This is a genomic window from Mycobacterium sp. 852002-10029_SCH5224772 (genome assembly GCF_001667315.1).
In the GTDB taxonomy this organism is placed as follows: Bacteria; Actinomycetota; Actinomycetes; order Mycobacteriales; family Mycobacteriaceae; genus Mycobacterium.
Genome location: NZ_LZHT01000084.1, coordinates 1 through 55,025 on the forward strand (window position 1 = coordinate 1; position 55,025 = coordinate 55,025).

Sequence of the window (55,025 nt, forward strand, 5' to 3'; positions counted from 1 at the left end):
GCGCTGGCCGCCTGAGCGGCGTCTACATCGGATTGCCCGCCTTCTCCTCCTGCCGTTACGCGGCGTGCATCGTCGCCGGGCTACTGTCGATCCCGATGACGATCGACGTCTGGATGCAACACCCGACGCAGCGGTTCCTGCGCAGCGACATGCTGGCGTCCCTGCGGCGCTGGACGGGCGGGTCGATCCCCGATACCGAAATCCCGATCGAGGCGACCCTGGCGTCGATGGACGCCGCCGGCGTGCACCTGGGCATACTCAGCGCCTGGCGCGGCCCGAATGGCGAAGACCTTGTCTCCAACGACGAGGTGGCGCAATGGATTGCCGCGCACCCGGACCGGTTCGCCGGGCTTGCCGCCGTCGACCTCGACCGCCCGATGGAAGCGGTCCGCGAGCTGAGACGGCGAATCGGAGAAGGGTTCGTCGGCCTGCGGGTGGTGCCGTGGTTGTGGAAGGCCCCGCCCACCGATCGCCGCTACTATCCGTTGTTCGCCCAGTGCGTCGAGTCCGGGGTGCCGTTCTGCACCCAGGTCGGTCACACCGGCCCGCTGCGCCCGTCGGAAACCGGCCGGCCGATTCCCTACATCGACGAGGTGGCCCTGGATTTTCCGGAACTGGTGATCGTCTGCGGCCACGTCGGCTACCCGTGGACCGAAGAGATGGTCGCGGTGGCCCGCAAGCACGAAAACGTCTACATCGACACGTCGGCGTACACGATCAGGCGGCTGCCGGAAGAACTGATCAGATTCATGAAAACTCGCACCGGGCAACGGAAAGTGTTGTTCGGCACCAATTACCCGATGATCGCCCACGAGCACGCGTTGGCCGGGCTGGACGAACTCGGGCTGTCCGACGAGGCTCGCCGAGACTTCTTGCGCAGCAATGCCGAACGAGTGTTCCGACTGGAGGCAATCAGGTGAATGGCGCCCAGGCCCTGATCAACACCCTGGTCGACGGCGGCGTCGACGTGTGTTTCGCGAACCCGGGCACGTCGGAGATGCACTTCGTCGCCGCCCTGGACAGTGTTCCGCGGATGCGCGGCGTGCTGGCCTTGTTCGAGGGCGTCGCCACCGGCGCGGCCGACGGGTATGCCCGGATGGCCGATCGCCCGGCGGCGGTGCTGCTGCATCTGGGCCCTGGCCTCGGCAACGGCCTGGCCAACTTGCACAACGCGCGACGCGCCCGGGTGCCGATGGTGGTGGTCGTGGGCGACCACGCCACGTATCACAAAAAGTACGACGCCCCACTGGAATCCGACATCGACGCCCTCGCCGGCACCGTCTCGGGATGGGTGCGCCGAACGGGTGACGCCTCCCAGGTTTCGGCCGACGCCGTCGAGGGCATCGCGGCCAGCCGATGGGGCTCACAGATCTCGACGCTGATCCTGCCCGCCGACGTGTCCTGGTCCGACGGCGCCCAGCTGTTCTCCAACCTGGAGGCGCAGCCGGCGGGCGCCGACCCACTGCTGGCGCCCGAAGTGGCCGAGGTGCTCGGCTCCGGGGAGCCGACCGTGATCATGGTGGGCGGCGATGCCACCCGCCACGCCGGCCTGGCCGCGGCCACCCGGATCGCCGCGGCCACGGGCGCGCGCGTGCTGTGCGAGACGTTCCCCGCCCGGCTGGAGCGCGGCGCCGGTGTCCCCGCCGTCGATCGGCTCGCTTATTTCGCCGAGGCCGCCACGGCCCAGCTCGATGGCGCCAAACATCTGGTGCTGGCGGGCGCCAAGTCGCCCGTGTCGTTCTTTGCCTATCCCGGCATGCCGAGCGACCTGGTGCCGGCCGGCTGCGAGGTGCATGTGCTCGCCGAACACAGCGGCGCGGCGGATGCGCTGATCGCCTTGGCGGATCAGGTGTCGCCCGGCACGGCGGCGCCGGTGGCGGCCGCGTCGCGCCCGAAGCTGCCGGTGGGCGCGCTGACTTCCGCGTCAGCGGCCGACGTGATCGGGGCGCTGATGCCGGAACGGGCGATCGTGGTCGACGAGTCGAACACCTCGGGCGTGCTGCTCGCCCAGGCCACCGCTGGTGCCCCGGCGCATGACTGGCTGACCCTGACCGGCGGGGCGATCGGCTACGGCATCCCGGCGGCGGTCGGTGCGGCGATCGCCGCCCCGGATCGTCCGGTGCTGTGCCTGGAATCCGACGGCTCGGCCATGTACACCATCGCGGGATTGTGGACCCAGGCGCGGGAGAACCTCAACGTCACCACCGTGCTGTACAACAACGCCGCCTACGACATCCTGCGAATCGAACTGCAACGAGTCGGCGCGGGGTCGGCTCCCGGGCCCGAAGCCCTCTCCCTGCTCGATTTATCGGACCCCACAATGGATTTCGTGAAGCTCAGCGAGGGTATGGGGGTGCCGGCCCGTCGCGTCACCACCGCCGAAGAGTTCGCCGATGCGCTGCAGGCCGCGTTCTCAGAACCCGGACCGCATCTGATCGATGCCGTCGTGCCGTCAATAACGGGCTAGGCTCGGCGCCCGGCTCAGCAGCCAGTCGGTCAGCGTGTTGATCACATCGACCCCCGTGTCGAACGCGCCGTCGTGCGCGTCCGCCGCCAGCGCCACACCCCACTGCCCGGATGGGGTTGGGACGATCCCGAATTGCCGGACCAGGTACCCACCTTGCACCCCCGGGCCCCAACCCCCCTTTGCGGCAATCCCTTTGGCCGCCAGCCCCCACCGGTCACTGGGGGCGAGTCGTTGCATCAGGTCGATCACCTCGGCGGCATCCGGGATGGTCGTCAGCTCCGCGGCGAACCGCGCTTGGCGCTGCAGGCTCCACTCGGTTTGGCCAAAAGCGGTGAAACCACGGCGAAGTCGGCGTGACTCGACCACCGTCGCGGTGTCACCGCCTTCGGCCACCACGACCTGAACCTGGCGTGCCGCATCGGCCGGCTCGCCCAACTGCGACCACAACCGCTCAGAGGCGCGGTTGTCGGATTCGGTGATGGCCCGCACGGCGAAATCGCGGGCGCTCAGCCAATCGCTGCGCAGTGCGGCTATCGCCAGGGGCACTTTGATCGTCGACCATGCCACCCCGGACCACCAGCTCCCCAGCGAGAATGTTCTGTCCGGCCGGGCGATGGCGACGCCGACGCTCGCCGGCAGCTCCGCGGAAAGCTGTTCGAAGCTCGCCTCGAGCGCGAGCTCGAGAGGGCGTGCCGTCATGCGCGGGTCTCGGTGTCGGCGTGCGTGGTCACGGTGCCGAGCCGGGGGTCCGGCGCATCAACCATCGCGTCTCCTTGTCATTGCGGCATGTTCAGTGCGGCCCCGGCACACAGCTTCACCGTGCGGCGGGCGAAACCATCAGCCTGACGGCGACGGCAGTGGCGGCCCTTCCTCCGGCGGCGGCGGAGTCTCGCCCGATTCGGGCTCCGGCGTCGGCGGTGACCACACCAGCGGCGGCGGGGGTGGCGGAACGGGAGGCGGTGGGGGCGGTTCCGCCGCGGCGAAGCCGGCGCCCATCCCGAATGCGGCGCCGCCCAGCGACCCAACCAGGATCGAGCCGGCGATCAGTTCGCGGATTTTCATCAAGCGCTGAGTTTACTGCGTCCACGGCGCATCCGGCGGCAATGCCGTCCCGGGCGCCGAGGTCGCTAGCGGTGGATCTTCCACACCGGGCCGCCGCCCTCGACGCCCTGGGCGGCCAATTGCCGCTTCAGCACTTTGAAGGTCACCGTCCGCGGGAGCGCGGTGACGATCCGCACATACGACGGCCACTGTTTGGGTCCCAAGTCGGGTTGCTCGGCCAAAAAGGCCCGGAACTTCTCGTCATCGAACTCGGTGCCCGGCGCCATCACCACCGCGGCCATGACTTGGTCGCCGACGATCGCGTCGGGCACCGGGTACACCGCCACCTCGGTGACGTCGGGGTGGCGCAACAGCACCCGCTCGATCGGGGCGGCACCGAGATTTTCACCGTCGACCCGCATCCAATCACCCAGCCGCCCGGCGAAATACGCATAGCCGGCGTCATCGCGATAGGCGAGATCGCCACTGTGGTACACCCCGCCCGCCATCCGCTCGGCCTCGGCCGCCTCGTCGTTGTAGTAACCCTCGAAACGTCCCGGCCCGGCGGTGTTCACCAGCTCCCCGACCACGCCCGGCGGGCAGGGCGCACCGGTCTCGGGATCGACGATCTCGATGCCCTGCGGGAGCGGACCCAAGGAACCCGGCGGTGTGTCGGGGGTACGCGCTATGGCCACGCCGCCTTCGGTGGAGCCGAACCCGTCCTGAACGACGCAGCCGAACCTGCGACCGAAGCGCTCGATGTCGTCGGGCACGCCCTCGTTGCCGTACACCGCGCGCAGCGGGTTGTCCGCGTCGTCGGGCCGCTCCGGCGTGGCGAGCACGTACGACAATGGCTTGCCCACGTAATTGGCGTAGGTGGCGCCGTAGCGGCGGACGTCGACGATGAAATTCGACGCGGAGAACTTGCGCCGCAACGCCATTGATCCCTCGCAGGCCGCGGCCACCGCCCAGCCGACCAGCACCGCGTTGGAATGAAACATCGGCATCGACACGTAGCAGACGTCGTCGCGGCCGAGCCCGAAGCGCTGCGACATCGTCACGCCTGCGATCGCGACCTTGCCGTGGCCGCACTTGACCGCCTTCGGCTCGCCGCTGGTGCCCGACGTGAAGATCAGCATGAACAGGTCGGCCGGCGAGACCGACTGAAAAGAGACTTCGGCGCCGCGGTGCGCGGCGACCGCGTGCGCCCACTCGGAAGAGTCGGCGTTCAGGTGCTCGATGTCGCCCAGCGTCGCAGCCGATGTCGAGTCGGCGAGCACCAATTGGCAATCGGCCCGATCGATGTCGCGCCGCAGCGCCTCGCCGCGGCGCACCGGGTTGAGCCCGACCGGGACGATCCCCGACATTCCCGCGGCCACCAGCATCGCCGAGAAGAAGGGGGTGTTCTCCAGCAGCACGCCGACATGCGGCGGCCGACTGGGGTCGAGGCGCTCACGCAGCGCCGCGGCTATCTCGGCACCGTGCTGCAGGTGATCGCGCCAGCTGGTGAACGACTCCTCGAAGTAGATGCCCCGATCGTCGATCTCGGTCAGCGGCGCCAACAGTTTCGTGACCGTCAGGTCATCGGTGAGTTCCATTGCGCCTAGGCGGGCGTCTCCGCCAGCTCACGCCCGATACGGCGCAGCTGCCCGGTGGCGCCACCCAAGGCGAACTCGATCTCCTTGGCGGCCAGGAAATAGCGGTGCGCCGGATGATCGGTATCGACGCCGACCCCGCCGTGCACATGCACGATGGTGTGGGCCACGCGGTGGCCGGCGTCGGCGGCCCAGAATGCCGCGCTGGCGACGTCGATTTCGGCCGGAATGTCTTCGGAGACTCGCCAGGCCGCCTGGGTGAGCGTGAGCCGCAACCCCTTGACGTCGATGTAGCCGTCGGCCAGCCGCTGCGAGACCGCCTGGAAGCTGCCGATCGGGCGGTCGAATTGCTCACGCTCGCGCGCGTATTCGGCGGTCATCTGCAGGCCGCGCTCGAGCACGCCGAGCTGGAAAGCGCTGCGGCCCAACGTGCCAAGCGTGCCGAGCCATGTCGCTACCTCGGCGCCGCCGACCTTGCGGCTGCCGTCCACCTCGGTTCCGTCCAGCGCGAGGTGCCCGACGCTGCCCAGGCCGGTGGTTTCCAGTGCGGTCACCGTGACGCCCGGATCGTCGGCGGCAACCAGGAAAACCGCTGTGCCGGAATCTGTTTCGGCGGGGACCAGGAACGCGTCGGCAACCGGCCCGAAGCCGATTTGCGTGCGGGTGCCGGTCAGCCGGTAGCCGGCACCGCCGCTGACCGCCTGCACCGGGCCCTCGCCCATCTCGCCGTCGAGGGCGACGGCCAGCGTCTTCTCGCCGCTGACCGCCGGCGCGCCCCAGCTCTGCTGCAGCTCTTCGGAGCCGAATCGGGCCAGCGCTCCGGCGCCCAGCGCGACCGACTCCAGGTAGGGCACCGCGGCCAGCTGGTGCCCCAGCGCAACCAGGATCGCGATTTGCTCGAGCGCACCGAAGCCGTCGCCGCCCAGCGATGACGCCGACGCGCTGGACAGGATTCCGGCGTCGATCAGCTTTCGCCACAGGTCGCGGTCGAACCGCTGGTCGAGCGCGTCAAGCTCACGTTGGTGTTCGGGGGTGCATACCGAGTCAACGATGGTGTCGACCAGGTTGCCGAGGTCGTTCGCCGCTTCGGTTGTGGTGAAATCCATGAGAGTCCGTCCTTTATTACGTAGCGGCTCAGCGGTTTCGGGGTAGGCCGAGGGCGACCATGCCGATGATGTCGCGCTGCACCTCATTGGTGCCGCCGCCGAAGGTCAGGATCAGGCAGGCCCGGTGCATCCGCTCGACCCGGCCTGACAGCTTCGAGCCCGGCGAATTCTGGCGGACCGTCGCGGCCGTACCGAGCACCTCCATCAGCAGGCGGTAGGCCTCGGTGGCCAGCTCGGTGCCGTACACCTTGGCCGCCGACGCGGCGGCGGGCGACAGGTCTTCGTTTGCCGCCGAGGCCAGTTCCCAGTTGATCAGCTTGAGGACCTCGGCCTTGGCGTGCACCCGGGCCAGGTTGAGCTGGACCCACTCGGAGTCGATGAGCCGGGCGCCGCCGCCATCCTTGGTGTTCTGCGCCCATTCGCGAACCTCGCGCAGGGCCAGGAAGATCGGTTGCGGCGAGACGAGCGCGACCCGCTCGTGGTTGAGCTGGTTGGTCACCAGCTTCCAGCCGCCGTTCTCCTCGCCGACCAGGTTGGTCACCGGGACACGCACATCGGAGTAGTAGGTGGCGCTGGTGTCGACACCGGCCATGGTGTGCACGGGCGTCCAGGAGAAACCGTCGGCGGTCGTCGGCACGGTCAGCATCGAAATGCCGCGGTGCTTTTTGGCCTCGGGGTTGGTGCGCACCGCCAGCCACACCCAGTCGGCGTAGGCGATCAGGCTGGTCCACATCTTCTGGCCGTTGACCACGTAGTCGTCGCCGTCGCGCACCGCGGTGGTGCGCAGATTGGCCAGGTCGGTGCCCGCGCCGGGCTCGGAGTAGCCGATGGAGAAGTGCAGCTCGCCGGCCGCGATCTTCGGGAGGAAGAACTTCTTCTGCTCCTCGGAGCCGAACGCCATGATCGTCGGGGCCACGCTGTTGATCGTCAGGAACGGCACCGGCACGCCGGCGATGGCGGCCTCGTCGGTGAAGATCAGCGAGTCCATCGGCGAGCGGTCCTGGCCGCCGTACTCTGTGGGCCAGTTCAGGGTGAGCCACCCATCCTTGCCCATCTGCGCAACGGTGTCGCGATACGCGGTGCCCGTCCCGACCTCGCCCTGCGTCGAGGTCAGCGCCTCGCGGCGCTCCGGGGTCATGAGCGCGGTGAAGTACGACCGCAGCTCGCGACGCAACTCCTCCTGTTCCGGGGTGTAACTGATGCGCATTTCAGCCGTCCTTGAGTCAATGACGTTCGGAGTAACAAGCCTCGTCACAGGCTGCAGCTCGACCAACGGCTACCCGTTCGTCTTCCCGGTTGTAACACGTTCTAGTCTGGGAATCCAGCGACCGTTTCCCTAGAGGTGTCGGGGTCCTATGGTGGACCTACATGCTGATGAGGCGTGTCCTCAGTCTGAAGGCCAGGTTCAAGGAGGGTGCTGTGCGGGTGATCGTGGACCGTGACCGGTGCGAAGGTAACGCAGTGTGCTTGGGAATTGCCCCGGACATCTTCGACCTGGATGACGAGGACTACGCCGTGGTGAAGCTCGACCCGATTCCGTCCGACAGAGAGCAGTTGGCCGAGCAAGCGATCGCGGAGTGCCCGCGCGCGGCCCTCCTGCGTGAAAACTAGAGGTATTCATAAATTGACTAGCAGCACGAACGCGACCGATCTCTCCGGGAAGGTCGCGGTGGTGACCGGTGCGGCCGCGGGTCTGGGACGGGCCGAGGCGCTCGGCCTGGCCCGTCAGGGAGCGACCGTCGTCGTCAACGACATCGCCGCCGCGTTGAATGCCTCCGACGTCATCGACGAAATCAATTCCTGCGGTGCCAAGGCCGTCGCCGTGGCCGGGGACATCAGCGAACGCGCCACCGCCGACGAACTGGTCACCCAGGCCGACGCGCTGGGCGGGCTCGGCATCGTGGTCAACAACGCCGGCATCACCCGCGACCGGATGCTGTTCAACATGTCCGACGAGGAGTGGGACCTGGTCATCGCCGTGCACCTGCGCGGTCATTTCCTGCTGACCCGCAACGCCGCCACCTACTGGCGCGCCAAGGCCAAGGAGGCGGGGGGCCAGATCTTCGGCCGGATCGTCAACACCGCGTCGGAGGCCGGCCTGGTCGGCCCCGTCGGGCAGGCGAATTACGGCGCCGCCAAAGCCGGGATCATTTCGCTCACGCTGACCGCCGCGCGGGCGCTGGGCCGCTACGGCGTGTGCGCCAATGCCATCTGCCCCCGCGCACGCACCGCGATGACGGCCGACGTCTTCGGCGACGCACCGGAGTTGGACGCGGGCGGCGTCGACCCGCTGTCGCCGGAGCACGTCGTTAACCTGGTCACGTTCCTGTCCTCTCCCGCGGCGGCGGAAGTCAACGGCCAGGTGTTCATCGTCTACGGCCCACAGGTGACATTGGTCGCTGCACCGACCGTGGAGCGCAAATTCAGCGCCAACGGCGCCGCTTGGGACCCTGCGCAACTGAGCGCGACCCTGCAGGATTACTTTGCTGGCCGTGATCCTGAACACAATTTTTCGGCGAGTGCGCTGATGGAGCAATAGCCATTTTCGGCTAGTCGATCGGGGGGAATCGGCAGGTAGAACGTGTGTCAGTTTGACACGTGACAAGTGCGTCTGACCTGCCGAATTAACGGTTGTGATACAGAATGCTGTTCATTGACATGGTGAAGTTGTTCTGAGTTAATATGATCCGGCTCACACCGAGCCCCGTGCGACCGTAGACAACGCAAAGGCCAGCCATAGACTTCGCCGAGACCAGCCGAGGGGGGAACCGAGTTGATTGAGCAACTTGCGGTCCCCGCGCGCGCCATCGGCGGATTCTTCGAAATGATGATGGACACCGGCCGGGCAGCTTTTCGCCGGCCGTTCCAATTTGGTGAGTTTCTCGATCAGACGTGGATGATCGCCCGCGTGTCGCTGCTTCCGACGCTGCTGGTCTCCATCCCCTTCACCGTGCTGGTGGCCTTCACCCTCAACATCCTGCTGCGCGAGATCGGCGCCGCCGACCTGTCCGGCGCCGGAACCGCATTCGGCACCATCACCCAGCTGGGTCCGGTGGTGACCGTGCTCGTCGTGGCCGGCGCCGGTGCCACCGCGATCTGTGCCGACCTCGGAGCGCGCACCATCCGCGAAGAGATCGACGCGATGCGCGTGCTCGGCATCGACCCGATCCAGCGGCTGGTCGTACCCCGTGTGCTGGCATCCACGGTGGTGGCCCTGCTGCTCAACGGATTGGTATGTGCCATCGGGCTTTCCGGTGGGTACGTGTTCTCCGTCTTCCTGCAGGGTGTCAACCCGGGCGCGTTCATCAACGGCTTGACCGTGCTGACCGGTCTGCGCGAGTTGGTCCTCGCCGAAGTCAAAGCGCTGCTGTTCGGTGTGATGGCCGGGATGGTGGGCTGCTATCGCGGCCTGACCGTCAAGGGTGGGCCCAAGGGCGTCGGCAACGCGGTCAACGAAACCGTGGTCTACGCCTTCATCTGTCTGTTCGTGATCAACGTGGTGATGACCGCCATCGGCGTGCGAATTTCGGCGAAGTGATGAGACGGGTGAGCACGCGATGAGTTACGACGCCACACTGCGGTTCCGCCGCCTCTTTTCGCGGCTGCAAGAGCCGGTTGACGACTTCGGTGAGCAGGCGTTGTTCTACGGGCAGACCGTGCGTTATGTCCCGAACGCGCTCACCCGGTACCGCAAGGAGACGATCCGGCTGATCGCCGAGATGACCATGGGCGCGGGCGCCCTCGTCATGATCGGCGGCACGGTCGGTGTCGCGGCCTTTTTGACCCTGGCATCGGGCGGTGTCATTGCGGTGCAGGGGTATTCGTCGCTGGGCAACATCGGCATCGAGGCGCTGACGGGGTTCCTGTCGGCCTTCCTCAACGTCCGGGTGGTCGCCCCGGTGATCGCCGGTATCGCGCTGGCGGCCACCATCGGTGCCGGCGCCACCGCGCAGTTGGGCGCCATGCGGGTGTCCGAGGAGATCGACGCCGTCGAGTGCATGGCGGTGCACTCGGTGTCCTACCTGGTATCGACCCGCCTGATCGCCGGTCTCATTGCGATCATTCCGCTGTACTCGCTGTCGGTGCTGGCCGCGTTCTTCGCCGCCCGCTTCACCACGGTATACATCAACGGGCAGTCGAAAGGCCTCTACGACCACTACTTCAATACGTTCCTGATCCCGTCGGACCTGTTGTGGTCATTCCTACAGGCCATCGTGATGTCCATCGCGGTCATGCTCGTCCATACCTATTACGGCTACAACGCCAGCGGCGGTCCGGTCGGCGTCGGGATCGCGGTCGGCCAGGCCGTGCGGACGTCGTTGATCGTCGTGGTCGTCATCACATTGTTCATCTCGCTCGCTGTGTATGGGGCGTCCGGTAACTTCAACCTCTCCGGATAACAGGACCGCTTAAAAGGACATGGCAGACACAGGGGCGCGGCGTACCACCGTCCGGCTGGCAGCAGCAGTGCTGGCCGGCCTGATGGTGGCTTTCGCTGTGCTGACCTACCTTTCCTACACCGCGGCCTTCGCGTCGATCGACACCATCACCGTGTCGGCGCCGCGGGCGGGCCTGGTGATGGAGAAGGGCGCCAAGGTCAAATACCGCGGCATCCAGATTGGCAAGGTCGAGGCCATCGACTATTCCGCTGACCAGGCGCGGCTGCGGCTGGCCATCAACAGCGACGACATGCATTTCATCCCGTCCAACGCGACGGTGCACATCGCGGGTAACACCATCTTCGGCGCCAAGGCGGTGGAATTCATTCCGCCCCAGACGCCTTCGCCGACCTCCCTGCGTCCGGATGCGCACGTCGCGGCCTCGTCGGTGCAGCTGGAAGTCAACACCTTGTTCCAGTCGCTGATGGATCTGCTGCACAAGGTCGACCCCGTCGAACTGAACGGGACGCTGAGCGCGTTCGCGGAAGGCCTGCGCGGCCACGGCGACGACCTGGGCGGCATCCTTTCGGGATTGAATACGCTGACGCGCCAAGCGAATCCGAAACTGCCCACCTTGCAGGAAGACCTCCGTAAGACCGCGGTCGTAGCCAACGTCTATGCCGACTCCGCCCCGAACCTGAACACCGTCTTCGACAACCTGCCGACGATCAACAAGACCGTCGTGGACCAGCAGAAGAACCTGGACAGCACGCTGTTGGCCACCATCGGCCTGTCCAACAACGCCTACGACACGTTGGCCCCGGCCGAGCAGGACTTCATCGACACCATCAACCGGCTGCGGGCCCCGCTCAAGGTCGCCGCCGACTACTCACCGGAATTCGGCTGCCTGTTCGCCGGCATCGAGCGCGGTATCAAGGAATTCGCCCCGCTGCTCGGCGTTCGCAAGGCGGGGCTGTTCACGTCGTCGAGCTTCGTGCTGGGCGCGCCGTCGTACACGTATCCGGAATCGTTGCCGATCGTGAACGCCTCCGGCGGTCCGAACTGCCGTGGGCTGCCCGACATCCCGACCAAGCAGACCGGCGGCTCGTTCTACCGGGCGCCGTTCCTGGTGACCGACAACGCCAACATCCCGTACGAGCCGTTCACCGAGCTGCAGTTCGACGCGCCCTCGACGCTGCAGTTCTTGTTCCACGGCGCCTTCGCGGAACGGGACGATTTCTGATGCCCAGCTCCGAGATGCCCTCGCACCGTTCGATGATGATCAAGGTCAGCATCTTCGCGGTCGCCATGGTGCTGGTGTCGGCGGGGCTGGTGGTGGTCTTCGGCGACTTCCGGTTCGGCCCCGAAAGCACCTACCACGCAACGTTTACCGACATCTCACGGCTCAAGTCCGGCCAGAAGGTGCGCATCGCCGGGGTGCCGGTCGGTGCGGTGTCGGACATCAAGCTCAACCGCGACAACACGATCGACGTGACATTCGGGGTCGACAAGCGCTACACGCTCTACTCGTCGACACGCGCGGTGATCCGCTACGAAAACCTGGTCGGCGATCGATATTTGGAGATCACGTCCGGCCCGGGAGAGCTGCGAAGGCTGCCGGCGGGCGGGACGATCAACAGCCAACACACCCAGCCCGCTCTGGATCTCGATGCGCTGTTGGGCGGACTTCGACCGGTGCTCAAAGGCCTTGACGCCGATAAGGTCAACACCATCAGCGGCGCGGTCATCCAGCTGCTGCAGGGCCAGGGCGGGGCATTGTCGAACGTGCTGGCTGACACGAGCGCGTTCTCCTCGGCGCTGGGCCAGCGCGACCAGCTCATCGGTGACGTGATCAACAACCTCAACACGGTGCTGACGACCGTGGATCAACGCAGCGCGCAATTTTCGACCAGTGTCGACCAGTTGCAACAGCTGATCACCGGGCTGGCCAACCACAAAGACGACATCGCGGGTGCCATCCCCCCGCTGGCCTCGACGACGACGGATCTGACGCAGCTGCTGAAGAATTCGCGCCGGCCGCTGCAAGGCATCCTGGAGAACACCCGTCCGCTGGCCACCGAGCTGGACAACCGCAAGGCAGAGGTGAACAACGACGTCGAACAGCTCGGCGAGGACTATCTGCGGCTGGCCGCCCTCGGCGCCTACGGGTCGTTCTTCAACATCTATTTCTGCTCCGTGACGATCAAGATCAACGGCCCCGCCGGTGGCGACATCTTGCTGCCCCTGGGTGGCCAGGTGGATCCCAGCAAGGGGAGGTGCGCTTTTGCCAAGTAATGCAAAGCGTGAGCGCGATCCACTGCGCACCGGCATCTTCGGTGTGGTGCTGGTGATCTGCGTCGTGCTCATCGCATTCGGCTACGCCGGGTTACCGTTCTGGCCGCAGGGCAAGATCTACGACGCCTACTTCACCGACGCGGGCGGCATCAATCCCGGAAATGCCGTCTACGTCTCGGGTTTCAAAGTCGGCAAGGTGACCTCCGTGGGCCTGGCCGGCGACAGCGCCAAGATCAGCTTCAGCGTCGACCGCCACGTCGCGGTCGGCGACCAGTCGCTGGCCGCGATCCGCACCGACACCATCCTCGGCGAGCGCTCCATCTCGGTGACCCCGGCCGGAGGCGGCAAGGCAACCACCATCCCGCTCAGTCGCACCACGACGCCGTACACGCTGGCCGGCGCGCTCGAGGACCTGGGTTCCAATGCCAGCAACCTGAACAAGCCGCAGTTCGAGAAAGCCTTGAACGTGCTGACGGACACGCTGCACGACGCGAACCCCGAGCTGCGCGGTGCGCTGGACGGCGTGACGTCCCTGTCCCGCACCCTGGACCGCCGCGACGAGGCGCTGCAAAGCCTACTGGCGCACGCGAAGTCGGTCACCGGCGTGTTGTCCCAGCGCGCCGAGCAGGTCAACAAGTTGGTCGACGACGGTAACGAGTTGTTCGCCGCGCTCAACGAACGCCACCGCGCGCTGGGTCAGCTGATCTCGGGTATCCAGGGGCTCTCAGCGCAAATTTCCGGCTTCGTCGCCGACAACCGCAGGGAATTCGGGCCTGCACTGAACAAGCTCAACGATGTGCTGTCCAACCTCAACGAACGCCGCGACTACATCACCGAGGCCCTCAAGCGGCTGCCCACCTACGCCACCGAGTTGGGCGAGGTGGTCGGGTCGGGTCCCGGCTTCAACGTGAACGTCTACGGTGTCATCCCGGCGCCGCTGCTCGCGACGATGTTCGACTTCTTCTATCAGCCCGGCAAGATGCCGGCCAGCCTCGCCGACTATCTGCGCGGGTTGATTCAGGAACGCTGGATCATCAGGCCGAAGTCACCATGATGCAGCGGATCATCGCCAGCCGGGGGCTGCGCTACGCCACCATCATCGCGCTGGTCGTGGTGTTGGTGGGTGGCGTGTATGTACTGTCGTCGCAAGCGAATAACCGCAAGATTGTCGGCTACTTCGCCTCGGCAGTCGGTTTGTATCCAGGCGACCAGGTGCGCATCCTGGGTGTCCCGGTCGGCACCATCGACACGATCCAGCCGCGGCCGTCCGACGTCAAGATCACTATGTCGGTGTCCAAGGACGTGAAGGTCCCCAAGGACGCCAAGGCCATCATCATGTCGCCAAACCTGGTGGCGGCCAGGTTCATCCAGTTGACACCGGCGTACACCGGAGGGTCGGAGATGGCCGACGGCGCCAGCATCGGCCCCGACCGCACCGCGGTGCCGGTGGAATGGGACGAGGTCAAGGAGTCGCTGACTCAGCTGGCCGTCCAGCTCGGCCCGACGGCCGGGTCGATGCAGGGACCGTTGGGCGCGGCGATCAACCAGGCCGCCGACACCTTCGACGGCAAGGGCCAGTCGTTCCACAGCGCCTTGCGTGAGCTCTCGCAAGCCGCTGGGCGGCTGGGGGATTCGCGCGGCGACATCTTCGGCACGATCAAAAACCTGCAAGTGGTGGTCAACGCCCTGTCGTCCAGTAATGAACAGATCGTCCAATTCGCCGGTAACGTCGCCTCGGTGTCGCAGGTGCTCGCCGACAGCTCCCGCCATCTCGACAGCACCCTGGGGACCCTCAACACAGCGCTGTCGGACATCCGCGGGTTTCTCCACGAAAACAACTCGACCATCATCGATACGGTCAACAACCTCAACGATTTCGCGAAGACACTGAGCGACGAGAGCGACGACATCGAGCAGGTGCTGCACGTGGCGGGCCCGGGTATCGCCAACTTCTACAACATCTACGACCCCGCGCAAGGCACGCTGAACGGCCTGTTGTCGATACCGGAATTCGCCAATCCCGTGCAGTTCATCTGCGGTGGATCCTTCGAGACCGCGGCCGGGCCTAGGGCTCCCGACTACTTCAAGCGCGCCGAACTCTGCCGCGAGCGGCTGGGCCCGGTGCTGCGCCGGCTCACCGTGAACTATCCGCCGGTGATGTTCCACCCGCTCAACACGATCACGGCGTACAAAGGCCAGATCATCTACGACACCCCGGAAACCCAGGCCAAGGCGGCGACTCCGGTCCCGGAGCTGACCTGGGTCCCGGCCAAGGGCGCCCAAACGCCGCCGGCCGCCCAGAACCCGGCGGACCTGCAGGCGCTGCTCGTCCCGCCGGCCCCACAGGCCGGCCCGGCACCTGGCCCCGCGCCGGCTGGTGCCGCTCCGGCCCCCGGTCCAGCTCCGGGAAGCGCGTTCGGTCCGCTGCCGGGTCCGGCCCCCGGCGGGCCGGCCGCCGGTTTGGGTGGTGGCGGATGAACCGAATGTGGTTGCGCGCCAGCGGATTGGCGGCGGGGAGCGTGCTGCTGGCCGGCTGCCAATTCAACGGCCTGAACTCGTTGGCCATGCCCGGCACCGCCGGCCATGGCAGTGGCGCCTACTCGGTGACCGTCGAGCTCCCCGATGTGGCGACGCTGCCCCAGAACTCGCCGGTCATGGTCGACGACGTCACCGTCGGCAGTGTCGCCGGTATTGCGGCCGAACAGCGCGCCGACGGATCGTTTTATGCGGCAGTGAAATTGGCGCTGAACAAAAACGTTGTGTTGCCCGCCAACTCGACCGCGACCGTGGCCCAGACGTCGCTGCTCGGTTCGATGCACATCGACCTGGCGCGGCCGAAGAACAAGCCGGCCGTCGGCAGGCTGACCGACGGGTCGAAAATCGCGGAGGCCAACACCGGTCGCTATCCCACCACCGAAGAGGTGCTCTCGGCGCTCGGCGTGGTGGTGAACAAGGGCAATGTCGGTGCGCTGGAAGAGATCACCGACGAAACCTATCGGGCGGTCGCGGGCCGGCAGGACCAGTTCGTCGACCTGATCCCCAGGTTGGCGGAATTGACCTCGGGGCTCAACCGTCAGGTCAACGACATCATCGATGCGGTCGACGGATTGAACCGGTTCTCGGGAGCATTGGCGCGCGACAAGGACAACCTGGGCCGCGCGCTGGACACGTTGCCCGAGGCGATTCGCGTGCTCAACAAGAACCGCGACCACATCGTGGAGGCCTTCGGGGCGCTGCACAAGCTGGCCAATGTCACCTCGCACGTGCTGGCAAAGACCAAGGTGGACTTCGCCGCCGATTTGAAGGACCTGTACTCGGTGGTGAAGACGCTCAACGACAACCGACGGAATTTCGTCACCTCACTACAGCTGTTGCTGACGTTCCCGTTCCCCAACTTCGGGATCAAGCAGGCGGTGCGGGGCGACTACCTCAACGTGTTCACCACCTTCGACCTCACCCTGCGCCGGCTCGGTGAAACGTTCTTCACCACGGCGTATTTCGACCCGAACATGGCGCACATGGACGAGATCCTCAATCCGCCGGACTTCTTGACCGGCGAATTGGCCAACCTGTCCGGACAGGCCGCGGATCCGTTCAAGATTCCGCCCGGCACGGCTTCGGGACAGTAGGGCGGGCGCAGATGCATGACAGACTGACCAAAATCCAGCTGGCGATCTTCGCCGTGATCACGGCGATCACCTTGACCGTGATGGCGATCTTCTACCTGCGGCTGCCCGCGACGTTCGGCATCGGAACCTATAACGTGAGCGCCGATTTCGTCGCGGGTGGTGGCCTGTATAAGAACGCCAACGTCACCTACCGCGGCGTTGCCGTCGGCCGTGTCGAGTCGGTGGGCCTGAGCCCCAACGGAGTCATCGCCCAGATGCGGCTGAACAGCGAGACTGCCATCCCGTCCAACGTCACCGCCACGGTCAAGAGTGTGTCGGCGGTCGGCGAGCAGTACATCGATCTGGTGCCCCCGGGCTCACCGGCATCGAGCAAGTTGACCAACGGATTTCGCATCGAGCGGCAGAACACCCGGATCGGCCAGGAAGTCGCCAACCTGTTGAAGCGGGCGGAGACGCTGGTCAACAGCCTGGGTGACACCCGGTTGCGTGAGCTGTTGCACGAGACGTTCATTGCGGCCAACGGTTCGGGCCCCGAGCTCGCCCGGCTCTTCGAGTCGGCCCGGCTGCTGGTGGACGAGGCCAATGTCAACTATCCGCAAGTCTCGCAATTGATCGATCAGGCCGGACCGTTCCTGCAGGCCCAGATCCGCGCCGGTGGCGACATCAAATCGCTGTCGGATGGGTTGGCGCGGTTCACCTCCGAGGTCCGTCAGGCCGACCCCCAGCTCCGCGACACCCTGGCCACGGCGCCGGGTGCCACCGACGAGGCCAGCACCGCGTTCTCCGGCATCCGTCCCTCCTTCCCGGCGCTGGCCGCCAGCCTGGCCAACCTGGGCCGGGTGGGGGTGATCTACCACAAGTCGATCGAGCAGCTGCTGGTGGTCTTGCCGGCGCTGTTCGCCGCGATCACCACCGCCGCGGGCGGCGGACCGCAAGACGAAGGCGCCAAGCTGGACTTCAAGCTCGACCTCAACGACCCGCCGCCGTGCGCCGTCGGCTTCCTGCCCCCGCCGTTGATGCGCACTCCGGCCGATGAAACGGTGCGCGAGCTTCCGAGGGACATGTACTGCAAGACCGCCCAGAACGATCCCAGCACCGTGCGTGGCGCCCGCAACTACCCGTGCCAGGAGTTCCCCGGAAAACGCGCCCCCACGATTCAGCTCTGTCGCGACCCGAAGGGCTACGTGCCGGTGGGTCGCAACCCGTGGCGCGGCCCACCGGTGCCCTACGACACCCCGGTGACCAACGGGCTGAACGTGTTGCCGCCCAATCACTTCCCGTATATCCCGCCGGATGCCGAACCCGATCCAGGAACACCGATCGTCGGGCCGCCGCCTCCGGGTGTGGTGCCCGGGCCGGGGCCGCTGCCCAACAAGCAGCCGGCCTACGATCCGCCGCCGCCCAACGACAATGGGCCGCCGCCGCCGTTCACGTCGTGGCAACCACCCGGCGTACCCCCCGTGCCGCCGCAGCTTCCGTACCCGAAGTGGTTGCCCCCGCCGGCGCCGCCGCTGGGGATCAACCCGCCGCCGGCGGGCCCGGGACCGGAGAAACCGTGGGGGCCGCCGCCCGGAGGGCAGCCGCAGGCCAGCGGGCCCGCTTACGCCACCTATGACGAAAAGACCGGCGCGTTTATCGATCCGGCCGGTGGCACTGGTATCTTCGCGGCCGGCGCCACCGGAACCTCCGGCGCCGAGAACTGGGTGGACCTCATGCTTGATCCAAGGCCTCTGTAATGGACCGTGTAGCGGATCCTGCCGTGGCAGACGAACAAACAACCAAGCCGCGCGCTCGTCGTAAAGCCTCGCGCGCGGCGGGTCCCGCCAAGAGTGAGTCGACCCAAGACGTCACGGTCCAGACCGAGGTTCCGGCCGCGCCGAAGCAGCCGGCGAAACCCGTCAAGACACTCAAGTCCATCAAGCCGCCACCGCGGCGCCAGCCGCACCGCGCCCTGGTGGCGTGGATCTCGTTCGCGGCGGCACTGCTGGCGGTGGGGGCGTTGGCCGGATGCGCGGCGATCTTGATCGTCCAGCACCGCCAGGCCACCGCCGCGCAGGCCCGCGACCAACGTTTCGTCGACACCGCGACGCAGACGGTGGTCAACATGTTCAGCTACAAGCAGGACAACATCGACGAGAGCGTCAACCGGTTCGTCAACGGGACCAGCGGACCGCTGCGGGGCATGCTCGGCGCCAATAACAACGCCGAGAACCTCAAGGCCATCTTTCGCTCCACCAATGCGACGTCCGAGGCGGTTATCAACGGCGCCGCATTGGAAGGCGTTGACGCCGTTACCGATAACGCATCCGTGTTGGTCTCGGTTCGCGTCACGGTCGCCGACATGGATGGGGTCAACAAGCCGTCTATGCCCTACCGGTTGCGCGTCATCGTGCACGAAGACGAGTCGGGGCGGATGAGTGGCTACGACCTGAAGTATCCCGACGGGGGCAATTGATGCGATGGTGGCGTTGGCTGCTCATCGTCGCGGGTTACCTTCTGGCCGTGGCGTTCGTCGGGTTGTCCGCGGTGGCCGGCTGGATGTACTGGAGTCGGGTCGAGGTTCGCGGTGAGCAGGCGGCGCGTGCGGTGTTGCCCACCTTGGCGGCCAAGGAAATTCCCGAGGTCTTCGCCTACGACTACCAAACCGTCGAACGTAGCCTCGCGGCCGCGTACCCGCTGTTGACCCCCGACTATCGCGCGGAGTTCCAGAAGAGCGCCAACACGCAGATCATTCCCGAGGCCAAGAAGCGCGAAGTGGTAGTGCAGGCCAACGTCGTGGGCGTGGGAGTCATGTCCGCCCAACGGAATTCCGCGTCAGTGATGGTCTACATGAACCGGACGGTCACCGATAAGTCGCGTCAGCCGTTGTATGACGGCAGCCGGTTACGGGTCGATTTCAAAAAGATCGGCAAGCAGTGGTTGATCGCCTACATCACGCCGATCTAGCCAGCCGCTGATCGATCGAGCTCAGTAGCACATCGCAATGCCGTTGCAGTACAACGGGTAACGCTCTACGGGGCTGGGTGGCGGCCCGGTCATCGCCAGCGAGAACGGTTGCTTCTTCATCTCCGGCTGCATCCCGCACACCGCCCCGTGCATCGTGGTGTGGGTGCCGCTCATCGTTTCGTCGCTGAACGCGAAGGTTTCGGTGGACGGCGCGGTGCCTCCGCCCGGACAGGCCACGCCGTTGTCCTTTTGAACCTTGAACGTCCACAGCATGCTGGACATGCGCGCCCGGCCGCTGAAGTTCTGCAGCTTGTCGGCCGCGCTGATCTGCTCAGACGTCGAACTCACGATGTTCAGCGCGCAGTTCATCGCGAAGACGATCGGGTCGGAATAGTCGTTCATGTTGCGCGTCCCGGACGGCTGGTCACAGAGCGCGGAAATGGTCCAGGTGACCCCGGAAACTCCGGCCTCGTTGTAAGCGTAGGTGCCGTCCGCCGGCGGCCCCAGCGCTTTGGCCGGTTCGCCGGATTGCAACGCGATTCCCGTTGCGACGGCCGTGAAGACGGCGGCACCCGCGGCCAGTCCGTGACGGAGCTTCATGTGACTCATTCTCCTTCGCGTGCGACGCTGCACCCGAGTATCACAGCGTTGGCGCGCCAACACCATGGGTTTCCGGCGCATCCGGGCTAATCGGCATCGTGGGGCCGCGCCTCGGCGAGCGCATCGAGGAATGACCGCGCCCAGCGGTCGACGTCGTGGGCGAGCACCTGGCGGCGCAGTGACCGCATGCGCCGCCGTCCTTCCTCGACGGTCTGGTTGAGCGCGTCCTCGATCGCGTCCTTGACCCCTTCGAGGTCGTGTGGGTTGACCAGATACGCCTGGCGTAATTCGGCGGCGGCACCGGTGAATTCGGACAGGACCAGCGCACCGCCGAGATCGCTGCGGCAGGCGACGTACTCCTTGGCGACCAGGTTCATCCCGTCGCGCAGCGGGGTGACCAGCATGACGTCGGCGGCCACGAAGAACGCGATGAGTTCGTCGCGGGGGACCGGTCGGTGCAGGTAGTGCACCATCGGATGCCCGACTTCGCCGTATTCGCCGTTGATGTGGCCGACCTGGCGTTCGATGTCGTTGCGCAGGTGCTGGTAGCTGTCCACCCGTTCGCGACTCGGCGTCGCCAGTTGGATCAGCACCGTGTCGTCGCGCTTGGCGCGGCCCTCCGCGAGCAGCTCCGAAAAGGCCTTGAGCCGAACATCGATGCCCTTGGTGTAGTCGAGCCGGTCGACGCCGAGCAGCACCTTGCGGGGGTTGCCGAGCTCGGCCCGAATCTCCTTGGCGCGGCGCCTGATATCGCGGCGGCGGGCCGTCCGGTCGAGCGCACTGGAGTCGATGGAGATGGGGAAGGCGCCCACCCGAACGACGCGGGAGCCCAGGTCCACCTCGCCGTACCGCGACCGCACCCCGACCGCGCCGCGCGACGTGTTGGCGCCGATCAACCGCCGGGAAAGGAACAAGAAATTCTGCGCGCCGCCGGCCAGATGGAAACCGACCAGATCGGCACCGAGCAGGCCCTCGATGATCTCGGTGCGCCACGGCATCTGCATGAACAGCTCCACCGGCGGGAAGGGGATGTGCAAGAAGAAGCCGATGGTCAGGTCGGGCCGCAGTTCCCGCAGCATCTTCGGCACCAGCTGTAGCTGATAGTCCTGGACCCACACGGTCGCGCCGCGCGCGGCGACCCGTGAGGTGGCCTCGGCGAAGCGGCGGTTGACGACGACGTAGCGCTCCCACCATTCGCGGTGGTAGATCGGCTTGACGATGACGTCGTGATACAGCGGCCACAGTGTGGCGTTCGAGAAACCCTCGTAGTATTCGGCGACGTCGTCCGCGCTCAGCTTGACCGGCCGAAGCTCCAGGTCCTCCTGGACGATGGGGTCGTCCTCGTGCTCGACGTCCTCGTCGACGACGCCCGGCCAGCCGACCCATGCCCCGCGCCGGCGGCGCAGCAACGGCTCCAAGGCCGTGACCAGTCCCCCCGGGCTGCGCCTCCACGCCGTGGTGCCGTCAGGAAGCACCTCCCGATCGACCGGCAGCCGGTTGGCAACGACGACGAAGTCGGAATTCCCGAATTTGGCCGCCTTCGCGCTTCGACGTCCCCCGGAAGCCATTTACGTGTCGAGTTTCGCCGGCCCGATACCCAGCATGGACAGGAAAACCCGGCATTCGTCGGCATCCGTGGCGTACGCCGCGACGACCCGCCTGGCCTGGCTCGCAGTGCTGTCCGCCACCGGCTCGACGTCGCCGATTTCGCCAGGATCAGATTTCGTAGGCATGACTTAACTGTAGGCGACGCGCGTGATCGGCCGCAGCCCGTCTCACCAGCTAACGGGCGTCGGGCGCGTTTATGGCGGGTTTGCAGGGATTCGCCGCGCCGCTCGCGAAGACACGACCGGCCATCACGACCACGGGGCGCGCGGCCGGAGGGGGCTCGCAGCCCGTCCCCCCACCGCGGGGCCGGTTACATACTGGCCGTAATGTGTAAACAGTTCGAGCTGACAACGACCGAGGTGGGCCAATGACTCTCTCAGAGCAAGCCGGCGCTCAGGCGGGCAACGCCGACGCCGAGGAGCTGGTGACCTACGAGACCCTCGACGAGGGCAGCATCGCGCGCATCTGGCTCAACCGGGCCGACGCTCACAACGCGCAGAACCGCGGCCTGCTGGTTCAGCTCGACGAGGCGTTCCTGCGCGCCGAGGCCGATGACACCGTCCGGGTGGTCATCCTGGCCGCCCGCGGCAAAAACTTCTCCGCCGGCCACGACCTGGGCTCGGAGTTGGCGCTCGCCGAGCGGGCGCCCGGTGCGGGACAGCATCCGAGCTTTCGGATCAACGGCGCCACCCGGGATCCGGTCGCGGAAAAGACCTATCTACAGGAGTGGCACTACTTCTTCCAAAACACTTGCCGCTGGCGCGATCTGCGCAAGATCACGATCGCCCAGGTCCAGGGCAACGCGATCTCGGCCGGGCTGATGCTGATCTGGGCGTGCGATCTGATCGTCGCCGCGGACAACGCGAAGTTCAGCGACGTGGTCGGCGTGCGGATGGGTATGCCGGGTGTCGAATATTATGCCCACCCTTGGGAATTCGGTCCGCGCAAGGCCAAAGAACTGCTGCTGACCGGTGATGCGCTCGACGCCGACGAGGCCTACCGGCTTGGCATGGTGTCCAAGGTGTTCCCGGTCGACGAATTAGCCGACAAGACACTGGAATTCGCGCGGCGCATCGCGGAGCGGCCCACCATGGCGGCCATGCTGATCAAAGATTCGGTCAACGCCGCCTCCGACGCGATGGGTTTCACCGAAGCGCTGCGGCATGCGTTCCACATCCACGAGCTCGGCCACGCGCACTGGGCGGCGCACAACGAGAACAGGTACCCCATCGGCCTGCCGCCCGACGTCGAGGACTGGCGCAACGCCAAGCCGACCAAGCTGGCGCGTCGCGACACCCCGTAGCCGGGCGTGCTCTCGTCGCATGCCCGGGGGAGTCGTCGCCACCGGAATCGACGCATGGTTCGATGACTAGAACCTGTTTCAGTTGAGAGGCGGCTTGCGTGCAGCTTTCTTTCCAAGACCGGACATATCTGATCACCGGAGGCGGTAGCGGAATCGGCAAGGGCGTGGCCGCCGGGCTGGTCGCGGCCGGCGCCTCGGTCATGATCGTCGGCCGCAACGCCGATCGACTCGCGGAGGCGGTCAAGGAGATCGAAGCCCTGCCCGGCAACGGCTCCATTCGCTATGAGCCCACCGACGTCACGAACGAGGACGAGGTGGTCCGCGCGGTCGACGCCGCGACGGCGTGGCACGGCCGGCTGCACGGCGCTGTGCATTGCGCGGGCGGGTCGCTGACGGTGGGACCGATCACCCATATCGACTCGGAGGCGTGGCGAAACACCGTCGACCTCAACGTCAATGGCACCATGTACGTGCTCAAGCACGTGGGGCGCGAGCTTGTGCGCGGCGGTGGCGGCTCGTTCATCGGGATCTCGTCGATCGCGGCCAGCAACACCCACCGGTGGTTCGGGCCGTACGGGGTCACCAAGTCGGCGATCGACCACATGATGATGCTGGCCGCCGACGAACTCGGCCCGTCATGGGTGCGGGTCAACAGCATCCGCCCGGGCCTGATCCGCACCGACCTGGTCGACGCCAGCGTGATCCAGTCGCCGGAGATCAGCGGCGACTACGCGCTGTGCACACCGCTGCCGCGGGTCGGCGAGGTCGAAGACGTCGCCAACCTGGCGATGTTCCTGCTCAGCGACGCGGCGGCGTGGATCACCGGCCAGTGCATCAACGTCGACGGTGGACACATTCTGCGCCGCGGCCCGGACTATTCCTCGATGATGGTGCAGATGTACGGCGAGGATGCGCTGCGCGGGGTGGTGGCACCCTGACCCGTCGCCGCGCCTACTGAACGGGAGAAGCTATGAAGCGACTCGAGGGCAAGCGGATCCTGGTGACGGGTGCCGCGTCGGGCATCGGTCAGGCCACCGCGCTGCGCTTGCTCGACGAGGGTGCCGCCGTCTCGGCCTCCGACGTGGCGTCCGACGGCTTGGCCACGACGCGGGCCCGGGCTCAGCAGGCCGGCACCGCCGAACGTCTCACCACCCTGCCGATGGACGTCGGCAGCGAGGCTTCGGTGGTCGACGGGGTACGCCTGGCCGTCGAGCAACTGGGTGGGCTTGACTCGCTGGTCAACGCCGCCGGCATCCTGCGGGCCGCGCATACCCACGAGACCAGCCTCGAGCTCTGGAACCAGATCGTCGGTGTGAACCTGACGGGAACCTTTCTGGTGGTCCGGGAGGCGCTACCCGCGTTGTTGGCGAACCCGCGCAGCGCGATCGTGAACTTCAGCTCGACGTCGGCCTCGTTCGCCCATCCCTATATGGCCGCGTACGCCGCGAGCAAGGGCGGCATCCAGGCCTTCACCCACTCGCTGGCCCTGGAATACGCCAAGCGGGGTCTGCGCGCGGCGTGCGTTGCCCCGGGCAGCATCAAGTCCGGGATCACCGACGCCACCGGCGGCTACATCCCCAAAGACGCTGACTGGTCGCTGTTTTCGCGGCTGATGCCGGTTCTGCCGACGACGACGGAGTCCAGCGGCACGGGAATGGCCGGACCCGACGCGGTCGCCGGGGTGATCGCCATGTTGGTATCCGATGATGGAGCCTGGATCTCGGGCACCGAGATCCGCATGGACGGCGGCACGCACGCGTGATGGCGGCGCCCGGCTTCGCCGCGCTGGCGATCAACGCTAGTTGACGCAGGGCACGCCGCCGCCGTCGATCGGCTTCCCCCGATCGGGCGTCGGGTAGGTCGTGGTGGTGCCGTTGTAGTAGTAGGACTTGGCCTTGGTGGACGTGGTGCTGCTGGTGCTCGTTGCGTCGTCCATCTGGGTGCTGTCCATCTGGGTCTCGTCCGGCGTGGGCATCGAGAAATTCGTATCCACCGTCACCCGGATGTGGCCGGGCTGGACCCTCGGGTTGGGCTGAGCGGGCGCGTCGAGGCCGAGCAGGTTGGCCACGTTGCGTGCGTCGGTCTGCGCACCGGCGCCGTACTCGATCGATGTGGTGGTCGGCTCGCCGGACTCACGGTCGCGGACCTGGCCCGGGGTGTAGCCCTTCTTTTTCAGCGCACGCGATACCTCGGTGGCAAGCCCGCTCATGCTGCCGGAGTTGACCACGTCGACGACCGTCGACGGATCGGGCTTGACGGCCGTGGTGGTGGCCGCGGTGGTCGGTGCGTCGCTGCCGATCGCCGCCGCCACCTCGGCCTTGATCGCCGCCGGGTCGACGATGTTGACGTCCTGGCCATCGATGTTGTCGTAGCGCACCACCGGCAGCGTCCGGAATTCGACGTTGCCGCCTGCGAGCCCGCCGAGCCGTTGGATCATGTCGTCGTTCCAGCCGGCCGAGAGCACCACGTCTTTGCGGGCCACCGCCATCAGGTTCTTGAGCTTGTCGATGTTGGTGAAGGTGCCCGCGGCCTGCAGCTCCTGCATGACCGACGAGATGAACGCCTGCTGCCGGTGGGTGCGGTCCAGGTCGCCGTTGTCCAGGCCGTGACGCTGCCGGACGAACGACAGCGCCTCCGAGGCGCTCAGTCGCTGGCGCCCGGCCGGGAAGTCGGCGCCGGAATACGAGTCGTAGACGGCATGGTTCAGGCACACCTCAACGCCGCCCAGCGTCTGGGCCAGATCGAAGAAACCGGCCAGATTCACCTCGGCGAAATAGTCGATGGGAACGCCCGTGAGGCTGCGCACCGCGCGCAGGGTCGCCGCCCGGCCCGCTTCACGGCCCTTGGTCTCGAGTTCCTTCTGACTGCTCGTCCCCTGGTTGGCCAGCTTTTGGGCGACGTACTGCTTGGTCAGCCCATAGGCCTCTTTGATCTTGATGTGGTTGTAGCCCGGGACCCCCGTGAAGGGCACCCAATCGTCGCGCGGGATCGAGAAGGCGACGACCCTGTTGTCGGCGCTGACGTGCACGAGAATCATCGTGTTGGTGTTGTAGCCGCCGTCGTCGGAATCGCCGGCATGCAAATGCTTCAGGATCGAGTAGGGCAGGTCGTTGCCGTCCTGATCTTTCCGCGAGTCCAGCCCGATCAGCAGGATGTTCATGTTGTCGCCGCTGGACCGCGGATCGTCGGGCTGCAGCGCGTTGGAGACGGTGATGCCGCCCAGCGCACCGTGCGCCACGTAGTACCCGGCCCCGGTCAGCCCCACCGCCGCCACGGAGACCAGCGCACCCACGGTGCGCGTCAGCCCCTTACGGAAACGGGAGGGTTGACGGACGGCTCGATGGCGGCGATGCGCGCCGCCCGAGCGGGCCATCACAAACCTCTGCCCACACCCAGCGCATCACCGAACCCCGCAACGGCGGTGAGCGGCGATGTCGCTTCGAGCATGGTGACAAGTATGCGTTAGCTAGCTGTGAAGGCCCCAATCGAGAGCGCATTCACCGGGCCCCGCGGGCGTGATTCGCACCCGCGATCGCGGGCTCTACCTGCATATTTTGGTTGGGCGGTGCCGGGGTGCGGCCGCGATGATCTCCGCGGAGCCTCGAGCGGGAGACGGATCGAGCCGAAGGTGTTACCGCGCGGATACGTCGGAGCGGACTGCCATCGCCTGGCGCTGGCCAGCAAACCGTCGCACTCAGCAGTACAGGTACTCGATGTGCCATCGACCGGCGACGTAGTCGGCGCGATACTGGCCGCCCAGCGCCGGGTTGGCATCGTGAATGACGCCGGAGCCGCCGACCCCGGGCGTGAAGCCTGGGGGATCCCAGGCGATCGACACCGGATTGGGCGGCATGGTCGGCGTGCATCCGACTTGCTTCTTGATGTAGCCGTCGATGATCACGCGCTCCGCGGCGGCCTGGTCACCCCCGTCGGGTGCAGGGGCGTTGGCGCACAACGCATTTGCGCCACATGGGCCTTTGCCGACGGTGGCGAACGCTACCTGCACCGGCGCGCTTGTGGTCAGCATTGCCGCCGCGAGCAACCCCGCGGCGCTCCTGCGGATTCCCATGCTGTCTCCCGGCAGTGCTATCTGGCCTTGACCAGGTCCTCGCCCGACTTATAAAAGAGCGTGATGTTGGTGCCGGTGACGATTTCAGCGAGGTAGACACCCGCCGGTTCGTCCTCGTAGTAGTAGTGGGTATTGCCCTTGTTATCCAGCGTCGACGCGCACGGGAAGCCCGGCGCCCCGCACCGTTGTTTGATCGGTATCGCGAATACGGCGAGCAACACGACGACGGCGATTCCGATGCCCAGCGGGACTTTCTTCACTGCCGACCTCTTTTGCGCCAGATCCACCACCGCTGAAGTGTAAGCGGCCGACCCGCCCTCGGCACCTGCTGGCCGTGGTTCGAGACCGGCAGCGTTTGGCCGGCCGGGTGCGGCGGGTACGCGGTTTTGAGCCGATGGGAGGACTGAGCATGAGCGATACGGACCTCAGGCCATTGTCGGCGGAGCGGCCAGGTAACTCGGAGCCACCGGAGCCGGGGACGCCAGGCGAGACGCCGGAGCGCCTCACACCGACAGAAACGCCCGAACGGCTCACGCCGACAGAACCGCCGGAGCGCTTGACGCCATCGGAACCGCCCGAGCATCAAGTCCCGGGATGACAAACCGCGACCCAGCGGGATCGGAGGACAGACATGCGTGCCGAGGAAGGCGACGAATCGGTCAAGGACTACGCGAACGAAGGCCGGGAGACCCTCGGCCGGATCAAGGCCTCCCAACACGCGGGCGGGCGACTCGGCGCCATCGCCCGACGTTTCGCCAGTCTGTGGCGGGGCCAGCGCGGCCCGCAGGACAGCCCGCAGGACACCGATCCTCCCGCCTAACCCGTTGGGGGATGGGCTAATCCGAGGCCATCGCCGGATGCCGGTGGGCCCACGGTTTCGCCTCTTCGAGTTGGGCGGCCAACCGCAGGAGGCCGCCGTCCGCGCCAAGGTCCCCCACGAATTGCACACCCAGCGGAAGCCCGCCCTGTGTCCAATGCAGCGGGACACTGATTGCGGGGCGCCCGGTGAGGTTGGCCAGCTGCGTGTAGGGCACCCAGCCCAGGCTCTCCTGGATGAGGTCGTCGAGAATTCCGCTGAGCCCCATGAGTTTTCCCGCGTGCAGCCTGCTGATCACCCGGGCCGCGCGCTGCAGCACCGCCGACGTCGCCGTGGCGCCCACCTCCAGGGGCGGGGCGGCCAGGGTGGGGGTCAGGAAGTAGTCGTGGGCGTCGTGGAACTCGGCCAGGGACTGGATGTAGTCATTCCTGTTTTCCAGTGCGGACATGACCGCCAGGACGCCACCGGATCGGCCGATTTCGCTGACGGCCAACGTGTCGGCCTCGAAGTCGCTGTCCCGGGCCCCCGTTCGCCGCTTGATGTCGGCAACCTGCTGGTGAAGCTGCGCGAACCAGATCGTCAGAAAGTCACGGCCCAACGCGGCGTCATCGTAAGGCGGCGTGACCTCTTCGACCTGATGGCCCAATTCGCCCAGTAGCACCGCCGTCTTCTCGACCGCGGCGACGGCCTCCGGGCTCGGCCGCGAGTTGATGGCCGAGCGCGCCGAGTACCCGATTTTCAACTTCTCCGGAGGGCGCTTGATGAGCTCGCTGAATGGCGTGTCGGGCAACGCGACTCGGTAGGCGGCGCCCGGCTGGTGCCCGATGATCGCGTCATAGAGCGCGGCGCTGTCGCGCACCGTGCGCGACACCACCCCCTGGGTCGCCATGCCCAACATCAATTCGCCGGTCTGCGGGCCGTAGGGTGCCAGGCCTCGGCTGGGCTTGAGGCCGACGAGTCCGTTGCAGGCGGCGGGGATTCGGATCGACCCGCCCCCGTCGTTGGCCCCGGCCGCGGCAACGATGCCGGCCGCCACCGCCGCCGCGGAGCCGGGCGACGAGCCGCCGGGCGTGTGCTTGGTGTTCCACGGGTTGCGGGCCGGACCCCAGTAGTCGGGTTCCGTCACGCCCTTGGCCCCGAATTCGGGCGTATTGGTCTTCCCGAAGATCACCAGGCCCGCGTCCAGGAACCGTTGCGTGACCAGCGCGTGCCGTTCGGCGACGTCATTGGCCAGCGACCGGGACCCGCACGACGTGGGAAAGCCGCGGTATTCCTGGCCGAGGTCTTTGAGCAGGAATGGGACGCCGGCGAACGGCCCGCTCAGGCCAGGGTCGGCGGCTTGCGCGTCGGCGACGTCGTCGAGGCGCCGGACGATGGCGTTCAACCGCGGATTCACCGAGTCCGCCCGTTTCCGGGCCAACGCGAGAAGTTCGGCCGGGGTGACCTGTTTGCGCTCGACCAGCTCGGCCAGCGCGGTCGCATCCCGCGACAGGTATTCGTCGAGATGCATACCGTCTCCTTCGCTTCGGTCCGATTCCGCGCGGCGCCGGCACCGACCGACGCCCACTAAATTGACGCCGCCGCACGCTGTTGACGTCAAGCGAATGCGGCCGCTGGTTGGGGGCACCTTAGTATCACCTGGTGCCCACGGCAGCTGAACCGTTCACGATCCGGGGCCCCGGCGGAGTTCAGATCGTCGCCGATCGCCTCGGGGATCCTCAGGCGCGCGCCGTGGTGTTCTTGCATGGCGGCGGGCAGACGCGCCGTTCGTGGGGCAAGGCCGCTGCCGCGGTCGCCGCGCGCGGGTGGCAGGCCGTCACCGTGGACCTGCGCGGCCACGGCGAATCGGACTGGTCGGGCGACGGCGACTATCGCGTTGTCAGTTTCGCCGGCGACGTCCAAGAGGTGTTGCGCACCCTGCCTCCGCGACCGGTGCTGGTCGGCGCCTCGCTCGGGGGCTTCACGTCGATGCTGCTCGCGGGCGAGCTGTCCCCGGGCATCGCGAGCGCGGTCGTGTTGGTCGACATCGTCCCGAACATGGACCAGTCCGGGGCGAACCGGATACACGCCTTCATGGCCGAGCGGGTGGAATCGGGGTTTGGTTCGCTGGACGAAGTCGCCGACGCGATCGCCGAGTACAACCCGCATCGTCCGCGACCGACCGATCTGGACGGCCTGACCGCCAACCTGCGTCGCCGCGGCGACCGCTGGTATTGGCACTGGGATCCGCAATTCATCAGCGGCACTGCGGCATTCCCGCCGTTCGAGGTCACCGACCCCGATCGGATGCACGCGGCCGTGGAGGCGATCCTGCGCGGCGGGGTGCCGATGCTCCTCGTCCGCGGGCAGATGAGCGACCTCGTCAGCCAAGAGCGCGCCGACGAATTCTTGGCGCGTTTCCCGCAGGTCGAGTTCACCGATGTCCGCGGTGCGGGGCACATGGTCGCCGGCGACCGCAACGACATCTTCGCCGGCGCCGTCCTGGACTTCCTGGCTCGCCATGTCGACGCCGGATGAACCACACGCCAGGAACCGGCTGGACGCCAGCACATTCGAGGCGGGCGACGCTGCTACTAGCTGCCGGGCATAAGCGGAGGGGGACGGTGTGAGCATGCCGTGGTCGCGGGGGCTGGTACTAGTCGGGGCCGTGTTGGTGGCCGCGGCGACGGTGGCGAAAACCGCTGCCGCAGCACCGCCCCCGGCTCTGCCATCGCCACCCCCGGTGCCTGGCATGGGTGTCGATCATGAATCCGGTAGGTGCACAGCGGGATTCGCGGCGCAGGGCGCCGACGGCAGCTACTACCTGATGACCAGCGGGCACTGCGACTCACACGACGGTGCGGAGTGGACGTATGGCAACGATGCCCCGCTCGGCAAGATCTCGGCCAGCGAACATGAAGGCACCAAGCGGGACGCCGCGATCATCCGCCTCGAGCCGGGTGTCGGCATGCCGGTGGGCGACGTCGGCGGCAGGTATCAGGTTCGGGATGTGTTGAGCCGCGCCCAGATTCATCCCGGCATGCCGTTCTGCAAGATCGGTGCGGTGACTGGTGAGACCTGCGGTGCCATCAAAGGCATCGATGGCGACGTCGTCGAAGCCAGCGTGTTCAGCCTGGACGGCGACAGCGGCAGTCCCGGCTTCGTGATGAACCCGGACGGCACCGTGAGCGCGGTCGGTCTGTTGATGTCCTCGCCCGACGGTGACGACTACACGACCTACTTCATGCTGATCAACCCGCTGCTGGACAGGTGGGGGCTGCGCGTTCTCCCGTGAGAGATACCCATAGGCGCAGCTCATCCGGCGCCACGTAACGTACCGTTAGCGGTTCTCGGGTATCGGATATCCGGCCGACCGGCCTCGAACGCGTCCACCTGTGGTGATGCGACCAAGGTGACGAGGCAGCGGAACCAGCGACACGAAGGGGAGAGTAGTGAAGCGTGGGATCGTAGTCGGCGTGGCCGGCGTGGCCCTGGTGATCGCGGCCAGTGCCGGATGTTCGGGCAACAAGTCCAGTACCGGGTCGTCGGGCTCGTCTTCCGCGCCGGCGGCAGCGGGTCCGCGGGTGATCGTCGACGGTCAGAATCAGAACGTCAGCGGGCAGGTCACCTGCACCGTCGCGGGTGACAACACCAACATCGGGATCGGCGACCCCACCGCCGGGCTGGGCGCCGTGGTCAGCCATGGCAACCCGCCGCTGGTCCATTCGGTGGGGCTGGGCACCGTCAACGGCGTTGCGCTCGGTTTCTCCGACGCCGCGCCCAACCAGGGCGGCAGTGCCGGGGTCGCGGTCAACGGCAAGGCATGGGCGATCAAGGGCACCGCTACGGGCGTCGACATGAGCAACCCGCAACAACCACAGCAGGTCACCAAGTCATTCGAGTTGTACGTCACCTGCCCATAGCGCAGGCCATCGACATCCTAGGGGGACGCAGCTATGTCTATGAAACGTGTCATCAGCGCCGCGGCGGTGGCCGTTGGCCTGAGTATCTCGATGGCGACTCTGGACGCCGGTTCGGCCTACTCCGCGCCACTTGACCCGCCGCCGCCGTGCCCGAATTGCCACGGCGGAGGCGGCGGCGTGGGCGGCGGTGGTGACCTCAGCGGGCCGGGCGTGCAGGCGGGAGGCGGCGCGCAGGCGGGAGGCGGGGTGCAGATCCCGCAAAATCCCCCGCAGACCACTGCAGCGCCGGCCACCCCAAGCCAGCCGCCGACCACGCCGAGCACCCAGCCGCCGGCTACCCCAACCACCCAGGCGCCGGCCACCCAAACGACTCAGGCGCCGGCCACGCAAACGACATCGCCGAGTGCGCAGACGACGACGCCGGCCACGCAAACGACGTCGACGAGTGCGCAAACGACATCGCCGAGTGCGCAAACCACCGCGCCGGCGAGTGGACAGACCACCACGCCGCAACTCGGCGGGGAGGTGTACGCGTCGCTGAATCCGCCGAGCACGCAGCCGCCGCACCCGCCGTACATTCCGCCGCGCGGCGTTTACGCGAGCGGTAACGCCGAGATCGGCGGGCCGGTTGGCCTCGACACCGGCTTCAGCATCGTGGGCCACGGGGCGCCTCCGCCACCTCGCCAGCATGGCTACGGCTGGAACGACGGCCGGGCTCCGGGCCACCCGCCGCCGCATTGGGAGGGCCCGCCGCCTTCGGGTGGCTGGGATGGTCCGCCGCCTCCGGGTGGCTGGAACCGGCCGTGGGCCGGAGCGCCGCGTGACGTGGCTGTGGCGCGGGCCGATTTCGGACCCTTCAGCTACAACACCTTTACCGCCATCCCGGTCTTCAACTGGCAGTACGGCGGTTGGGGTTACTGGTTCTTCGGTGTTTGGGTGCCCCTGTACTGATCCTGCACTGATCGTGGACTACTGCGGGTGGGCCGCCACGTAATCCGCGGCCGGGACCGGCGCAGACGCGTCGTACCCGATGGGCAACAAGACGTCGCCGGCCGTCGTGCGGCAATAGACGTCCCAGCGGTAGTACGTGGCGAACGTAGCGGGATCGGCGGCGATCAGCGCCGCGTATTGGTCGACCGCGCGCACGTATTCGCCGGCGTGGTTGTAGCGGTAGAGGGCGTGATCGGGGTCGTTGGCAAACCCGTTGGCGGCCAGGTAGCGGCCCGCAGCCAGGATGCTGTCGCGGGGCGAGTGGATGTCGCCGCCCTGCCCATAGCCGGCGAACGTCGAGGGCAGGAACTGCATGGGGCCCTGGGCGCCGGCGGTGCTCGCGCCCACGATGCTGCCGAAGCGGCTCTCGACGAAATTGATCGCGGCCAGGTAGTTCCAGCCGACGCCGGATTCCGCCTCCGCCTGGTGGTAGTAGTTCAGCAGCTCGTCGGCCGGGGCCGGCGGCTCGATGCGCCACGCCGGCAGGTTGTCTCGCACCGGGGTCAGCGCGGTGAGTTGCCGGCGGGCGTCGACGTTGCGGTCGTAGACATCGACCAGCTCCGCCGGGATGCGCGGACGCGTGGCCGCATCCCATTCGGGATGGTGTCCGATGGCGCGATAGGCCGCCTGCTCGCGGTGTGCCGCCGCCGTCAGCGCCGGATCCGGCGTCGCCGGGTCGCGCAGCGCGCGCTCGTCGGCGACGAGGTCGTCGGCCAGTTGCACGGGGTCTGACGCCAGGCGAGGCTGCGCGCCTAAGGGCGTGCCCGCATCGACGGGCACCACCCGTGTCGGCGGTGCGATGGCCGATGTCGTGGTGGCGGCGCGGGTCGCGTTCATGGAAGGCGACGCCGAACAAGCGGCGAGCGCGGACATGATCGCGACCGCGGCGAGGACGAGCGGCGCGGTGCGTCCGTTACGGCTCACGATGATCACGTCCGTCCATTGCTTCGATTTCTCGGCTCCGGTTGGTTGACCCACCGCGAGTCTTTCGCATCGGACCGCGTGACATCAATGCCGATGAAGGCTCAAACTGGTTGACATGCGCGACCGCGAGACGATCGACTCAGAATTGCGGCGCATCGCTCTTGGGCGCCGAACGGTGCGCGAGCGGGGCGGCCAGCCGTCGTCGCGAGAGGTCGACGAACTGCTCGACGAGCTTTTGGCCCACAGCACAGGGGTGCCTCTCGGGGACGCGCCTAGCGTGCGTGAAACCCAGGTGGTCGCCGACTCCCGGCCGCGGCGCAACAAGACCCGCAGCGCGCTCCTCCAGCGCAGCGGCGTGCTGCGCCGCCTGGGCCTGGTGGCGGCGTTGCCGCTATCGGTGGTGGCCGTCGCCGCGGCGGTGATCGTGATATTCGCCGTCCGCCACCAGGATTCATCTGCCCAGCCGACCCAAGCCCCGCCGCCGGCCGCGTCGTCACCGAGTCGAATTGCGCCGCCGGCGCCCAGTCGAATTGCGCCGCCAGCGCCCGCCCCACGGATTGGCGTTGCCGACATGGCGTTCATCGCCGCGTTGAAGCACGAAGGCATACCGATTCCCAGCCAGGATTACGCGATGGCCCAAGGGCACGCCGTCTGCGACTTCCTGGCACATCAGCACAATTTCTCAGATGCCGTCGGATTCGTGCAGCGATCGTCGATCTGGGACGCCGATCAAAGTACTCATGTCACCGCCGGCGCCATCGTCGCGTACTGCCCTCAGTCCCTGCCTACGGCCCCGGACGAGATGCAGCCGGCCTATCAGGATGCTCTCTCCGATTTGCAGGCCATCGAAGGAAAGCTGCAAGGTATCGAAGGGGATCTGCAAGGGATCCAGGGAGGTTTGGACAACCTTCCGGGCCACCCGTAAGCAGGGTGTGTAGCTTCGTGTGCGTTGAACGGCCCACGCTATGGAAGCGGGCGGGTTCCACCCCCCGCGCCGCCTCGTGTCGCAAACCCCTGTCCTGCAGGCAGTTACCGCTCAGCGCCGAGGAGCGCATGCAGCCGTGACATTGCTATTGCTGGTTCTCAAAGTCGCGTTGATCGCTTTTGTCGTCGGAGGCACCATCGCTCTGATCACCCGCGGGGTCAGGCGGTCACGAGCGAACAGACTCGATCCACGGTGGAAGGGAAATGGTGGGCAACCCGGGTATGAGGCATCCGCTTTTGGCGCCATGCCCAACACACCGCTTCCCGAATGGGCCTACTGGGACGGCGAGGACGACGACAACCACCGCGAGGCCAGGGAGGGTTGAGCACGCCAACGCAGCATTGAGCTGACGACCGCTCGCTTACCAAGGCGCTCCGTTCGCGAGCTTCCGCCCTACATGACGAGGCGACCCGGGCGGCCCGCACCTCCGCCGGCTCGAGTCGACGCGTGGCTCGGACGGCATCACCCTGTCGTAGAATCGTCGTGGCTTATCGAGCCAGCCCCGGCCGCGTTAGCTCAGTTGGTAGAGCGTCGCTCTTGTAAAGCGGATGTCGAGAGTTCGAGTCTCTCACGCGGCTCCATTCCTGTCGGTACTGAGGGATAGCGTCGTCTTGTGTCAACGACCTGTCTCGGGTGCGGAGTCGATTTCGAAGGCCGTCGGCGAAAGGTGTTCTGCACCAACGGATGCCAACAGTCACACCGCCGACGCTTGCTCTTGGAGGCCTGGCTCGACACCGGAGTCTGTGGGCGCATGTCCTACCAGGGCCACTACGTCCGCGACTACCTCTATGAGCAGCAGGGCGGTTATTGTGCGATCTGCGGCATCGAGGACAAGTGGAACGGCGTGACCCTGGCGCTGATCGTCGACCACATCAATGGAGACGCAAGCAACGATCGTCGGGAGAATCTGCGGCTCATTTGCCCCAACTGTGACAGCCAGCTGCCGACGTACAAGGCAAGGAATCGCGGCAGCGGTCGCTACTACCGGCGGAAGCGGTACGCCGACGGCCAGTCCTATTGACGCTCTGACCGCCTGAGCATCCAACTGACGTTCTACCCGGCTCTACCACTGAGCTAAGAGGCGGGGTCAAATTGGGACCAAGCCTAATCGGTCACTGGTCGCTGTCGATCACGCGCGCTGGGCGCACCGCGCGCGACGAGGGGCGCCGGCGCCCAGGCAGCGGGATCCGGTCGGCGATGCTGCTCAGCGGGTTGACCACCATGGTGAGCGCGATGACGGCGTCCTGCAGGGTGGCGATCGCCGGCTCGAGCGCCTCCATCCCGGGCGTGAGCCGCGCCAGGGTGTCGGCAACGTCGGCGAGCTGGTCCAGCGGCCCATGCTTCGCCGTCAGCTTGTCGACCAGCCCGCCTTCACTGAGCAGCCGGTCGGCGAGCCCGTCCTCGGCCAGCAGGCGCTCGATCAAACCCTCCTCGGCAACCAGCTGATCGGCCAGGCCGCCGGGCTGCAGCGTGCGCTGCAAGGCCCCGCCCTCGGCGGTCAGGCGGTCGAGCAGACCGCCCTCCGAGGTCAGCATGTCGACCACCCCGCCCGGGCGCAGCAAGCGATCGAGCGGCCCGTCCGGGGCCACCGCCCGGCCCAGCGGGGCGTCGTCGTCGAGCAACCTGGCCAGCCGGTTGGCGCGCACGAGCGCGTCGTCGAGACCCAGCATCGACGTCATCGGGTTCGTGCCGGTGGATCCGTTCTCGCCCAACGCTCGCTTCGCCACGCCGACGGCCGCGGTTGCCACGCCCAGACCCGCGTCTGCCGCGGCCAGCCCCACCCGCGCGGGAGCGGTCGCCGCCGACACGATGCTTTTGGCGAGGTTCATTCTTCGAGTCTATTCACGACAAGGCCCGGAAAGGCCGATCCCTCCCAAGGCAACGCGTTGACCCCTGGCAGACTACTAACAGACGGTTGACACTGAGCTTTCAGGAATCACACAATCTTTCCATAGGTAACGTCAAGTAAGGGACAGCAGCAGCTGATGACATCGCCAACTCCCAGCGGCACCAAGCCGGAGGCTCGCGTGCTCGTGGTCGACGACGAAGCCAACATCGTCGAGTTGCTTTCGGTGAGTTTGAAGTTCCAGGGCTTCGAGGTCTACACGGCAACCAATGGCGCCCAGGCTTTGGACCGGGCGCGCGAAGCCCGCCCCGACGCGGTCATCCTCGACGTGATGATGCCCGGCATGGACGGGTTCGGGGTGTTGCGACGGTTGCGGGCCGACGGCATCGAGGCCCCCGCGTTGTTTTTGACGGCGCGGGATTCGTTGCAGGACAAGATCGCCGGCCTGACGCTGGGCGGCGACGACTATGTGACGAAACCATTCAGCCTCGAAGAGGTCGTTGCGCGGTTACGGGTCATCCTGCGGCGCGCCGGCAAGGGCGGCGCCGAACAGCGCACCGCCCGACTGACTTTCGCCGATATCGAGCTCGACGAGGAAACCCATGAAGTGTGGAAGGCCGGTCAACCGGTGTCGCTGTCGCCGACGGAATTCACGCTGTTGCGTTACTTTGTGATCAACGCGGGCACCGTGTTGAGCAAACCGAAGATCCTCGACCACGTGTGGCGCTACGACTTCGGAGGCGACGTCAATGTCGTCGAGTCCTACGTGTCGTATCTGCGCCGCAAGATCGACACCGGGGAGAAACGGTTGCTGCACACGCTGCGTGGAGTGGGTTATGTGTTGCGGGAACCGCGCTGAGCGCGTGCGCGGCCGTCAACGGTAGCGAAGAATTGGGGAGATGGTCACTCAGCCTCGACGTGGACTGCCGCTCCGAATAGGGCTCGTCGCCGCCACCCTGGTGCTGGTCGCCTGCGGCCTCGCCGTGTCCGGTGTCGCGGTGACGTCGATCCTGCGTCACAGTCAGCTCAGCCGCATCGATCAGACGCTGCTTGACGCATCCCACAGCTGGGCGCAGGCACCGCGTCGCCAGTCACCGCCGCCCTACGAAGGCCCCGATCCGGGCCGGCCACCGTCGAAGTTTTACGTGCGCGGCGTTGGCACCGACGGCACTCCCTTCACCGCCATCAACGACCGCAACGCCGAGCCGGCCCTGCCGGCCAACAACGACGTGGGTCCCAATCCGACGACGCTGCCCTCGGTGAAGGGTTCGAACATTCATTGGCGGGCCGTATCGGTGCACGGGCCACACGGGTTGACCACCGTCGCGATCGACCTGTCCGACCTCCAGCACACCGTCGGATCACTGGTCTGGCTGCAGATCGGCATCGGGGTGGCGGTGCTGGTCCTGGTGGGAATCGCCAGCTTCGCGGTGGTCCAGCGCAGCCTGCGGCCGCTGGCCGAAGTCGAACGAACGGCCGCTGCCATCGCGTCCGGCCAGTTGGATCGCCGTGTCCCAGAACGTGATCCGCGAACCGAGGTGGGCCGGCTGTCGCTCGCGCTCAACGGAATGCTCGCGCAGATTCAGCAGGCGCTGGCGTCCTCGGAGTCCTCCGCGGAGAAGGCCCGCGGCTCCGAGGACCGGATGCGGCGCTTCATCACCGACGCCAGCCACGAGCTGCGTACCCCGCTGACGACCATCCGCGGTTTCGCGGAACTATATCGCCAGGGCGCCGCCCGCGACGTCGCGATGCTGCTGTCGCGGATCGAAAGCGAGGCCTCCCGGATGGGCCTGCTGGTCGACGACTTGCTGTTGCTGGCCCGCCTCGATGTGCAACGGCCGCTCGAACGCAACCGGGTGGATCTGCTGGCGGTGGCCAGCGACGCCGTGCACGACGCGCAGGCGATCGATCCTCAGCGAACCATCACCATGAAGGTCCTCGACGGTCCCGGCACACCGGAGGTGCTCGGCGATGAGCCCCGCATCCGGCAGGTGCTGAGCAACCTGATCGCCAACGCCTTGCAGCACACCCCGGAGAGCGCCGACGTCACGGTGCGGGTCGGCACCGACGGCGACGACGCCGTACTCGAAGTGGCGGACAAGGGCCCCGGCATGAGCGAGCAGGACGCGTCGCGGGTGTTCGAGCGGTTCTATCGCACCGACTCGTCGCGGGCGCGGGCCAGCGGCGGTACCGGTCTGGGTCTATCGATCGTCGAGTCGCTGGTGCGGGCGCACGGCGGCGTGGTCAGCGTGACCACCGCGCCCGGCGACGGCTGCTGCTTCCGGGTGACGTTGCCGCGCATCAGTGACGTGCACGCGCAGCACGCGGTTCACGCCAATTGAGCCAGGGCCGCCTTGATCTTCGCCTGGGCCTCGTCCAGCGATTCCGGTGAGGGGTTGCGGTCCACGTTGGCGAAGCCGAAGTCGCTGAGGCTGCGGGTGGGGAAGACGTGTACGTGCAGGTGCGGCACCTCTAGCCCGGCGATGATCAGGCCGGACCGTTCGGTTTTGAAGGCCTTGCACACGGCCTTGCCGATCAACTGGCTCACGGTCATGATCCGGGCGAAGGCGGCGCCCCCGACGTCCTGCCAATTGTCGATCTCTTCGCGTGGCACGACGAGGGTGTGCCCCTGGGTCATCGGCTCGATCGTCAGGAACGCGACCACGTCGTCGTCCTCATAGACAAAGCGGCCGGGAAGTTCACGGTTGATGATCTTGGTGAAGATCGACGCCATGGGCACTCACTCCTCCTTGCCGAACTGCATCATCTCGAGGTTCCAGTAGCCACGCATGTTGGTGATCAGCCCGGCGTCGTTGACCTTGTAGGTGAACACCCCGCGCACCGAGCTGGTGAGGCCGCCCTCGAACTTGCTGTTGAGCACCAAAATGTGGGCGATCTCGTCGGGTGAACTCGACGGGAAGGTCTCCTCGCAGGTGATGGAGAGCTGATTGGCCGCGATGTTGGTGTCGAAGAACGTGCCAACGGCCTCCTTGCCGCGGACACCGGTGCCGTCCGGGTTGGTGACGGACTTGCCGATCGGGTCCTCGATGACGACGTCATCGGACATCAGCGCGAGCCAGCCCGCCCGGTCGTGCGCCTGCACGCAGCGCCACGAGGACTGCGACGCGGCCAGGGCCGGGGATGCCTGGGACTCTTGGGCTTGCGCGGCTTCAGTCATTTCTTCTCCTGTCACTAGATTGCACGCCCGGCGCCTCGGGACGAGTCACCCCGATGGTCGTCGGTGCGCCGATTGCGTTGTGGCGCAAGGAGGGAGTTCGACCGCCGCACACCGTCATGGCGCCGGTTCGTCCCGGCGCCATGAGGTGGCGGAAAGCCGGTCATGGAAAGACGCGGCTGATGACGGCTGGTTTACCGGTCGGCGTCGGTGAACCGGATGACGCCGCGAATGTTCTTGCCGTCCAGCATGTCCTGGTAGCCGTCGTTGATCTGCTCCAGTTTGTACTGGCGGGTGATCATGTCGTCCAGGTTCAGCTTGCCGGCCTTATACATCGACAGCAGCTGCGGGATGTCGTACTGGGGGTTACCGCCGCCGAAGATGGTGCCCTGCAGGTTCTTTTGCATCAGGGTCAGCATCGCCAGGTTGAGGTTGACGTTGGTGTCCAGCAGGCTTCCGATGGCGGTCAGCACGCAGGTGCCGCCCTTTTGGGTGATGTTGAGGTAGTTGTCGATTTCGGCGCCCTGCAGCTCGCCCACGGTGACCACGACCTTGTGGGCCATCAGGCCGTAGGTGACCTCGGCCATGCCCGCCATCGCGGCCATGATGTCGGGGTAGACGTGGGTGGCGCCGAACTTCAGCGCCTGGTCGCGCTTCCACTCCACCGGGTCGATCGCGAAGATGTAGCGGGCGCCGGCGCTGACCGCACCCTGCAGGGCTGCCATGCCGACCCCACCGACGCCGACGATGGCGACGTCTTGGCCCGGCCGGATGTCAGCGGTGCGGACCGACGAACCGTAGCCGGTGGTGACGCCGCAGCCGACCAGCGCGGCGACCTCGAACGGGACCGACTCGTCGATCTTCACCACCGAGCTGCGGTGCACGACCATGTAAGGGGAGAACGTTCCCAGCAGCGTCATGGGGAAGACGTTCTGGCCGCGCGCCTGGATGCGGAACGTCCCGTCGGACACCGCGGCGCCGCCCAGCAGGCCCGCTCCCAGGTCGCACAGGTTACGCATGCCCGCCTGACAGGTCGGACACTGCCCGCACGACGGGATGAACGACAGCACCACGTGGTCGCCGGGGGCGATGTCTTCCACGCCCGGGCCGACCTCGGTGACGATGCCCGCGCCCTCGTGACCACCGAGCACCGGGAAACCGGCCATCGGGATGCCGCCGGTGACCAGGTGATGGTCGGAGTGGCACATGCCCGCCGCTTCCATCTGGATCTTGACCTCATGCGCTTGCGGGTCGCCGATCTCGATTTCCTCGATGGACCAGGGCTGGTTGAACTCCCAGATCAGTGCGCCTTTTGTCTTCACGATGGTCCTGACCCCATTTCGCCTTTGAATTGATCAGCGCTGACCGGCCCCTTCATGCCGGCCAGCTAGGTGACGAGTGCCACAGGCACCCTTGTCGCGTCAGCATAGCGCGTGCAACAAATCAAATGCTTGGTTGGCTCCCGCGGCCCGCCTCCGCATCGGCGCCGTCACCAGATGGGCACCGGGGCTTGGCCGAGCGGGTAGTAGCCGGGTAGCTTCTCGCCGGCGACGCTGCGCTCGATTCGCTTCTGCATGCCGGAACTCAGATCGCCGGATTCGATCAGCTTCCCGTACATCTTCGCGACGTGACCGAAGTCGAAGAAGTCGCGCTGCCACTCGATGAGGTTGTCGCCATTGAGCCGAAACCAGCTGCCGCCGATGCCGTAGATCTCGCCCTGGGTGCCGTCGGCCTTGTTGACGATCTGCTTCCAGAAGCCGACGATCTCGCCCTGCTTCTCGTCGATGAGCACCTTCTGGTACTCGTACACCCAGTTCTCCAGGCCCTCCATCTCCAGGCCGAGGGCGATGTCGCGGATCTCGTCGACGCCGACGCACATCACGTCTTCCTTGGGGCCGATGTTCCAGCCGTAGGTGGCGTCTTTGGTGTAGAAGTCCGCCAATGGCCGCCAGTCACCGGCCTTTTCGCAGTCCTTGTTGGCCTGCAGCCAGCGGTCGACCCATGCCTCGAGTTCGTCGCGGGAGTGTGACGCCTGTGCTGTCATGGGTCAGTCTTCTTTCTCTTTGATGAACAGTGCTTGTGTTGGGCACATATCGACCGCGCGCTCGACTTCTTCGCGGGCGTCTTCGGGCGGTTCGGCGTCGATGATTTCGACCTTGCCCCGCTTGGGAACCCGGAAGTAGTCGGGCGCCTCCAGTTCGCACATGGCATGGCCCTGACACAAATCCAGATCCGCTTCGATCCTGAATCCGCCCATGGGACTTACTCCTTATGCATTGCGCTTGCGGTAGCGGACCTTCGCCGGACGGGCGAGCTGCACAACCATCTTCGAGTGATCGTTGTGATAGCTGTCCGCCGGCTGCGCCATCTCGAATTCGTACTCGCGCAACAGAACCGAGAAGATCGCTTTGATCTGCATTTGGGCGAACGCCGCACCCACGCAGCGGTGGCGTCCCGCGCCGAACGGAATCCAGGTCCACCGGTTGACGATGTCGGCCTGCTCGGGCTTGTTGTAGCGATCGGGCTTGAAGGCGTCGGGGTCGGGGAAGTCCTCGGGAATCCTGTTCGAGATCGCCGGGGACGCCGCGACGTAGTCGCCGTTGTGAATCGGGAAGCCCTCGACTTCGAACTCGCCCTTGGCGACCCGCATCAGGATGATCAGCGGCGGGTGCAGCCGCAGGGTCTCCTTGACCACGTTGTCCAACTTCGGAATCGAGCGCAGCGCATGGAAACTCACCTCCTGGCCGTCGGCGTAGAGCTCCTCGAGTTCGGCCAGCACCTCGGCGTAAACCTCGGGGTGGCGGATCAGCTCGATCATGGTCCACGCCGAGGTCCCGGAACTGGTGTGGTGCCCGGCGAACATCAGCGAGATGAACATCCCGGTGACCTCGTCGGCGGAGAATCGCGGAGTGCCGCCCTCGTCCTTGATCGACACCAAGACGTCGAGCATGTCCCGGTCGGCCTTGTCCTTCGGCGGATTGGCCAGCCGCTGGTCCATGATCTCCTGCACCACCGCAACGAGTTTGACGCGGGCCTCGTCTCGACGCCGGAAACTGTCGATCGGCAGATACGGGTCGACGTAGCACAGCGGGTCGGTGCCGCGTTCCAGCTCGTGGTAGTACTCCGCGAACCGGTGATCGAGCTGCTCGCGGAACTTCAACCCGATCAGGCAGGCGGTCGAGGTGTAGATGGTCAGCTCGGCGAAGAAGTCGAGCAGCTCGATCTCGCCCTCGTCGCCCCAGTTGGCGATCATCTTCTTGACTTCGCCCTCGATGGTGGTGGCGTGGCCCTTCATCTGCTCGCCGCGCAGCGCCGAGTTGTGCAGCATCTCCTTGCGTCGCTCCGGGCTGGCATCGAACACCACACCCTTGCCGAAGATCGGCGTCATGAACGGATACGCCTCGGCCTGATCCAGATCCTCATCGGCGGAGCGGAAGAAAAATTCGTTCGCCCCCGCGCCGGACAACAGGATGACGTGCTTTCCGGCCAGCTGGAACCAGCCGACGTCGCCGCACTCGTCGCGGACGCGTTTCATCAAACCGATGGGGTCGGTACGGAATTCCTCGAGGTGGCCGTGTTCTTCTTCACCGCCGGAAACCCGCGGCACGATAGCGGTGGTCATTTGCCTGGCATCCCCTCTTCGCCGAGTGCGAGTTTCTGGCGGTCTTTGTTGTCGGTCAATGGGGCTTCGGGCTGAAGCTCCATGTTCGCGATGAAGCCGCCGCGCGGAGTCTCGGCGACAAACGTGATGGCTCGTGCCAGGTCCGCCGCGCGCAAGAAGTAGTCGTGGCGGGCCTGCCCCCACTTGGCCCAATCTTCGAGTGCGGGGCCGATCTTTTCGGCGGGCAAGCTCCAGCCCATCGACGTCTTCGTCGGGCCGGGGTGCACGATCGACGCCCGAACGCCGGTGCCCTCGAGCTCCATCTGGAAGTTGGTGACCATCGCGACGAGCGCGGCCTTGGCGGCGCCGTAGGCGCCCATGTGCGGCCGCTGGCGCAGGGCCACATCGGAGCCGACGAAGATCAGGTCGCCCCGCTGCCGCTCGAGCATGCCGGGCAGGACCGCGGCGGCCAGCCGGTTGGCGCCGACGAGGTGGATCTGCAGCTGGGACTCGAATTCGTCGGTGGTGATCTCGGCGAGCTTGCCGAAGTACGTGTCGCCCGCGCCGGCCACCAGCACCTCGATGTCGCCGAGCGCGTCAACCGACTGTGCCACAAAGGATTTCACTGAGTTCGGATCGGTGACGTCGAGGTGGAATCCGACCGCTTCGCCGCCCCCGGCGTTGATCTTGCCCACGATGTCGTTGAGCTTCTCGACTCGGCGGGCGCCCAGGGCAACGGGAAATCCGTGCGCCGCGAGTTCGATGGCGGTGGCCTCTCCGATGCCGGAGGAGGCGCCGGCCACGATGGCGGGCCGTCGTTCGGGCAAGGGGTCAAAGCGGGGCATTCAGCGGACCTCCACGGTCATGGGTAGGTGGGCGAATCCGCGGACATTGCTGGAGTGGACGCGGACGGCGTTGGCCTCGTCCACTTCATAGCCGCGGATTCGCTTGAACAACTCGGTGAGCGCCACCCGGGCTTCCATCCGCGCCAAATGCGCGCCCAGGCAGAAGTGTGCGCCGCTACCGAAACTCAATAGTTTGGGCCCGATTTCGCGCCCGATCACATAATCGTCAGGGTTGTCGAAGACCCGCTCATCCCGGTGGCCCGAACCGGGCAACAGCAGCAGGACGTCGCCGTCGGGAATGGTGGTGTCGTAGAGGGTGAGTTCGCCGGACACGGTACGGGCCAGTATCTGGCTGGAGGTGTCGTAGCGCAAGGTCTCCTCGACCCACAGCGGCACCCGTGACAGATCGTCGTAGACCGGGGTCAGCTGGTCCGGGTTCTTGTGGCCCCAGAAGGCAGCATTGGCAAGCAGTTTGGTGGTGGTCTCGTTTCCCGCGATCACCATGAGGAACATGAAGCCGAGCACCTCGTCGTCGGTGAGTCGGTCGCCGTCGATCTCGGCTTCCAGCAGCGCCGAGGTCAGGTCCTCGGTCAGCTTCTGACGCCGCTCGGCCACCATCTGTTGGTAGTAGACGATGAGGTTGAGGGACGCCTCGACGGCCTCCGGCGGTACATCGGTGACGCCTTCCTCGCGGTGCATCACCCCGTCCGCCCAGGCCCGAACCTGATCTCGGTCCGGCTCGGGGACACCCATCAGCTCGGAGATGACGTCCATGGGCAACTTGCCGGCGAATTCCTCGACGTAGTCGACAGTCCCGTTCTTCGCGTTGTCCAGCATGGTGTCGAGATGTTTTGTCGCGATCTGGGTGACCCGGGGCTCGAGTTCGCGAATCCGGCGCGGGGTGAAGCCTTTTGAGACCAGCGTGCGCAGACGCAAGTGGGCGGGATCGTCCATCGCGAGAAAGCTCATCGTCTTGCTGGCGTGCGGGCCGCGCGACGCCGGATCAAGCGAGACGCCGTATTTGTTGGACAGCGTGGTGCTGTTGCGGAACCCGTGCAGCACATCCTGATGCCGCGACAGCGCCCAGAACTTCAGTTCGTCATTGCGATACAGCGGGGCGTCGTCGCGAAGCCGCTTGTAGTACGGGTACGGATCCTCGTGGAAGTCGTAATCGTAGGGATCGAGGACGAGTTCGTGGTCGCCGACATGGACGGTCATCGATTAAGTTCCTGCCTCTGTCTCGTGGCTGGTGTCGCGGGCGCCGGTCAGGATCAGCCGCACCACGTAGGCCAGCCGGTCGGCGATCTCGCGGTAGCTGAATTCGCCGCTGCCGCCTTGGACCAGCGCGCCGAAAAACGACATTTCCAATGCGGACACGGTGGTGGGATCGGCGTTGGGGCCCATCGCGGACGTGATCCGGCGGTGGATCTCCACGCCGATGCGGTCGCGGGCGGCACGCACCGCGGGGTCGGCCCCGCCGCTGAGCAACGCCGTCGTGCAGGCGGCGCTGACTTCGGGTTCATCGGCGACCACCAGGGCCAGATGACGCAATACCTGTTCCACCCTGGTGGGCATCGGGTCGTTGACGTCGGTGAAGTAGGGGACCTGGCGCACCAGGTCCAGGTAGACCTCGGCGATCAGATGATTCTTCGACGAGAAGTAGGTGTAAGCGGTGGCGGGCGCGACCTTGGCGCGGGCCGCCACCGCGCGCACGGTCAGGTCGGCGTAGGACTTTTCACGCAGCGTTTCGATGCCGGCGGCGAGTACCTTGCGGAAGGTCTCCTCCTGGCGCCGATTGCGCGACGGCTGACCGGTCTGGCGGTCGGCGTCGGATGTGATCGCCAGTGCATCGCTGGACACATGTCCAAGCTAATGGATGGTGTCGGCGCGAAGCAAGTCCGCGCCGCCAACATATTGCTTAATCTGCAATTTTAGGGCACTTTTGTGCGCCTGGCGGGATCAGCCCTTGCACCGCAGAAGACCAGGCGGCTATGGTTCGATCGGACGATATCGGACAACTGTCCACTAGATTGGCGTGCCGGGTTGAAACGTGCACAGACGGGAGCGGGAGATGGCCTTGCTGGCCGACGGCGTAAGCGAACTCTTCATCGACGGCACGATGTCGGCCGGGGGCGCCGGCACCTTCGCCACGGTCAATCCGGCGACCGAGGAAGTGCTGGGGGTCGCCGCCAACGCCGACGCCGCCGACATGGGCCGCGCGATCGACGCCGCGCGCCGCGCTTTCGACGAGACGGACTGGTCGCGCGACACCGAATTGCGGGTGCGGTGCGTGCGGCAACTACGCGAGGCGATGCAGCAGCACCTCGAAGAGCTGCGCGACCTGACGATCGCCGAAGTCGGGGCGCCGCGGATGCTCACCAGCATCGCTCAGCTCGAAGTCCCGGTCAACGACCTCGCGTTCGCCGCGGACACCGCCGAATCCTACGAATACAACCAGGATCTCGGCGAGGCGAAGCCGATGGGTATCCCCACTCGGCGCACCATCGCCCGCGAGGCCGTCGGCGTCGTCGGCGCCATCACCCCGTGGAACTTTCCCCACCAGATCAACCTCGCCAAGATCGGGCCCGCCCTGGCCGCCGGGAACACCGTTGTGCTGAAGCCCGCCCCGGACACTCCCTGGTGCGCGGCCGTGCTGGGCGAACTCATCGCCGCGCACACCGACTTTCCGCCCGGTGTCATCAACATCGTCACCTCAGACGACCACGGCGTGGGCGCCTTGCTGTCGAAAGACCCTCGGGTGGACATGGTTTCGTTCACCGGGTCGACTGCGACAGGGCGCGCCGTGATGGCCGACGGTGCGGCGACCATCAAGAAGGTCTTCCTGGAGCTGGGCGGCAAGTCGGCGTTCCTCGTCCTCGACGACGCCGACCTGGGCGGTGCAGTGGGCGTGGCGGCGTTCTCGGTGTGCATGCACGCGGGGCAAGGCTGCGCGATCACCACCCGTCTCGTGGTGCCCCGCGCGAAGTACGACGAAGCCGTCTCGATCGCGGCCGCAACGATGGGCGGCATCAAGGCCGGCGACCCCACAGACCCCGGAACCATCTGCGGGCCAGTGATTTCGGCGCGCCAGCGCGACCGGATACAGGGCTACCTCGACTCGGCGCTCGTCGAGGGTGGGACGTTCGCCTGCGGTGGCGGGCGGCCGGCCGATCGTGAAGTCGGTTTCTTCATCGAGCCCACGGTGATCGCGGGGCTGGGCAACGACGCCCGCTGCGCGCGCGAGGAGATCTTCGGCCCGGTCCTGACGGTGATTCCACACGACGGCGACGACGACGCCGTCCGCATTGCCAACGACTCGCCGTACGGCCTGTCGGGCACCGTGTTTGGGGCCGACCCGGACAGGGCCGCCAGGGCGGCCGCGCGGGTTCGCGCGGGCACGATCAATGTCAACGGCGGCGTGTGGTACTCCGCCGATGCGCCCTTCGGCGGGTACAAGCAGTCCGGAAACGGACGCGAGATGGGCCTGGCCGGTTTCGAGGAGTACCTGGAAACCAAAACTATTGCCACTTCAGTCGGTTAAAGGTCAACTAGAGGAGCTTGCGAACATGCGATTCGAGAACAAGGTCGGCATCGTCACCGGATCCGGGGGCGGCATCGGCCAGGCCTACGCCGAGGCACTGGCCCGTGAGGGCGCGGCGGTGGTGGTCGCCGATATCAACGCCGAGGCGGCCGAGGCGGTCGCCAAGCAGATCGTCGCCGACGGTGGAACCGCCATCAGCATCCCGGTCGACGTCTCCGATCCGGCGTCGGCCAAGGCGATGGCCGACCGCACGCTGGCCGAATTCGGCGGCATCGACTACCTGGTCAACAACGCCGCGATCTTCGGGGGCATGAAGCTGGACTTCCTGCTCACCATCGACCCGGAGTACTACAAGAAGTTCATGAGCGTGAACCTCGACGGGGCGTTGTGGTGCACGCGCGCGGTGTACAAGAAGATGGCCAAGCGTGGCGGCGGGGCGATCGTCAATCAGTCGTCCACCGCGGCCTGGCTGTACGCGAACTACTACGGCCTGGCCAAGGTCGGGCTCAACGGCCTGACCCAGCAGCTTTCCCGCGAGCTGGGCGGCCAGAAGATCCGGATCAATGCGATCGCGCCCGGACCCATCGACACCGAGGCCAACCGGACCACCACGCCGCAAGAGATCGTCGCCGACATCGTCAAGGGGCTGCCGCTGTCGCGGATGGGGACGCCCGCGGACCTGGTCGGCATGTGTCTGTTCCTGCTGTCCGACGAGGCGTCGTGGATCACCGGGCAGATCTTCAATGTCGACGGCGGACAGATAATCCGGTCATGAGTCAAGAACATGCGCGCCTCGGCTACATCGGGCTGGGCAATATGGGCGCTCCGATGGCCACGAAGATGACCGAATGGCCTGGCGGTGTAACGGTTTACGACATCCGGACCGAGGCGATGACCCCGCTGGTCGAAAAGGGCGCCGGCCTGGCCGACAGTGTCGCCGACATTGCAGTCGCCGCCGACATCGTCCACATCACCGTGCTCAACGATGCCCAGGTGCGCGAGGTGGTCGGGGAGTTGGCGGCGCACGCCAAGCCGGGGACGGTCATCGCGATCCACTCGACCATCAGCGACACCACCGCGGTCGAACTCGCGGCCGAACTCAAGCCGCGGGGCGTCCACATCGTCGACGCCCCCGTCAGTGGCGGCGCTGCCGCCGCCGCGAAGGGTGAGCTCGCCACCATGGTGGGCGCCGACCGTGAGGTGTACGAGCGGATCAAGCCGGCATTCAAACACTGGGCGGCGATGGTCATTCATGCCGGTGAGCCGGGCGCCGGGACGCGAATGAAGCTGGCGCGCAACATGTTGACGTTCACCTCTTACGCCGCGGCGTGCGAGGCCATGAAACTCGCCGAGGCGGCGGGCCTGGACCTGCAGGCGCTGGGCCGGGTGGTGCGCCACACCGATGCGCTCACCGGAGGTCCGGGCGCCATCATGGTGCGTGAGGACATGAAAGACCTCGAGGCGGACAACTTCCTGTATGAGCCGTTCTTGCACACCCGCGGCCTGGGGGAGAAGGATCTGAGCCTGGCGCTGGCGCTGGGCGGGGCGGTATCGGTCGACCTGCCGCTGGCCCAATTGGCCTATGAGCGGCTGGCCGCCGGCCTCGGGGTACCGCACACGGAGAAAGAGGCGTAATGGACGAACTGCGCAGCAAGGGCCTCGCGAAGATGAACGAGGTCTACGGCTGGGAGATGCCCAACATCGAGGGCGACGCGTACTTCGACCTGACCGTGGATCACCTGTTCGGCAGCATCTGGACGCGCCCGGGATTGTCGATGCGCGACAAGCGCATCATGACGCTGACGGCCGTGACCGCGATCGGGAATCGCGACCTGGCCGAGATTCAGATCAACGCCGCGCTCCTCAACGGTGAACTCACGGAGAGCGAGCTGAAGGAGATGGCCGTCTTCCTCACCCATTACCTGGGCTTCCCGCTGGGTTCGGCGCTCAACGGCGCGGTCGACGCCGTCGTCGCCAAGCGCAAGAAGGCCGCGGCAAAGGGCACCGAAGAGAACAAGAAGGCCAACGTGGATGCCGCGTTGAAGATGCACTCGGGCGAGTGACCCGCCAATCTCAGTACGGCTGAACGCCTTCGGGCATCACGTACTCGGAGACCGGCGCCCAGGCCCCGTTGATCGACGTTCCGCCGTTGGTGATGCCCGGGGCCATTTCCAGCATGTTGTGCGGGAACCCCAACCTCGGTTGGGTCAGCGAATCGAGCCGCGTCAGCTCGTCGGCGTTCAGATTCACGTCGACGGCCCGGACGTTGTCTTCGAGCTGGGAGAGCCGGCGCGCCCCGATGATGACGGACGAGACCGCGCGCTGCGCGCGCACCCAGGCCAGCGCCACACTGGCGACGTTGGTCTCGTGTGCCTTCGCGATGGCCTCGAGTTCGTCGATGACGGCGTAGGTCTTGTCGTTGAGGAAGGCACCGACCATGGCGCCGCGGTCGGCGTTGTGCTGGCCAGCGTTGGCGCGGGTGTATTTGCCGCTGAGGACGCCGCTCTTCAACGGCGACCATGGCGTGATGCCGAGGCCGAATTCGGACGCCATGGGCACGAGTTCCTGTTCGATGGTGCGTTCCAGTAGCGAGTACTCGACCTGCAGCCCGACGAACGCCGACCACCCCCGGAAACCGGCGATGAGGTTGGCTTGGGCGATCTTCCACGCCGGGGTGTCCGAAACCCCGATGTAGCGCACCTTGCCGGCGCGAACGAGGTCTTCGAGTGCCGCCATGGTCTCCTCGATGGGGGTGTTCGCGTCCCAGATGTGCAGCCAGTACAGGTCGATGTAGTCGGTTTGCAAGCGCCGCAACGAGTTTTCGCAGGCGTTGATCAGCGATTTGCGGCCCGAACCACCGCCGTTGGGGTCCCCCGGATACAGGTTGCCGCTGAACTTCGTCGCGATCGCCAACCGATCGCGACGGGCGGGGTGGCGCCCGATGTGGTCGCCGATGATCTTCTCGGAGTGGCTTCGCGTGTAGAAGTTGGCGGTGTCGATGAAGTTACCGCCGAGTTCGACGTATCGGTCGATGATCTGTTGGGACTCTTCCACACTGGTGCCCCAGCCGAGGTCTTCGCCGAACGTCATCGCACCCAGGCACAGGGGGCTGACGCGCAGACCGGATCGCCCGAGTGTCACGTATTGATCCAGTGGCATGATGCCCACTTCCTGGTAGATTGTTCCATCATGAGGTTGTTCATAACAAAACTAGTTCATAGCTGAACGATCTGGCAAGTCGAATGTCTGCAGTCGATGCGGCCAAGATCTGGTCACTGAACTACCGGGTGCTGCTCTCGGTCATCTCGTGCGCCGAGGCCGGGATCTGCGCGCTGGGCCTCGAGTCCAAGGAGCTGTTTCTGCTCGCCGAGATCGACGAGCATCCCTACCCGGCCGAACTGGCCGCGACGTTGAGCATGCCCAAGGCGACGGTGACGCTCTACCTGAAGCGGCTCGAGGCCGCGGGGTTCGTGCGCCGCGAGATCGACCCATCCGATCTGCGCCGCCACCGGCTGCTGCTCACCCCGGACGGGCGTCAGGCCGCCAGGAAAGGCCTGACCCTGCTCTCCGGGGAGTTCGACAAGCGCCTCGGACGCCTGACCGCCGCGCAGCGCAAGGACCTCACGGGGCTGCTCGAGAAAATCCTCTGAATCCAAGGGGCTGTAACCGTGAGCCGTTTGACCCGGCTAGTCTGACGTCTCGTGCGCGTCCTGGTGATCGGTTCCGGTGCCCGTGAGCATGCGCTCCTGCTGGCGCTGCGCAAAGACCCGCAGGTCACGGGACTGGCCATCGCCCCGGGCAACGCCGGCACCGCCCGGCTGGCCGAGCAGCACGACCTCGACGTCACCTCGACCGAAGATGTCGTCGCCCTGGCGCGCGCGGTCCGCGCCGACCTGGTGGTCATCGGACCCGAGGTGCCGCTGGTCCTCGGGGTGGCCGACGCGCTGCGGTCCGCGGGGATCGTCTGCTTCGGCCCCGGCGGGGACGCCGCCCGCATCGAGGGCTCCAAGGCCTTCGCCAAGGAGGTCATGGCCGCGGCCGGCGTGCGCACCGCGACCACCGAAATCGTCGACAGCCCCGCGCTTTTAGACGCCGCCCTGGACCGCTTCGGGCCGCCGGCCGGGGATGCCGCCTGGGTGGTGAAGGACGACCGCCTGGCCGCCGGCAAGGGCGTCGTGGTGACCGCGGACCGGCCTGCGGCGCGGGCGCACGCCGCAGGGTTGCTCGAGGCCGGCCACCCGGTGCTGCTGGAGTCGTACCTGGACGGCCCGGAGGTGTCGCTGTTCTGCGTCGTCGACGGCCAGACCGTGGTGCCGCTGCTCCCGGCGCAGGATTTCAAGCGCGTCGGCGACGGCGACAGCGGACCCAACACCGGCGGCATGGGTGCCTACGCGCCGGTCCCGTGGCTTCCCGACGAGGTCTATCGCGACATCGTCAGCAACATCGTCGAACCCGTTGCGGCCGAGATGGTTGCGCGTGGCTGCCCGTTCAGCGGATTGCTGTATGTCGGGCTCGCGATCACCGCAAACGGGCCCGCGGTGGTCGAATTCAACTGTCGCTTCGGCGATCCCGAGACGCAGGCGGTGCTGGCGCTGCTGGAATCGCCGCTCGGGCAGCTCCTGCACGCGGCGGGCAGCGGCACGTTGGCGGAGTTCGGCGAGTTGCGCTGGCAGCGCGGTGCCGCGGTGACGGTGGTGCTGGCGGCGGAAAACTATCCCGGCCGTCCTCGGGTGGGCGACGTCATCGTCGGCTCCGAGGCCGACGGGGTGCTGCATGCCGGAACGTCGCGGCGCGAGGACGGCGAAATCGTCTCCTCGGGGGGGCGCGTGCTGTCGGTGGTGGGAACCGGCGCCGACCTCTCGGCCGCGCGGGCCCAAGCCTATGACATTCTTCGTTCGATTCGACTGCCGGGCAGTCACTTCCGCAGCGACATCGCCCAGTCGGCGGCCGAAGGTCAGATCCGCGTCTAGAAGGCGTCTAGAAAGCGACTGCCTGGCCGTCGCGACGCGGATCGCTGGCCGCAAAGTAGCCACCGTCGAGTCGCCAGATCGCCTGGCAGCTGCCGAATTGGTTGTAGTCGTCGACGGCAACCAGATCGTGTCCGCGCCGGCGCAACTCGTCCAGCGTCGAACCCGGGAAACCATTTTCACAGCTGACCTGCATCCCCTCCACCCACCGGAACCGGGGTCCGTCACACGCCGCCTGCGGGTTCTGCCCGTGGTCGGCGATGCGCACCATCACCTGCACATGCCCCTGCGGCTGCATCATTCCGCCCATCACCCCGAAGCTCATCACCGGGCCTCCGTCCTTGGTCACGAAGGCCGGGATGATGGTGTGGAATGGACGTTTGTTCGGTCCCACCACGTTCGGATGGCCTCGGGCCGCAACGAAATTCGCACCACGGTTTTGCAGCGCGATTCCGGTGCCCGGCACCACCACGCCGGAACCGAATCCCATGTAGTTCGACTGGATCATCGAGACCATCACGCCGGCGGCGTCGGCCGCGGCCAGATAGACGGTTCCGCCCGTCGGGGCGCCCGCGGATGCCGGCTTCGCCCGCGCGCGGTCGATCAGTTCGGCACGCTGTTTCAGGTAGTCCTTGCCCAACAGCAGTTTCGGGCGCAGCGGCATGTGCTCGATGTCGGCGACATAAGCCTGGGCGTCGGCGAACGCCAGCTTCACCGCTTCGATCTGCAGGTGCACGCTGTCGGCGGAATCGGCCGGCAGCGAAGCCATGTCGAAGTGCTCCAGAATGCCCAGAGCTATCAGCGCGACGATCCCCTGACCGTTGGGCGGAATCTCGTGCACGGTGTAGCCGCGGTAGCTGCCGTCGACCGTGCCCACCCAGTCGGCGCGGTGAGCCGCGAGGTCACTGACCCGCATGACCCCGCCGTTGGCCGCCGCGTGAGCCTCGAGTTTGGCGGCGAGTTCCCCGCGATAGAACGCTTCGCCGTTGGTGGCGGCGATTGTCTCGAGCGTGGCCGCGTGATCGGGCAGGCTGAACCGCTCGCCCGGTTTCGGCGCCCGCCCGCCGGGCAGAAACGCTTCGGCGAAGCCCGGCTGGTTCGCGAACAGCGGCACCTGGGCCGCCCACTGCTGCGCGACCGTCGCCGAAACCAGAAAGCCGTTGCGGCCGTAGGAGATCGCGGGTTCGAAGAGCCGCTCGAAGGGCAGCTTGCCGAACTTGGCATGCAGTTCGGTCCACCCCGACACCGCACCCGGCACCGTCACCGAATTCCACCCGAGGAGCGGAACATCTTCTCCGTCAAAGTATTTCGGAGTCCACCCCGCCGGCGAGCGGCCCGATGCGTTGAGCCCGTGCAATTGCGTGCCATCCCACACGATGGCAAAGGCGTCCGAGCCGATGCCGTTGGAAACCGGCTCCACGATCGTCAGCGTGATGGCCGTGGCGATGGCCGCGTCCACCGCGCTGCCACCCTGGGCGAGCATCCGCAGACCCGCCTGGGCGGCGAGCGGTTGCGACGTGCACACAACGTTTTCCGCGAGCACCGGCTTGCGCGGCCAGGCGTACGGGAGGTCCCAACCGAAATCTGCGGTCACGTCCGCGAGCGTAACGCCGCTGCGATTTTCGGCGCGATTTTTCGCCGTGGCGTTACGCTCGCGGCCGAAGATCAGGCCGTCAGGAGCGGCGCCATCCAGGTGAGCTCGGCCGGCAACTGGGAGCTCCAGAACTCGGGATTGTGCCCGCCGGGGGAGAAACCGCCCGCCGGCGGATGAGGCAGCTGCGCAACGAACTGCTTTGTCGCTGCGTAAAACGGGTCGCTGTCGCCGCAATCCACCCGGATGGGGATCGACGCCAGCGCGGGCATCCCGAAGACCGAGTTCGCCGCGAAGTCGTCCGGCCCGTCGAACGCCCCGGGTGCGGCCGCGCCGGAGGACAGCCAGAGCGCCGGGCTCACCGCACAGATCGCCGCGGTGCGCCCAGCCCCCAGCCGGCCGCCGAGCAGCAGCGCGCCGTAACCACCCATCGACCAGCCCAAGAACGCCACTCGTGAGGTGTCCAAATTCTGGTTGCCCAACATCGGGATGAGCTCGTCGAGCACCATCGCCCCGCTGTCCTCGCCGGAAGCCCGCTTGTGCCAATAGCTGCCACCCCCGTCGACGGCGACCACCGCGAACGGCGGGAGCCCCGCGTTGACGGCCTGCGCCAGCCCCTGCTCGACGCCGCCGGCCATCACGGTGGAGGCGTCGCTGCCCTTGCCGTGCAGCGCGATCACCGGTCGCAGTGGCTGGGTCTGGCCGGGCGGACGCGCGATCGCCCAGTTGGTGGTCACGCCGCCGCGCGCGGCCGACACGAACGAACCGGTGACCATGGTGGGCGCGGCCGCCGGCGGGGGAGC

Annotated in this window: 60 protein-coding genes and 1 tRNA gene (1 of these 61 running past the window's edge); 35 read left to right on the forward strand and 26 right to left on the reverse strand. The window is 66.7% G+C overall.

Translation table 11 applies throughout. The annotated features are described in order from the left end of the window. Positions 1–95 precede the first annotated feature (95 nt). The gene (locus A5775_RS14130; protein ID WP_067253778.1) at positions 96–920 is read left to right on the forward strand and encodes an amidohydrolase family protein; all 825 of its coding nucleotides are present in this window, start codon (positions 96–98) and stop codon (positions 918–920) included. Further along, entirely contained in the window at positions 917–2,467 is a 1,551-nt protein-coding gene (locus tag A5775_RS14135; protein ID WP_067253161.1) for an acetolactate synthase large subunit, read from the forward strand. The genes A5775_RS14130 and A5775_RS14135 overlap by 4 nt, the downstream gene beginning before the upstream one ends. On the opposite strand, the gene A5775_RS14140 is transcribed toward A5775_RS14135, so the two are convergent. The 5 genes from A5775_RS14140 to A5775_RS14160 form a co-directional block, all read right to left on the reverse strand. Beyond that, positions 2,453–3,166 carry a hypothetical protein gene (locus tag A5775_RS14140; RefSeq protein WP_067253163.1) on the reverse strand — a complete coding sequence of 238 codons (714 nt, stop codon included), beginning with the start codon at positions 3,164–3,166 and terminating at the stop codon, positions 2,453–2,455. The genes A5775_RS14135 and A5775_RS14140 overlap by 15 nt on opposite strands. 138 nt (positions 3,167–3,304) lie before the next feature. Continuing rightward, positions 3,305–3,529, reverse strand: coding sequence for a hypothetical protein (locus tag A5775_RS14145; RefSeq protein ID WP_067253165.1), 225 nt, complete (start codon positions 3,527–3,529; stop codon positions 3,305–3,307). Between the two features lie 65 nt (positions 3,530–3,594). Further along, positions 3,595–5,106 (reverse strand): long-chain-fatty-acid--CoA ligase FadD17, encoded by a 1,512-nt coding sequence (fadD17, locus tag A5775_RS14150; RefSeq protein WP_067253167.1) that lies wholly within the window; start codon positions 5,104–5,106, stop codon positions 3,595–3,597. 5 nt (positions 5,107–5,111) lie between these two features. Further along, on the reverse strand, positions 5,112–6,209 hold the full coding sequence (locus tag A5775_RS14155) for an acyl-CoA dehydrogenase family protein (RefSeq protein ID WP_067253169.1): 1,098 nt from the start codon (positions 6,207–6,209) through the stop codon (positions 5,112–5,114). A 28-nt stretch (positions 6,210–6,237) separates the two neighbouring features. Next, positions 6,238–7,416, reverse strand: a complete 1,179-nt coding sequence (locus tag A5775_RS14160) for an acyl-CoA dehydrogenase (RefSeq protein WP_067253171.1) — start codon at positions 7,414–7,416, stop codon at positions 6,238–6,240. A 212-nt stretch (positions 7,417–7,628) separates the two neighbouring features. Here A5775_RS14160 and A5775_RS14165 point away from each other — a divergent pair, with 212 nt between their 5' ends. The 12 genes from A5775_RS14165 to A5775_RS14220 all read left to right on the forward strand — a co-directional run bounded on the left by A5775_RS14165 (position 7,629) and on the right by A5775_RS14220 (position 19,458). Then, entirely contained in the window at positions 7,629–7,820 is a 192-nt protein-coding gene (locus tag A5775_RS14165; RefSeq protein WP_082953031.1) for a ferredoxin, read from the forward strand. A 13-nt stretch (positions 7,821–7,833) separates the two neighbouring features. Continuing rightward, positions 7,834–8,748: a 3-oxoacyl-ACP reductase gene (locus A5775_RS14170; protein ID WP_067253175.1), complete on the forward strand. Its 915-nt coding sequence runs from the start codon at positions 7,834–7,836 to the stop codon at positions 8,746–8,748. Between the two features lie 234 nt (positions 8,749–8,982). Next, entirely contained in the window at positions 8,983–9,747 is a 765-nt protein-coding gene (locus A5775_RS14175; protein ID WP_067253177.1) for an ABC transporter permease, read from the forward strand. A 19-nt stretch (positions 9,748–9,766) separates the two neighbouring features. Beyond that, on the forward strand, positions 9,767–10,609 hold the full coding sequence (locus A5775_RS14180; RefSeq protein WP_067253180.1) for an ABC transporter permease: 843 nt from the start codon (positions 9,767–9,769) through the stop codon (positions 10,607–10,609). Between the two features lie 19 nt (positions 10,610–10,628). After that, on the forward strand, positions 10,629–11,831 hold the full coding sequence (locus tag A5775_RS14185) for a virulence factor Mce family protein (RefSeq protein WP_067253182.1): 1,203 nt from the start codon (positions 10,629–10,631) through the stop codon (positions 11,829–11,831). Beyond that, positions 11,831–12,883: a virulence factor Mce family protein gene (locus tag A5775_RS14190; protein WP_067253184.1), complete on the forward strand. Its 1,053-nt coding sequence runs from the start codon at positions 11,831–11,833 to the stop codon at positions 12,881–12,883. Before A5775_RS14185 ends, A5775_RS14190 begins: the two co-directional genes overlap by 1 nt. Beyond that, the gene (locus tag A5775_RS14195; protein WP_067253186.1) at positions 12,873–13,937 is read left to right on the forward strand and encodes a virulence factor Mce family protein; all 1,065 of its coding nucleotides are present in this window, start codon (positions 12,873–12,875) and stop codon (positions 13,935–13,937) included. The genes A5775_RS14190 and A5775_RS14195 overlap by 11 nt, the downstream gene beginning before the upstream one ends. Continuing rightward, a complete protein-coding gene (locus A5775_RS14200) occupies positions 13,934–15,361 on the forward strand; it encodes a virulence factor Mce family protein (protein WP_067253189.1) in 1,428 nt (475 codons plus the stop codon). The genes A5775_RS14195 and A5775_RS14200 overlap by 4 nt, the downstream gene beginning before the upstream one ends. Further along, on the forward strand, positions 15,358–16,512 hold the full coding sequence (locus A5775_RS14205; protein WP_067253191.1) for a virulence factor Mce family protein: 1,155 nt from the start codon (positions 15,358–15,360) through the stop codon (positions 16,510–16,512). Before A5775_RS14200 ends, A5775_RS14205 begins: the two co-directional genes overlap by 4 nt. 11 nt (positions 16,513–16,523) lie before the next feature. Further along, entirely contained in the window at positions 16,524–18,248 is a 1,725-nt protein-coding gene (locus A5775_RS14210) for a virulence factor Mce family protein (RefSeq protein ID WP_067253194.1), read from the forward strand. Beyond that, a complete protein-coding gene (locus tag A5775_RS14215; RefSeq protein WP_067253196.1) occupies positions 18,248–18,967 on the forward strand; it encodes a mammalian cell entry protein in 720 nt (239 codons plus the stop codon). Before A5775_RS14210 ends, A5775_RS14215 begins: the two co-directional genes overlap by 1 nt. Then, entirely contained in the window at positions 18,967–19,458 is a 492-nt protein-coding gene (locus A5775_RS14220; protein ID WP_067253198.1) for a mammalian cell entry protein, read from the forward strand. The genes A5775_RS14215 and A5775_RS14220 overlap by 1 nt, the downstream gene beginning before the upstream one ends. A gap of 21 nt (positions 19,459–19,479) precedes the next feature. Here A5775_RS14220 and A5775_RS14225 read toward each other — a convergent pair whose 3' ends face one another. The 3 genes from A5775_RS14225 to A5775_RS25435 form a co-directional block, all read right to left on the reverse strand. Beyond that, a complete protein-coding gene (locus A5775_RS14225) occupies positions 19,480–20,058 on the reverse strand; it encodes a hypothetical protein (protein ID WP_067253200.1) in 579 nt (192 codons plus the stop codon). 86 nt (positions 20,059–20,144) lie between these two features. Continuing rightward, positions 20,145–21,626 carry a trehalose-6-phosphate synthase gene (locus A5775_RS14230; protein WP_067253202.1) on the reverse strand — a complete coding sequence of 494 codons (1,482 nt, stop codon included), beginning with the start codon at positions 21,624–21,626 and terminating at the stop codon, positions 20,145–20,147. After that, the gene (locus tag A5775_RS25435; protein WP_156660697.1) at positions 21,627–21,791 is read right to left on the reverse strand and encodes a hypothetical protein; all 165 of its coding nucleotides are present in this window, start codon (positions 21,789–21,791) and stop codon (positions 21,627–21,629) included. Between the two features lie 242 nt (positions 21,792–22,033). Here A5775_RS25435 and A5775_RS14235 point away from each other — a divergent pair, with 242 nt between their 5' ends. The 3 genes from A5775_RS14235 to A5775_RS14245 all read left to right on the forward strand — a co-directional run bounded on the left by A5775_RS14235 (position 22,034) and on the right by A5775_RS14245 (position 24,731). Further along, on the forward strand, positions 22,034–22,969 hold the full coding sequence (locus A5775_RS14235; protein ID WP_067253204.1) for an enoyl-CoA hydratase: 936 nt from the start codon (positions 22,034–22,036) through the stop codon (positions 22,967–22,969). 98 nt (positions 22,970–23,067) lie between these two features. Further along, entirely contained in the window at positions 23,068–23,907 is an 840-nt protein-coding gene (locus A5775_RS14240) for an SDR family oxidoreductase (RefSeq protein ID WP_067253207.1), read from the forward strand. A gap of 32 nt (positions 23,908–23,939) precedes the next feature. After that, positions 23,940–24,731: an SDR family NAD(P)-dependent oxidoreductase gene (locus A5775_RS14245; protein ID WP_067253209.1), complete on the forward strand. Its 792-nt coding sequence runs from the start codon at positions 23,940–23,942 to the stop codon at positions 24,729–24,731. Between the two features lie 36 nt (positions 24,732–24,767). Here the strand turns inward: A5775_RS14245 and A5775_RS14250 are convergent, their stop codons facing one another. The 3 genes from A5775_RS14250 to A5775_RS14260 all read right to left on the reverse strand — a co-directional run bounded on the left by A5775_RS14250 (position 24,768) and on the right by A5775_RS14260 (position 27,298). Beyond that, the gene (locus tag A5775_RS14250; RefSeq protein ID WP_156660698.1) at positions 24,768–26,342 is read right to left on the reverse strand and encodes an LCP family protein; all 1,575 of its coding nucleotides are present in this window, start codon (positions 26,340–26,342) and stop codon (positions 24,768–24,770) included. A gap of 321 nt (positions 26,343–26,663) precedes the next feature. Beyond that, on the reverse strand, positions 26,664–27,038 hold the full coding sequence (locus A5775_RS14255) for an integrase (RefSeq protein ID WP_067253212.1): 375 nt from the start codon (positions 27,036–27,038) through the stop codon (positions 26,664–26,666). Between the two features lie 17 nt (positions 27,039–27,055). After that, positions 27,056–27,298, reverse strand: coding sequence for a hypothetical protein (locus tag A5775_RS14260; protein ID WP_067253214.1), 243 nt, complete (start codon positions 27,296–27,298; stop codon positions 27,056–27,058). A gap of 371 nt (positions 27,299–27,669) precedes the next feature. Here A5775_RS14260 and A5775_RS14265 point away from each other — a divergent pair, with 371 nt between their 5' ends. Beyond that, the gene (locus tag A5775_RS14265) at positions 27,670–27,858 is read left to right on the forward strand and encodes a hypothetical protein (protein WP_067253216.1); all 189 of its coding nucleotides are present in this window, start codon (positions 27,670–27,672) and stop codon (positions 27,856–27,858) included. Between the two features lie 16 nt (positions 27,859–27,874). Here A5775_RS14265 and A5775_RS14270 read toward each other — a convergent pair whose 3' ends face one another. Continuing rightward, complete coding sequence (locus A5775_RS14270) at positions 27,875–29,365, reverse strand: amidase (protein ID WP_067253217.1); 1,491 nt, start codon at positions 29,363–29,365, stop codon at positions 27,875–27,877. A gap of 131 nt (positions 29,366–29,496) precedes the next feature. Here A5775_RS14270 and A5775_RS14275 point away from each other — a divergent pair, with 131 nt between their 5' ends. The 4 genes from A5775_RS14275 (at position 29,497) to A5775_RS25660 (ending at position 32,708) form a co-directional block, all read left to right on the forward strand. Further along, a complete protein-coding gene (locus A5775_RS14275; protein WP_197512575.1) occupies positions 29,497–30,372 on the forward strand; it encodes an alpha/beta fold hydrolase in 876 nt (291 codons plus the stop codon). A gap of 94 nt (positions 30,373–30,466) precedes the next feature. Next, positions 30,467–31,129 carry a S1 family peptidase gene (locus tag A5775_RS14280; RefSeq protein WP_369827874.1) on the forward strand — a complete coding sequence of 221 codons (663 nt, stop codon included), beginning with the start codon at positions 30,467–30,469 and terminating at the stop codon, positions 31,127–31,129. Positions 31,130–31,286: 157 nt separating this feature from the next. Then, positions 31,287–31,757, forward strand: a complete 471-nt coding sequence (locus tag A5775_RS14285; protein ID WP_067253221.1) for a lipoprotein LpqH — start codon at positions 31,287–31,289, stop codon at positions 31,755–31,757. Between the two features lie 39 nt (positions 31,758–31,796). Continuing rightward, positions 31,797–32,708: an MAP_0585 family protein gene (locus A5775_RS25660; protein WP_067253223.1), complete on the forward strand. Its 912-nt coding sequence runs from the start codon at positions 31,797–31,799 to the stop codon at positions 32,706–32,708. Between the two features lie 18 nt (positions 32,709–32,726). On the opposite strand, the gene A5775_RS14295 is transcribed toward A5775_RS25660, so the two are convergent. Beyond that, complete coding sequence (locus tag A5775_RS14295) at positions 32,727–33,620, reverse strand: transglycosylase SLT domain-containing protein (protein WP_156660711.1); 894 nt, start codon at positions 33,618–33,620, stop codon at positions 32,727–32,729. Between A5775_RS14295 and A5775_RS25665 the strand changes: the two genes are divergently transcribed. From A5775_RS25665 to A5775_RS14315, 5 genes are all read left to right on the forward strand, one after another. Then, a complete protein-coding gene (locus A5775_RS25665; RefSeq protein ID WP_197512604.1) occupies positions 33,547–33,720 on the forward strand; it encodes a hypothetical protein in 174 nt (57 codons plus the stop codon). The two genes, A5775_RS14295 and A5775_RS25665, sit on opposite strands and share 74 nt — an antisense overlap. Before the next feature lie 66 nt (positions 33,721–33,786). Next, complete coding sequence (locus A5775_RS14300) at positions 33,787–34,596, forward strand: DUF732 domain-containing protein (protein ID WP_067253225.1); 810 nt, start codon at positions 33,787–33,789, stop codon at positions 34,594–34,596. A gap of 136 nt (positions 34,597–34,732) precedes the next feature. Next, positions 34,733–34,981, forward strand: coding sequence for a hypothetical protein (locus tag A5775_RS14305; protein ID WP_067253227.1), 249 nt, complete (start codon positions 34,733–34,735; stop codon positions 34,979–34,981). 180 nt (positions 34,982–35,161) lie between these two features. After that, positions 35,162–35,237 (forward strand) — tRNA-Thr (locus A5775_RS14310). Between the two features lie 32 nt (positions 35,238–35,269). After that, positions 35,270–35,677 carry an HNH endonuclease gene (locus A5775_RS14315; protein ID WP_067253229.1) on the forward strand — a complete coding sequence of 136 codons (408 nt, stop codon included), beginning with the start codon at positions 35,270–35,272 and terminating at the stop codon, positions 35,675–35,677. 91 nt (positions 35,678–35,768) lie between these two features. Here the strand turns inward: A5775_RS14315 and A5775_RS14320 are convergent, their stop codons facing one another. Continuing rightward, the gene (locus tag A5775_RS14320) at positions 35,769–36,485 is read right to left on the reverse strand and encodes a hypothetical protein (RefSeq protein ID WP_067253232.1); all 717 of its coding nucleotides are present in this window, start codon (positions 36,483–36,485) and stop codon (positions 35,769–35,771) included. Positions 36,486–36,641: 156 nt separating this feature from the next. Between A5775_RS14320 and phoP the strand changes: the two genes are divergently transcribed. Further along, positions 36,642–37,361: a two-component system response regulator PhoP gene (phoP, locus tag A5775_RS14325; RefSeq protein ID WP_067253234.1), complete on the forward strand. Its 720-nt coding sequence runs from the start codon at positions 36,642–36,644 to the stop codon at positions 37,359–37,361. Between the two features lie 40 nt (positions 37,362–37,401). Beyond that, positions 37,402–38,844 (forward strand): cell wall metabolism sensor histidine kinase WalK, encoded by a 1,443-nt coding sequence (locus tag A5775_RS14330; protein WP_067253236.1) that lies wholly within the window; start codon positions 37,402–37,404, stop codon positions 38,842–38,844. On the opposite strand, the gene A5775_RS25440 is transcribed toward A5775_RS14330, so the two are convergent. From A5775_RS25440 to A5775_RS14375, 9 genes are all read right to left on the reverse strand, one after another. Continuing rightward, entirely contained in the window at positions 38,832–39,236 is a 405-nt protein-coding gene (locus A5775_RS25440; RefSeq protein WP_067253238.1) for an HIT family protein, read from the reverse strand. The two genes, A5775_RS14330 and A5775_RS25440, sit on opposite strands and share 13 nt — an antisense overlap. Before the next feature lie 6 nt (positions 39,237–39,242). Then, on the reverse strand, positions 39,243–39,680 hold the full coding sequence (locus A5775_RS25445) for a ketosteroid isomerase family protein (RefSeq protein WP_067253240.1): 438 nt from the start codon (positions 39,678–39,680) through the stop codon (positions 39,243–39,245). A 191-nt stretch (positions 39,681–39,871) separates the two neighbouring features. Then, positions 39,872–40,999 (reverse strand): NDMA-dependent alcohol dehydrogenase, encoded by a 1,128-nt coding sequence (locus A5775_RS14345; protein WP_067253242.1) that lies wholly within the window; start codon positions 40,997–40,999, stop codon positions 39,872–39,874. 167 nt (positions 41,000–41,166) lie between these two features. Next, a complete protein-coding gene (locus tag A5775_RS14350) occupies positions 41,167–41,721 on the reverse strand; it encodes a hypothetical protein (RefSeq protein ID WP_067253244.1) in 555 nt (184 codons plus the stop codon). Positions 41,722–41,724: 3 nt separating this feature from the next. Next, positions 41,725–41,934, reverse strand: a complete 210-nt coding sequence (locus tag A5775_RS14355; RefSeq protein WP_067253247.1) for a ferredoxin — start codon at positions 41,932–41,934, stop codon at positions 41,725–41,727. Positions 41,935–41,946: 12 nt separating this feature from the next. After that, positions 41,947–43,299, reverse strand: a complete 1,353-nt coding sequence (locus A5775_RS14360; RefSeq protein WP_067253249.1) for a cytochrome P450 — start codon at positions 43,297–43,299, stop codon at positions 41,947–41,949. Further along, positions 43,296–44,123, reverse strand: coding sequence for an SDR family oxidoreductase (locus tag A5775_RS14365; RefSeq protein WP_067253250.1), 828 nt, complete (start codon positions 44,121–44,123; stop codon positions 43,296–43,298). Before A5775_RS14365 ends, A5775_RS14360 begins: the two co-directional genes overlap by 4 nt. Beyond that, positions 44,124–45,341, reverse strand: coding sequence for a cytochrome P450 (locus A5775_RS14370; RefSeq protein WP_067253252.1), 1,218 nt, complete (start codon positions 45,339–45,341; stop codon positions 44,124–44,126). A 3-nt stretch (positions 45,342–45,344) separates the two neighbouring features. Continuing rightward, positions 45,345–45,983: a TetR/AcrR family transcriptional regulator gene (locus A5775_RS14375; protein WP_067253254.1), complete on the reverse strand. Its 639-nt coding sequence runs from the start codon at positions 45,981–45,983 to the stop codon at positions 45,345–45,347. A gap of 211 nt (positions 45,984–46,194) precedes the next feature. Between A5775_RS14375 and A5775_RS14380 the strand changes: the two genes are divergently transcribed. From A5775_RS14380 to A5775_RS14395, 4 genes are read left to right on the forward strand one after another with little or no spacing between them, the layout of a single operon-like run. Then, positions 46,195–47,664: an aldehyde dehydrogenase gene (locus A5775_RS14380; protein WP_067253256.1), complete on the forward strand. Its 1,470-nt coding sequence runs from the start codon at positions 46,195–46,197 to the stop codon at positions 47,662–47,664. Between the two features lie 25 nt (positions 47,665–47,689). Next, entirely contained in the window at positions 47,690–48,439 is a 750-nt protein-coding gene (locus tag A5775_RS14385) for an SDR family oxidoreductase (protein ID WP_067253258.1), read from the forward strand. After that, complete coding sequence (locus A5775_RS14390; RefSeq protein ID WP_067253260.1) at positions 48,436–49,299, forward strand: NAD(P)-dependent oxidoreductase; 864 nt, start codon at positions 48,436–48,438, stop codon at positions 49,297–49,299. The genes A5775_RS14385 and A5775_RS14390 overlap by 4 nt, the downstream gene beginning before the upstream one ends. Further along, complete coding sequence (locus A5775_RS14395) at positions 49,299–49,727, forward strand: carboxymuconolactone decarboxylase family protein (protein ID WP_067253262.1); 429 nt, start codon at positions 49,299–49,301, stop codon at positions 49,725–49,727. Before A5775_RS14390 ends, A5775_RS14395 begins: the two co-directional genes overlap by 1 nt. Before the next feature lie 10 nt (positions 49,728–49,737). On the opposite strand, the gene A5775_RS14400 is transcribed toward A5775_RS14395, so the two are convergent. Continuing rightward, positions 49,738–50,832, reverse strand: a complete 1,095-nt coding sequence (locus A5775_RS14400; RefSeq protein WP_067253264.1) for an aldo/keto reductase — start codon at positions 50,830–50,832, stop codon at positions 49,738–49,740. A 74-nt stretch (positions 50,833–50,906) separates the two neighbouring features. On the opposite strand from A5775_RS14400, the gene A5775_RS14405 reads away from it, so the two are divergent. Then, positions 50,907–51,314 (forward strand): MarR family winged helix-turn-helix transcriptional regulator, encoded by a 408-nt coding sequence (locus A5775_RS14405; RefSeq protein ID WP_067253266.1) that lies wholly within the window; start codon positions 50,907–50,909, stop codon positions 51,312–51,314. A gap of 51 nt (positions 51,315–51,365) precedes the next feature. Continuing rightward, positions 51,366–52,634 carry a phosphoribosylamine--glycine ligase gene (purD, locus tag A5775_RS14410; RefSeq protein ID WP_067253268.1) on the forward strand — a complete coding sequence of 423 codons (1,269 nt, stop codon included), beginning with the start codon at positions 51,366–51,368 and terminating at the stop codon, positions 52,632–52,634. A gap of 7 nt (positions 52,635–52,641) precedes the next feature. On the opposite strand, the gene A5775_RS14415 is transcribed toward purD, so the two are convergent. After that, a complete protein-coding gene (locus tag A5775_RS14415) occupies positions 52,642–54,225 on the reverse strand; it encodes a gamma-glutamyltransferase family protein (RefSeq protein WP_067253270.1) in 1,584 nt (527 codons plus the stop codon). Between the two features lie 71 nt (positions 54,226–54,296). Next, positions 54,297–55,025 carry the 3' portion of an esterase gene (locus tag A5775_RS14420; RefSeq protein WP_067253272.1) on the reverse strand. It continues 198 nt past the right edge of the window, so only the last 729 of its 927 coding nucleotides appear in the window; its start codon lies beyond the right edge, outside the window; the stop codon is at positions 54,297–54,299.

Excerpts from the sequence above, each read along its gene's own strand:
- A5775_RS14130 (WP_067253778.1), top strand. The coding sequence starts at position 96 with ATGACGATCGACGTCTGGATGCAACACCCGACGCAGCGGTTCCTGCGC.
- A5775_RS14140 (WP_067253163.1), bottom strand. The coding sequence starts at position 3,166 with ATGACGGCACGCCCTCTCGAGCTCGCGCTCGAGGCGAGCTTCGAACAG.
- A5775_RS14145 (WP_067253165.1), bottom strand. The coding sequence starts at position 3,529 with ATGAAAATCCGCGAACTGATCGCCGGCTCGATCCTGGTTGGGTCGCTG.
- fadD17 (WP_067253167.1), bottom strand. The coding sequence starts at position 5,106 with ATGGAACTCACCGATGACCTGACGGTCACGAAACTGTTGGCGCCGCTG.
- A5775_RS14155 (WP_067253169.1), bottom strand. The coding sequence starts at position 6,209 with ATGGATTTCACCACAACCGAAGCGGCGAACGACCTCGGCAACCTGGTC.
- A5775_RS14160 (WP_067253171.1), bottom strand. The coding sequence starts at position 7,416 with ATGCGCATCAGTTACACCCCGGAACAGGAGGAGTTGCGTCGCGAGCTG.
- A5775_RS14180 (WP_067253180.1), top strand. The coding sequence starts at position 9,767 with ATGAGTTACGACGCCACACTGCGGTTCCGCCGCCTCTTTTCGCGGCTG.
- A5775_RS14185 (WP_067253182.1), top strand. The coding sequence starts at position 10,629 with ATGGCAGACACAGGGGCGCGGCGTACCACCGTCCGGCTGGCAGCAGCA.
- A5775_RS14190 (WP_067253184.1), top strand. The coding sequence starts at position 11,831 with ATGCCCAGCTCCGAGATGCCCTCGCACCGTTCGATGATGATCAAGGTC.
- A5775_RS14200 (WP_067253189.1), top strand. The coding sequence starts at position 13,934 with ATGATGCAGCGGATCATCGCCAGCCGGGGGCTGCGCTACGCCACCATC.
- A5775_RS14205 (WP_067253191.1), top strand. The coding sequence starts at position 15,358 with ATGAACCGAATGTGGTTGCGCGCCAGCGGATTGGCGGCGGGGAGCGTG.
- A5775_RS14210 (WP_067253194.1), top strand. The coding sequence starts at position 16,524 with ATGCATGACAGACTGACCAAAATCCAGCTGGCGATCTTCGCCGTGATC.
- A5775_RS14215 (WP_067253196.1), top strand. The coding sequence starts at position 18,248 with ATGGACCGTGTAGCGGATCCTGCCGTGGCAGACGAACAAACAACCAAG.
- A5775_RS14220 (WP_067253198.1), top strand. The coding sequence starts at position 18,967 with ATGCGATGGTGGCGTTGGCTGCTCATCGTCGCGGGTTACCTTCTGGCC.
- A5775_RS14225 (WP_067253200.1), bottom strand. The coding sequence starts at position 20,058 with ATGAAGCTCCGTCACGGACTGGCCGCGGGTGCCGCCGTCTTCACGGCC.
- A5775_RS14230 (WP_067253202.1), bottom strand. The coding sequence starts at position 21,626 with ATGGCTTCCGGGGGACGTCGAAGCGCGAAGGCGGCCAAATTCGGGAAT.
- A5775_RS25435 (WP_156660697.1), bottom strand. The coding sequence starts at position 21,791 with ATGCCTACGAAATCTGATCCTGGCGAAATCGGCGACGTCGAGCCGGTG.
- A5775_RS14235 (WP_067253204.1), top strand. The coding sequence starts at position 22,034 with ATGACTCTCTCAGAGCAAGCCGGCGCTCAGGCGGGCAACGCCGACGCC.
- A5775_RS14245 (WP_067253209.1), top strand. The coding sequence starts at position 23,940 with ATGAAGCGACTCGAGGGCAAGCGGATCCTGGTGACGGGTGCCGCGTCG.
- A5775_RS14250 (WP_156660698.1), bottom strand. The coding sequence starts at position 26,342 with ATGGCCCGCTCGGGCGGCGCGCATCGCCGCCATCGAGCCGTCCGTCAA.
- A5775_RS14255 (WP_067253212.1), bottom strand. The coding sequence starts at position 27,038 with ATGGGAATCCGCAGGAGCGCCGCGGGGTTGCTCGCGGCGGCAATGCTG.
- A5775_RS14265 (WP_067253216.1), top strand. The coding sequence starts at position 27,670 with ATGCGTGCCGAGGAAGGCGACGAATCGGTCAAGGACTACGCGAACGAA.
- A5775_RS14270 (WP_067253217.1), bottom strand. The coding sequence starts at position 29,365 with ATGCATCTCGACGAATACCTGTCGCGGGATGCGACCGCGCTGGCCGAG.
- A5775_RS14280 (WP_369827874.1), top strand. The coding sequence starts at position 30,467 with ATGCCGTGGTCGCGGGGGCTGGTACTAGTCGGGGCCGTGTTGGTGGCC.
- A5775_RS25660 (WP_067253223.1), top strand. The coding sequence starts at position 31,797 with ATGAAACGTGTCATCAGCGCCGCGGCGGTGGCCGTTGGCCTGAGTATC.
- A5775_RS25665 (WP_197512604.1), top strand. The coding sequence starts at position 33,547 with ATGGCCGATGTCGTGGTGGCGGCGCGGGTCGCGTTCATGGAAGGCGAC.
- A5775_RS14295 (WP_156660711.1), bottom strand. The coding sequence starts at position 33,620 with ATGTCCGCGCTCGCCGCTTGTTCGGCGTCGCCTTCCATGAACGCGACC.
- A5775_RS14300 (WP_067253225.1), top strand. The coding sequence starts at position 33,787 with ATGCGCGACCGCGAGACGATCGACTCAGAATTGCGGCGCATCGCTCTT.
- A5775_RS14320 (WP_067253232.1), bottom strand. The coding sequence starts at position 36,485 with ATGAACCTCGCCAAAAGCATCGTGTCGGCGGCGACCGCTCCCGCGCGG.
- phoP (WP_067253234.1), top strand. The coding sequence starts at position 36,642 with ATGACATCGCCAACTCCCAGCGGCACCAAGCCGGAGGCTCGCGTGCTC.
- A5775_RS14330 (WP_067253236.1), top strand. The coding sequence starts at position 37,402 with ATGGTCACTCAGCCTCGACGTGGACTGCCGCTCCGAATAGGGCTCGTC.
- A5775_RS25440 (WP_067253238.1), bottom strand. The coding sequence starts at position 39,236 with ATGGCGTCGATCTTCACCAAGATCATCAACCGTGAACTTCCCGGCCGC.
- A5775_RS25445 (WP_067253240.1), bottom strand. The coding sequence starts at position 39,680 with ATGACTGAAGCCGCGCAAGCCCAAGAGTCCCAGGCATCCCCGGCCCTG.
- A5775_RS14350 (WP_067253244.1), bottom strand. The coding sequence starts at position 41,721 with ATGACAGCACAGGCGTCACACTCCCGCGACGAACTCGAGGCATGGGTC.
- A5775_RS14355 (WP_067253247.1), bottom strand. The coding sequence starts at position 41,934 with ATGGGCGGATTCAGGATCGAAGCGGATCTGGATTTGTGTCAGGGCCAT.
- A5775_RS14360 (WP_067253249.1), bottom strand. The coding sequence starts at position 43,299 with ATGACCACCGCTATCGTGCCGCGGGTTTCCGGCGGTGAAGAAGAACAC.
- A5775_RS14365 (WP_067253250.1), bottom strand. The coding sequence starts at position 44,123 with ATGCCCCGCTTTGACCCCTTGCCCGAACGACGGCCCGCCATCGTGGCC.
- A5775_RS14370 (WP_067253252.1), bottom strand. The coding sequence starts at position 45,341 with ATGACCGTCCATGTCGGCGACCACGAACTCGTCCTCGATCCCTACGAT.
- A5775_RS14380 (WP_067253256.1), top strand. The coding sequence starts at position 46,195 with ATGGCCTTGCTGGCCGACGGCGTAAGCGAACTCTTCATCGACGGCACG.
- A5775_RS14385 (WP_067253258.1), top strand. The coding sequence starts at position 47,690 with ATGCGATTCGAGAACAAGGTCGGCATCGTCACCGGATCCGGGGGCGGC.
- A5775_RS14390 (WP_067253260.1), top strand. The coding sequence starts at position 48,436 with ATGAGTCAAGAACATGCGCGCCTCGGCTACATCGGGCTGGGCAATATG.
- A5775_RS14395 (WP_067253262.1), top strand. The coding sequence starts at position 49,299 with ATGGACGAACTGCGCAGCAAGGGCCTCGCGAAGATGAACGAGGTCTAC.
- A5775_RS14405 (WP_067253266.1), top strand. The coding sequence starts at position 50,907 with ATGTCTGCAGTCGATGCGGCCAAGATCTGGTCACTGAACTACCGGGTG.